General features: G+C 73.9%; 47 protein-coding genes, 4 tRNA genes and 1 riboswitch (1 of these 52 running past the window's edge). Of the genes, 24 read left to right on the top strand and 27 right to left on the bottom strand.

Going from position 1 to position 56,773, the window contains the following annotated elements:
* The 4 genes from ACFOWE_RS01145 to ACFOWE_RS01130 all read right to left on the bottom strand — a co-directional run.
* Positions 1 to 277, bottom strand: the beginning of a protein-coding gene (locus ACFOWE_RS01145) for a WS/DGAT/MGAT family O-acyltransferase (protein ID WP_377284839.1). 1,244 nt of this gene lie to the left of the window's left edge; 277 of the gene's 1,521 nt are visible here — the first part of the coding sequence; its start codon is at positions 275 to 277; its stop codon lies beyond the left edge, outside the window.
* 278 nt (positions 278 to 555) lie between these two features.
* A complete protein-coding gene (locus tag ACFOWE_RS01140; protein WP_377284838.1) occupies positions 556 to 1,662 on the bottom strand; it encodes a sulfite oxidase in 1,107 nt (368 codons plus the stop codon).
* 70 nt (positions 1,663 to 1,732) lie between these two features.
* Complete coding sequence (gene polX, locus ACFOWE_RS01135; RefSeq protein WP_377284837.1) at positions 1,733 to 3,421, bottom strand: DNA polymerase/3'-5' exonuclease PolX; 1,689 nt, start codon at positions 3,419 to 3,421, stop codon at positions 1,733 to 1,735.
* Between the two features lie 17 nt (positions 3,422 to 3,438).
* Positions 3,439 to 5,781: an MMPL family transporter gene (locus ACFOWE_RS01130; protein ID WP_377284836.1), complete on the bottom strand. Its 2,343-nt coding sequence runs from the start codon at positions 5,779 to 5,781 to the stop codon at positions 3,439 to 3,441.
* A gap of 208 nt (positions 5,782 to 5,989) precedes the next feature.
* Between ACFOWE_RS01130 and ACFOWE_RS01125 the strand changes: the two genes are divergently transcribed.
* On the top strand, positions 5,990 to 6,640 hold the full coding sequence (locus ACFOWE_RS01125; protein WP_377284835.1) for a hypothetical protein: 651 nt from the start codon (positions 5,990 to 5,992) through the stop codon (positions 6,638 to 6,640).
* Positions 6,641 to 6,665: 25 nt separating this feature from the next.
* Here the strand turns inward: ACFOWE_RS01125 and ACFOWE_RS01120 are convergent, their stop codons facing one another.
* Positions 6,666 to 7,781, bottom strand: a complete 1,116-nt coding sequence (locus tag ACFOWE_RS01120) for a class I SAM-dependent methyltransferase (RefSeq protein ID WP_377284834.1) — start codon at positions 7,779 to 7,781, stop codon at positions 6,666 to 6,668.
* A gap of 130 nt (positions 7,782 to 7,911) precedes the next feature.
* Between ACFOWE_RS01120 and ACFOWE_RS01115 the strand changes: the two genes are divergently transcribed.
* The gene (locus ACFOWE_RS01115; RefSeq protein WP_377284833.1) at positions 7,912 to 8,799 is read left to right on the top strand and encodes a DUF5995 family protein; all 888 of its coding nucleotides are present in this window, start codon (positions 7,912 to 7,914) and stop codon (positions 8,797 to 8,799) included.
* A gap of 311 nt (positions 8,800 to 9,110) precedes the next feature.
* The gene (locus ACFOWE_RS01110) at positions 9,111 to 9,581 is read left to right on the top strand and encodes a hypothetical protein (protein WP_377284832.1); all 471 of its coding nucleotides are present in this window, start codon (positions 9,111 to 9,113) and stop codon (positions 9,579 to 9,581) included.
* A 32-nt stretch (positions 9,582 to 9,613) separates the two neighbouring features.
* On the opposite strand, the gene ACFOWE_RS01105 is transcribed toward ACFOWE_RS01110, so the two are convergent.
* A complete protein-coding gene (locus ACFOWE_RS01105) occupies positions 9,614 to 10,588 on the bottom strand; it encodes an aldo/keto reductase (RefSeq protein WP_377284831.1) in 975 nt (324 codons plus the stop codon).
* A gap of 153 nt (positions 10,589 to 10,741) precedes the next feature.
* On the opposite strand from ACFOWE_RS01105, the gene ACFOWE_RS01100 reads away from it, so the two are divergent.
* On the top strand, positions 10,742 to 11,284 hold the full coding sequence (locus tag ACFOWE_RS01100) for a hypothetical protein (protein WP_377284830.1): 543 nt from the start codon (positions 10,742 to 10,744) through the stop codon (positions 11,282 to 11,284).
* A gap of 906 nt (positions 11,285 to 12,190) precedes the next feature.
* Here ACFOWE_RS01100 and ACFOWE_RS01095 read toward each other — a convergent pair.
* Complete coding sequence (locus ACFOWE_RS01095; RefSeq protein ID WP_377284829.1) at positions 12,191 to 13,618, bottom strand: carboxylesterase/lipase family protein; 1,428 nt, start codon at positions 13,616 to 13,618, stop codon at positions 12,191 to 12,193.
* Positions 13,619 to 14,204: 586 nt separating this feature from the next.
* Here ACFOWE_RS01095 and ACFOWE_RS01090 point away from each other — a divergent pair.
* A complete protein-coding gene (locus tag ACFOWE_RS01090) occupies positions 14,205 to 15,464 on the top strand; it encodes a pectate lyase (protein ID WP_377284828.1) in 1,260 nt (419 codons plus the stop codon).
* A gap of 510 nt (positions 15,465 to 15,974) precedes the next feature.
* Here the strand turns inward: ACFOWE_RS01090 and ACFOWE_RS01085 are convergent.
* Complete coding sequence (locus ACFOWE_RS01085) at positions 15,975 to 16,646, bottom strand: hypothetical protein (protein ID WP_377284827.1); 672 nt, start codon at positions 16,644 to 16,646, stop codon at positions 15,975 to 15,977.
* Between the two features lie 235 nt (positions 16,647 to 16,881).
* Here ACFOWE_RS01085 and ACFOWE_RS01080 point away from each other — a divergent pair, with 235 nt between their 5' ends.
* Both ACFOWE_RS01080 and ACFOWE_RS01075 read left to right on the top strand, forming a co-directional pair.
* Entirely contained in the window at positions 16,882 to 17,679 is a 798-nt protein-coding gene (locus ACFOWE_RS01080; RefSeq protein WP_377284826.1) for an alpha/beta fold hydrolase, read from the top strand.
* 20 nt (positions 17,680 to 17,699) lie between these two features.
* Positions 17,700 to 18,917 (top strand): PP2C family protein-serine/threonine phosphatase, encoded by a 1,218-nt coding sequence (locus ACFOWE_RS01075; RefSeq protein WP_377284825.1) that lies wholly within the window; start codon positions 17,700 to 17,702, stop codon positions 18,915 to 18,917.
* Between the two features lie 166 nt (positions 18,918 to 19,083).
* On the opposite strand, the gene ACFOWE_RS01070 is transcribed toward ACFOWE_RS01075, so the two are convergent.
* Positions 19,084 to 20,979: a S9 family peptidase gene (locus ACFOWE_RS01070; protein WP_377284824.1), complete on the bottom strand. Its 1,896-nt coding sequence runs from the start codon at positions 20,977 to 20,979 to the stop codon at positions 19,084 to 19,086.
* A 143-nt stretch (positions 20,980 to 21,122) separates the two neighbouring features.
* Between ACFOWE_RS01070 and ACFOWE_RS01065 the strand changes: the two genes are divergently transcribed.
* A complete protein-coding gene (locus ACFOWE_RS01065; protein ID WP_377284823.1) occupies positions 21,123 to 22,202 on the top strand; it encodes a class I SAM-dependent methyltransferase in 1,080 nt (359 codons plus the stop codon).
* Between the two features lie 113 nt (positions 22,203 to 22,315).
* On the opposite strand, the gene ACFOWE_RS01060 is transcribed toward ACFOWE_RS01065, so the two are convergent.
* The gene (locus ACFOWE_RS01060; RefSeq protein WP_377284822.1) at positions 22,316 to 22,969 is read right to left on the bottom strand and encodes a response regulator; all 654 of its coding nucleotides are present in this window, start codon (positions 22,967 to 22,969) and stop codon (positions 22,316 to 22,318) included.
* A complete protein-coding gene (locus ACFOWE_RS01055; RefSeq protein ID WP_377284821.1) occupies positions 22,966 to 24,153 on the bottom strand; it encodes a sensor histidine kinase in 1,188 nt (395 codons plus the stop codon). Before ACFOWE_RS01055 ends, ACFOWE_RS01060 begins: the two co-directional genes overlap by 4 nt.
* Positions 24,154 to 24,418: 265 nt before the next feature.
* Between ACFOWE_RS01055 and ACFOWE_RS01050 the strand changes: the two genes are divergently transcribed.
* Positions 24,419 to 25,588, top strand: a complete 1,170-nt coding sequence (locus ACFOWE_RS01050) for a serine hydrolase domain-containing protein (protein ID WP_377284820.1) — start codon at positions 24,419 to 24,421, stop codon at positions 25,586 to 25,588.
* Between the two features lie 120 nt (positions 25,589 to 25,708).
* Here the strand turns inward: ACFOWE_RS01050 and ACFOWE_RS01045 are convergent, their stop codons facing one another.
* Entirely contained in the window at positions 25,709 to 26,494 is a 786-nt protein-coding gene (locus ACFOWE_RS01045; RefSeq protein WP_377284819.1) for an SDR family NAD(P)-dependent oxidoreductase, read from the bottom strand.
* 31 nt (positions 26,495 to 26,525) lie between these two features.
* Here ACFOWE_RS01045 and ACFOWE_RS01040 point away from each other — a divergent pair, with 31 nt between their 5' ends.
* Positions 26,526 to 27,056 (top strand): carboxymuconolactone decarboxylase family protein, encoded by a 531-nt coding sequence (locus ACFOWE_RS01040; protein ID WP_377284818.1) that lies wholly within the window; start codon positions 26,526 to 26,528, stop codon positions 27,054 to 27,056.
* Positions 27,057 to 27,139: 83 nt separating this feature from the next.
* On the opposite strand, the gene ACFOWE_RS01035 is transcribed toward ACFOWE_RS01040, so the two are convergent.
* Positions 27,140 to 27,973: a helix-turn-helix transcriptional regulator gene (locus tag ACFOWE_RS01035; RefSeq protein WP_377284817.1), complete on the bottom strand. Its 834-nt coding sequence runs from the start codon at positions 27,971 to 27,973 to the stop codon at positions 27,140 to 27,142.
* A 114-nt stretch (positions 27,974 to 28,087) separates the two neighbouring features.
* Between ACFOWE_RS01035 and ACFOWE_RS01030 the strand changes: the two genes are divergently transcribed.
* From ACFOWE_RS01030 to ACFOWE_RS01020, 3 genes are all read left to right on the top strand, one after another.
* On the top strand, positions 28,088 to 28,792 hold the full coding sequence (locus ACFOWE_RS01030; protein ID WP_377284816.1) for an SDR family oxidoreductase: 705 nt from the start codon (positions 28,088 to 28,090) through the stop codon (positions 28,790 to 28,792).
* Between the two features lie 83 nt (positions 28,793 to 28,875).
* Positions 28,876 to 30,297: a glutamate--cysteine ligase gene (locus ACFOWE_RS01025; protein WP_377284815.1), complete on the top strand. Its 1,422-nt coding sequence runs from the start codon at positions 28,876 to 28,878 to the stop codon at positions 30,295 to 30,297.
* 127 nt (positions 30,298 to 30,424) lie between these two features.
* Entirely contained in the window at positions 30,425 to 31,504 is a 1,080-nt protein-coding gene (locus ACFOWE_RS01020; protein WP_377284814.1) for a hypothetical protein, read from the top strand.
* Positions 31,505 to 31,541: 37 nt separating this feature from the next.
* Here the strand turns inward: ACFOWE_RS01020 and pcp are convergent, their stop codons facing one another.
* Genes pcp through ACFOWE_RS01000 form a run of 4 tightly spaced genes read right to left on the bottom strand, consistent with a single transcriptional unit; the run spans position 31,542 to position 34,373 of the window.
* Positions 31,542 to 32,162, bottom strand: coding sequence for a pyroglutamyl-peptidase I (gene pcp / locus ACFOWE_RS01015; RefSeq protein WP_377284813.1), 621 nt, complete (start codon positions 32,160 to 32,162; stop codon positions 31,542 to 31,544).
* Positions 32,159 to 32,536, bottom strand: coding sequence for a thiol-disulfide oxidoreductase DCC family protein (locus ACFOWE_RS01010; RefSeq protein WP_377284812.1), 378 nt, complete (start codon positions 32,534 to 32,536; stop codon positions 32,159 to 32,161). Before ACFOWE_RS01010 ends, pcp begins: the two co-directional genes overlap by 4 nt.
* 9 nt (positions 32,537 to 32,545) lie before the next feature.
* Positions 32,546 to 33,433, bottom strand: coding sequence for a hypothetical protein (locus ACFOWE_RS01005; RefSeq protein ID WP_377284811.1), 888 nt, complete (start codon positions 33,431 to 33,433; stop codon positions 32,546 to 32,548).
* A gap of 58 nt (positions 33,434 to 33,491) precedes the next feature.
* Complete coding sequence (locus ACFOWE_RS01000; RefSeq protein ID WP_377284810.1) at positions 33,492 to 34,373, bottom strand: hypothetical protein; 882 nt, start codon at positions 34,371 to 34,373, stop codon at positions 33,492 to 33,494.
* A gap of 355 nt (positions 34,374 to 34,728) precedes the next feature.
* On the opposite strand from ACFOWE_RS01000, the gene mltG reads away from it, so the two are divergent.
* Both mltG and ACFOWE_RS00990 read left to right on the top strand, forming a co-directional pair.
* Positions 34,729 to 35,868: an endolytic transglycosylase MltG gene (gene mltG, locus ACFOWE_RS00995; protein ID WP_377284809.1), complete on the top strand. Its 1,140-nt coding sequence runs from the start codon at positions 34,729 to 34,731 to the stop codon at positions 35,866 to 35,868.
* 91 nt (positions 35,869 to 35,959) lie between these two features.
* Positions 35,960 to 36,580: a GNAT family N-acetyltransferase gene (locus ACFOWE_RS00990; protein WP_377284808.1), complete on the top strand. Its 621-nt coding sequence runs from the start codon at positions 35,960 to 35,962 to the stop codon at positions 36,578 to 36,580.
* A gap of 177 nt (positions 36,581 to 36,757) precedes the next feature.
* Here the strand turns inward: ACFOWE_RS00990 and ACFOWE_RS00985 are convergent.
* The 5 genes from ACFOWE_RS00985 to ACFOWE_RS00965 all read right to left on the bottom strand — a co-directional run bounded on the left by ACFOWE_RS00985 (position 36,758) and on the right by ACFOWE_RS00965 (position 39,499).
* A tRNA-Val gene (locus tag ACFOWE_RS00985) sits at positions 36,758 to 36,832 on the bottom strand.
* A 13-nt stretch (positions 36,833 to 36,845) separates the two neighbouring features.
* Positions 36,846 to 36,917 (bottom strand) — tRNA-Gly (locus ACFOWE_RS00980).
* Between the two features lie 77 nt (positions 36,918 to 36,994).
* Positions 36,995 to 37,065 (bottom strand) — tRNA-Cys (locus tag ACFOWE_RS00975).
* 24 nt (positions 37,066 to 37,089) lie between these two features.
* Positions 37,090 to 37,161, bottom strand: a tRNA-Gly gene (locus ACFOWE_RS00970).
* Positions 37,162 to 37,402: 241 nt separating this feature from the next.
* Positions 37,403 to 39,499, bottom strand: a complete 2,097-nt coding sequence (locus tag ACFOWE_RS00965) for an N-acetylmuramoyl-L-alanine amidase (RefSeq protein WP_377284807.1) — start codon at positions 39,497 to 39,499, stop codon at positions 37,403 to 37,405.
* A 151-nt stretch (positions 39,500 to 39,650) separates the two neighbouring features.
* Between ACFOWE_RS00965 and ACFOWE_RS00960 the strand changes: the two genes are divergently transcribed.
* The 6 genes from ACFOWE_RS00960 to ACFOWE_RS00935 all read left to right on the top strand — a co-directional run bounded on the left by ACFOWE_RS00960 (position 39,651) and on the right by ACFOWE_RS00935 (position 47,866).
* Positions 39,651 to 39,926, top strand: coding sequence for a hypothetical protein (locus ACFOWE_RS00960; RefSeq protein WP_377284806.1), 276 nt, complete (start codon positions 39,651 to 39,653; stop codon positions 39,924 to 39,926).
* A 46-nt stretch (positions 39,927 to 39,972) separates the two neighbouring features.
* Positions 39,973 to 41,793, top strand: a complete 1,821-nt coding sequence (gene glmS, locus ACFOWE_RS00955; protein ID WP_377284805.1) for a glutamine--fructose-6-phosphate transaminase (isomerizing) — start codon at positions 39,973 to 39,975, stop codon at positions 41,791 to 41,793.
* Between the two features lie 100 nt (positions 41,794 to 41,893).
* Positions 41,894 to 42,940 (top strand): Bug family tripartite tricarboxylate transporter substrate binding protein, encoded by a 1,047-nt coding sequence (locus ACFOWE_RS00950; protein ID WP_377284804.1) that lies wholly within the window; start codon positions 41,894 to 41,896, stop codon positions 42,938 to 42,940.
* Positions 42,941 to 42,944: 4 nt separating this feature from the next.
* A riboswitch (cobalamin riboswitch) is annotated at positions 42,945 to 43,146 on the top strand.
* A gap of 213 nt (positions 43,147 to 43,359) precedes the next feature.
* Positions 43,360 to 45,621, top strand: a complete 2,262-nt coding sequence (locus ACFOWE_RS00945) for a ribonucleoside-diphosphate reductase subunit alpha (RefSeq protein ID WP_377284803.1) — start codon at positions 43,360 to 43,362, stop codon at positions 45,619 to 45,621.
* 140 nt (positions 45,622 to 45,761) lie between these two features.
* On the top strand, positions 45,762 to 46,757 hold the full coding sequence (locus ACFOWE_RS00940) for a ribonucleotide-diphosphate reductase subunit beta (protein WP_377284802.1): 996 nt from the start codon (positions 45,762 to 45,764) through the stop codon (positions 46,755 to 46,757).
* A gap of 83 nt (positions 46,758 to 46,840) precedes the next feature.
* Positions 46,841 to 47,866 (top strand): mechanosensitive ion channel family protein, encoded by a 1,026-nt coding sequence (locus ACFOWE_RS00935; RefSeq protein ID WP_377284801.1) that lies wholly within the window; start codon positions 46,841 to 46,843, stop codon positions 47,864 to 47,866.
* Positions 47,867 to 47,926: 60 nt separating this feature from the next.
* On the opposite strand, the gene ACFOWE_RS00930 is transcribed toward ACFOWE_RS00935, so the two are convergent.
* On the bottom strand, positions 47,927 to 49,591 hold the full coding sequence (locus tag ACFOWE_RS00930) for a hypothetical protein (RefSeq protein WP_377284800.1): 1,665 nt from the start codon (positions 49,589 to 49,591) through the stop codon (positions 47,927 to 47,929).
* A gap of 74 nt (positions 49,592 to 49,665) precedes the next feature.
* Here ACFOWE_RS00930 and ACFOWE_RS00925 point away from each other — a divergent pair, with 74 nt between their 5' ends.
* Both ACFOWE_RS00925 and ACFOWE_RS00920 read left to right on the top strand, forming a co-directional pair.
* Positions 49,666 to 50,430, top strand: coding sequence for an enoyl-CoA hydratase/isomerase family protein (locus tag ACFOWE_RS00925; RefSeq protein WP_377284799.1), 765 nt, complete (start codon positions 49,666 to 49,668; stop codon positions 50,428 to 50,430).
* Positions 50,431 to 50,845: 415 nt separating this feature from the next.
* Complete coding sequence (locus tag ACFOWE_RS00920; protein WP_377284798.1) at positions 50,846 to 51,613, top strand: hypothetical protein; 768 nt, start codon at positions 50,846 to 50,848, stop codon at positions 51,611 to 51,613.
* 204 nt (positions 51,614 to 51,817) lie between these two features.
* On the opposite strand, the gene glgC is transcribed toward ACFOWE_RS00920, so the two are convergent.
* Positions 51,818 to 53,044, bottom strand: a complete 1,227-nt coding sequence (gene glgC / locus ACFOWE_RS00915) for a glucose-1-phosphate adenylyltransferase (RefSeq protein ID WP_377284797.1) — start codon at positions 53,042 to 53,044, stop codon at positions 51,818 to 51,820.
* 49 nt (positions 53,045 to 53,093) lie between these two features.
* Here glgC and glgA point away from each other — a divergent pair, with 49 nt between their 5' ends.
* Complete coding sequence (glgA, locus tag ACFOWE_RS00910) at positions 53,094 to 54,275, top strand: glycogen synthase (RefSeq protein ID WP_377284796.1); 1,182 nt, start codon at positions 53,094 to 53,096, stop codon at positions 54,273 to 54,275.
* Between the two features lie 141 nt (positions 54,276 to 54,416).
* Here the strand turns inward: glgA and ACFOWE_RS00905 are convergent, their stop codons facing one another.
* The 3 genes from ACFOWE_RS00905 to ACFOWE_RS00895 form a co-directional block, all read right to left on the bottom strand.
* A complete protein-coding gene (locus ACFOWE_RS00905; protein ID WP_377284795.1) occupies positions 54,417 to 54,884 on the bottom strand; it encodes an OsmC family protein in 468 nt (155 codons plus the stop codon).
* 196 nt (positions 54,885 to 55,080) lie between these two features.
* Complete coding sequence (locus tag ACFOWE_RS00900) at positions 55,081 to 55,827, bottom strand: sirohydrochlorin chelatase (RefSeq protein ID WP_377284794.1); 747 nt, start codon at positions 55,825 to 55,827, stop codon at positions 55,081 to 55,083.
* Between the two features lie 270 nt (positions 55,828 to 56,097).
* Positions 56,098 to 56,655 (bottom strand): GNAT family N-acetyltransferase, encoded by a 558-nt coding sequence (locus ACFOWE_RS00895; protein ID WP_377284793.1) that lies wholly within the window; start codon positions 56,653 to 56,655, stop codon positions 56,098 to 56,100.
* Positions 56,656 to 56,773: the final 118 nt, after the last annotated feature.

Genomic DNA, 56,773 nt, shown 5'->3' with positions numbered 1-56,773 from the left:
TCGGCAGGGTCGTCTCGTGCACGTGGCGGGCGACGTCGAAGGCGGGGTCCTCCGTCCAGTACGGGTGGTCCAGGCCGAAGGGCACGCTCACCAGGCGCAGCCTGAGCGCGGGCGCCAGGTGGATGCGCTCGCGCAGGAGGCCGATGAGGGACTCCCGGGTGATCCGGCCGTCGGGGGCGCCGGAGGGGTCCAGGACGGCGACGCCGGCCACGTGGACGGCGGTGGTGGCCGACTCGGCGTGCAGGAACTGCGCGTCGAGCGGGGTCAGCTGGCGCATCGTCTGAGCCTCTCGGCGGAAGGAATGGTCACGGCCGGGCGGAGCTGGATTTCGGACGGACGTTGCAACGGAATCCGCAACGGACTCTGCCATCATCACCCCGGTTCGTTTCGTCTGCGTTTCCGTGGAGCGACTGTAGGAGTCTTTCAGATGAAATCGGCAATCGCGAACGTCGATTTCGGTAACGTGTCGTGCCTGATCAGCGCATGCCATGGTCATGCGGGGGAGACGACCTCCGGACCCGTTGAGATTACCTTTCCGTGCGGCTGGCGGTGCCGCTAGACGTTTATGACCCTTACCGGATGGCGCACAACCGCATCAAAGAGATAGCCCAATTCGTTGTAAGGGCTTTCCAGTGGCTGGGTCGCGCCGGTCTCGTCGGCGGCCCGGGCGAGCAGGACCTGCGGGCCGGTCCCGCGGGGGCTCCAGGCGACGTGCCAGCGGGTCCAGGCGCCGGCGAGGTGCGGGCCGCCGTGCAGGCAGGCGGGGTGCCAGGTGGCGCCGGCGTCGGTGCTCACCTCGACCGAGGTGATCCGGCCCCGCCCCGACCAGGACCTGCCGTGCAGCACGTGGGTGCGCCCGGCGGCCAGCGGGGCCTCCCAGGGCAGCTCGAAGGCGCTCTTGATCCCCGTGACGGTCAGCGGGGGACCGCCCTGCGGCGGGTGCTGCCCGCCGTACATCCGGTAGAACTCCGTGGTCCACGGTGAGGAGAGCGGCTCGGCGGAGACCTCGATGTCGCCCACCCACTTGACCGAGGCCAGCCCGATCCACGACGGCACGACCAGCCGGACCGGGTGGCCGTGGTCGGGCGGGAGCGGCTCGCCGTTCATCTCGTAGGCCAGGATGACGTCGTCGAGCGCCTTGGCGACCGGGAGCGGGCGCCGCACCCGGCCGTGGTCGACCCCGTCGGCCACGTAGGCGGGGTCGAGGCCGCGCGGCATCACGTCGACGGCCTGAGGGGTGATCCCGGCCAGGTCCAGCACCGCGGCCAGCGGCACCCCGCGCCAGCGGGCCACCCCGGCGGCGCCGAGCCGCCACGGCGTGCCGGTCACCTCCTGGTGCTGCTGGTCGGTGAAGAACCGCCGGCCGTTGCCCGCGCACTCGATCAGCACGTCGCGGGTGACGGCGGGCAGCGCGAGCAGCTCCTCGTAGCCGAAGCTCCGCGGGTTGCGCAGCCCCGAGCCGTGCAGCTCCAGCCGCCAGGAGGCCGCGTCGACGATCGGGGTGCGGGTGTGGTTGCGCACGAAGAAGCGCTCGGCGGGCACGTGGTAGCCCGCGTCGCGCAGCGCCTCCCAGCGCGTCTCGGCGCAGGAGCCGTGCACCGCGAACAGCTCCGGCGGCAGAGGCTTGACGATGGCGGGCGCGTCCGGTCCCTCGTGCGGCATGGACCCCTCCTTATTACGACCATTCCCTACTGGGATAGTATGCAATTTGGCGGGGGAGGTCCACGGAACCTCAGCGGCCCAGGAATGCCAGGAGCCGCTCCAGCGGCCAGGCGTTGATCACATCCTCCGCGGTCAGCCACGCCCGCTGCGCGATCCCGACGCCGAACCGCTGGTTCCCCAGATGTGGCACCGCGTGCGCGTCGCTGTCGATGGAGAAGACCACTCCGTGGTGGCGGGCCAGCCGTACCAGGTGGTCGGGGAGGTCGGAGCGGTCCGGGAAGGAGTCGATCTCCATCGCCGTGCCGGTGCGGGCGGCGGCGCGGAAGACCGCGTCCCAGTCGGCGTCCACCGGCTCCCGCCTGCCGATCAGCCGGGTCGTGGGATGCCCGATGACGTGCACGTGAGGGTTCTCGCAGGCCGCGACGAACCGCCGCGTCATCTCCTCGCGGGACTGGGTGAAATGGGAGTGCACGCTCGCCACGCACACGTCGAAGCCCGCCAGGACCTCGGCCGGCCAGTCGACCGAGCCGTCCGGGCCGATGTTGAGCTCGGTGCCGTGCAGCAGCCGCATGTCCGGATATCTACCCTGCAGCTCCCGGATCCGCTCGCGCTGCTCCAGTGCCTTGTCCAGGGTCATCCGGTGCATCGCCAGGTCCGGGGCGTGGTCGGTGACCGCGTAGTAGGAGTGGCCGCGCGCGCGGGCGGCGGCGACCATCTCCTCCAGCGGGGCGATGCCGTCGGTCAGGTCGGTGTGGGTGTGCAGGTCGCCCTTCAGATCGTCCAGGGTGACCAGCTCCGGCAGCGCGCCCTCCAGCGCGGCCTGGATCTCCCCGCCGTCCTCGCGCAGCGTGGGCGGGACCCACTCCATGCCGAGCGCGCGGTAGACGTCCTCCTCCTCGGCCGCCGCGATCACCCTCTCGCCCTCGAAGAGGCCGTACTCGGAGAGCTTCCACCCCCGCTTCACCGCCATCTCGCGCAACCGCACGTTGTGCGGCTGCGAGCCCGTGAAGTAGAGCAGCCCCGCGCCCCACGACTCCGCCGGGATCAGCCGCAGGTCCACCTGCACGCCCTGGTGGGTGCGGACCGAGGTCTTCTTCTCGCCCGAGGCGATGACCTCCGCCACGTACGGCTGGGCCTTGAAGACGTCCATCAGCTCAGGCGGGGCCACCGCCAGCACGTCGACGTCGCCCGCGGTGTCCCGCATCCGGCGCACCGAACCGGCGTAGGCGATGCGCTCGGCCCCGCCCGCCAGCGAGGCGACGACCCGCTCGGCCAGGTCCGCCGCCACGCCCAGGTGCACCCGGACGCTGGTCCGCGCCAGCTGCTCGACGCCGCGCAGGAGGTTCTCCTCCGTCTTGGGGCCGAAGCCCTTCACCCCCTTGAGGCGTCCCGCCCGGATCGCCTCGGCCAGTGCCTCCGGCGAGTCGACGCCCAGCTCCTGATAGAGGAAGACCGCCTTCTTCGGCCCGAGCGAGGGCACCCGGGTCAGCCGCCGCACCCCCTCGGGAACCCTGGTCCGCAACTCGTCGAGCTGCCGGAAACCGCCCCGCTCGAGATACTCCTCGACCTTCTTGGCGATCGCCTCGCCCACCCCCGGCACGCTCCGCACGGCCACGGCCGCGATGTCCTCCGGGAATCCCGCGATCGCCTTGGCCGCCTTCTGGTAGCTGCGGACCCGGAACGCGTCGCCGCCCGTCATCGCGAACAGCTCGGCGTACTCCTCCAGGGCGGCGGCCACATCGTCATTCGCTCGTGCCATGCGCCCACCCTAGGAGATCACCCCGACGGTTTCCGGGCCCCCGGGACCGCGCCGGGCACGGCGGGCGGCGACGGCGGCCGCGGCGGGCCCGGCGCCGGGGACGGCAACGGGCCGGGTACGGCGGGCGGGGGCGACGGCGGCGCGGGTACGGCCGGCGCCGGGGACGACGACGGGCCGGGTACGGCCGGCGGCAGGAACCGCGCCAGCGGGGCGGGCAGCCACCAGTTGCCCCGCCCCAGCAGCCGCATCAGCGCCGGGACCATGACCAGGCGGACGAGCACGGCGTCGATGGTGATCGCCGCCGCGACGGCGAAACCGAGCTGCCGGATCTCCAGCCGGTGGGCGGTCGCCAGCCCGGCGAAGGTGACGACCATGACCGCGGCGGCCAGGGTGACGGTGCGGGCGCTGTGCCGCAGCCCCAGCGCGACCGCCTCGGTCTCGCCGGCGCCCGCGCGGCGGTACTCGGCGATGCGGCGCACCACGAACACCTCGTAGTCCATCGACAGGCCGAACACCAGCGTGAGCAGGGCCACCGGCAGCACCGCCGAGACCGTCCGGGACGGCCCGCCGAACACCCAGACCGTCAGCCCGAAGGCCGCCGCAACCGTCAGCAGGTTCAGCAGCACCGCCTTGACCGGGAGCAGCAGGCTGCGGAAGGCCGCCAGCAGGAACAGCAGCGAGCCGGACAGCACCAGCGCGGCCACGTGCCAGAGCCGGTCCGTGCTCGCCGCGCCCAGGTCGGCCATCATCGCGGCGGGCCCGCCGGCCAGCACCCGCTGCCCGGCGGGCAGCAGCTCCGGGGCCAGCTCCCGCGTGATGCGCTCGTTGAGCGCCGCCGCGCCCGCCCGGTCGGGGGCCTGGTCGCTCAGCACCATGACGACCGTCAGATCGCGGCCGTTGTCGACGGGCACGGTCAGCGACACCCGCGGGTCCTCGCGCAGCGCCTCCTCCAGCGCGGAGGTGTCCACGGGGAGGGCTCCCGGCGGGTGGGGGAGCAGCACCGCCGTCAGCCCGGCCACCCCGTCGGCCTCCATCCGCGCCAGGCCGCGGCCCGCGTCGGTGCCCGCGATGGACGTCCGGTCGACGTCCATGCCCAGCCGGACGCCCGGCAGCGGGGCGGCGGCCAGCAGCAGGAGCGCGGTCGCGCCGGCCAGGTACGGCCAGGGACGGCGCATCAGATGCCGCGCCCAGCGCGCCCACCCGTCCCCGCCGGCCCCGTCCTCCTGGTGCGCCTGGTGCGCCCGGCGCCAGGGCAGGGCGCCGAACCCCAGGAAGCGGTCGCACCCGGCCAGCAGGGCCGGCAGCAGCGTCAGCGCCGCGGCCGGCGCCACCACCGCCGCCACCACGGCGGGCCCGGCCAGCGACCGGACCGGCTCGACCCGTACGGCCAGCAGGGCGCACGCGGCCAGGCCGACCGCCACCGCGCACCAGCACACCGTCGTCCCCGCGGTGGAGGCGGCCGCGTCGGCCGCCGGGAACCGGCCGAGACCCCGCCCGCGCGCCTGCCGGTAGCGCGAGGTGACCAGCAGCGCGTAGTCCAGCCCCAGCCCCAGCGCGACGGAGCAGGCGACCGTCAGCATCAGCGTGTCCGGCCCGGATCCCGGACCGAACCCCGCCACGGCCAGCGCGCCGGCTGTGACCGCGACCGCGGCCCCGGCGACGGCCAGCGGGACCAGCGCCGCCCCCAGCGACCCGAGCCCCACCGTGAGCACCAGCAGGGCCAGCGGGGCGGCCATCGCCTCGGCGGCCCGCAGATCGGCCAGGTCCACGTCCTTCACCTCGGTGAACAGCGGCGTCATCCCGACCAGGGAGACGCCGACCGCGCCGCCGGAGGCCCGCTCCACGGCCTGGCGCAGGACGGCGCGCTGGTCCGCCAGGCGCCGCTGCCGGAGGGTCTCGTCCCCGGCCAGCCCGACCAGCGCGTACAGGTTGCGCGGATCCTGCCCGGCCACCAGCGGCAGGACCTGGACCGTGCCGACCCCCGGCCGCCCGGCCAGCGCCCGCAGCGCCGTACCGACCGCGCGCAGGTACGCCGGGTCGTCGGCCCGCAGGTCATCCGGGGTCGCGGAGGTGAACGCCGCGACCACCTGCTCCGTGCCCGTGCCGGGGAACCCCTGCTCCAGCAGCGCGGCGGCCCTGGCCGACGGGGAGCCCTCCACCTGAAGGGACGGGGTCTCCAGTGCCCGGACCATCCCCGGCAGCAGCGCGAGCGAGACCGCCACGGCCACCAGCCACACCCCGATCACCGGCCGGTGGTGCCGCGCCGCCCACGCCCCCACCCGTCCCGCGGGCCCGGCGGGCGGCTCCGGCGGACGGGACGGGGCGGACCCGGTGCCGAGGCGTTCGGCCGGCAGCGTCATCGATCGTCTCCAGCGTGGGGCCCCGGCCGTCCGGCCGGGAGCGCTGACAGGGAGCCGGTCCGCGCCGTTCCGCACGACGCCGTCCGGGCCGATCGGGAGACCCGGTATCCGGGGCGAACCCGCGGATCGCCTCCGGGGATCACCACCGCATGCTACAGATGGTCTCCATAAAACTACTGTGCGTCACCGAAATCGCCAGGGGGAACCCATGACCGTCCCATCCCGGACCGCCGGCCGCAGCCGTCCCGGCGGGCATCCCGGAGGAGCCCGCACCCCGCGCCCGCTGCTGCTCGGCCCGCTCGCCGCCCTCGCCGTCCTGCTCACCGCGGCGGTCCCCGCCGCCTCCGCGGCGGCCCGCACCGCCGCCCCGGCCTCGGCCGCACCGGCTCCGGCCGCCCCGGCCAAACTCGTCTGCAACGTGGCCACCGAGCCGGGACGGCCGGTCACCTTCACCCCGGCGATCGGCCTGCTGCCCGCGAACGTCACCGCCAAGGGCACGCTCCGGCTGAGCTCCTGCACCTCTCCCGACGGCTCCCACCCCCGCATCAGGAGCGGCCGCCTGGCCGTGCGGGGGACGGGGCAGGCCAGCTGCACCGGCGTCTCCGGCCTGCGCAGCCGGGCCGCCATCACCTGGTACGACACCCAGGGCCGCGCCGCGGGCACCTCCAGGATCCGCTCGGAGTCCCGCGAGCTGTCCGGGACCAACCCCGCCGACGCCCTGCTGGTCGGCAGGGTGTCCTCCGGCCCGCTGAAGGGACGCCGCGTCGAGGGCCGCGCCACCCCCACCACCAGCCTCACCTCCTGCACCGTCAGCGGGATCTCCGCCATCGAGGGCAGCGGCCGCCTGACCGTCTCCTGAGGCCCGCGCCCCGGCGGGCGGCCCCTCAGCGCCGCACCTGGTACACGTGGTTGACCGGGGTGGAGGCGACCAGGCGCACGTCGGAGAAGCCCGCCTCCTCCAGCACCCGGTGCAGCACCGGCTCGCCCGCCTGCGCGCCCAGCGCCTCGCCGCCCTGCGAGATGGCGTTGGGCACGCACAGGTAGGTCGAGGCCGCGTAGTACATGCGCCCTATCGGGTGGAAGTTGTCCTGGACCCGGTCCCCGGCGGCCGGCTCCACCAGCAACCAGGTCCCGCCCTCGCCCAGCGCTTCACGCACGCGCCGGGCCGCGCCCACCGGGTCGCCGTAGTCGTGCAGGGCGTCGAAGGTGCAGACCAGGTCGTAGCCGCCCGCCGGGATCTCGCTCGCCGCGCGGACCGTGAACCGCGCCCGTTCGGAGACGCCCGCCGCCTCGGCCGCCTCGCGCGCCCGCTCGATCGAGGCGTCGTGGTAGTCGAAGCCCTGGAACTCGGAGGCCGGGTAGGCCTGGGCCATCAGGATCGTGGTGACCCCGTACCCGCAGCCGACGTCGGCCACCCGGGCGCCACCGGTGAGCCGCTCGTGCACCCCGTCGAGGGCCGGGATCCACTCGCTCACCAGATGCGCGGCGTACCCGCTGCGGAAGAAGTCGGCGACCCCCGCCACGAGCTCCTCGTCCTGCTCGTGCCAGCCGATGCCCTCCCCGCTGCGCATGGCCGCCTCCAGCCGGTCGAGCCCGCTCAGCGCCCGCACGGTGAGGCGGAACATCGCCCCGAGGTTCAGCGGCCCCCGCGGGTTGAACGCCAGCGCGTGCTCCGGCGCCAGGCCGTACCGGTCGCCGTCCGGGTCGTAGGTGAGATAGCCGCCGGCGGCCTGGGCGCGGGCCCACTCCCGCACGTAGCGCTCGGCCGTGCCGGTCCGCCCGGCCAGCTCGGCGCTCGTCAGCGGACCGCGGGCCAGCGCCTCGTAGAGGCCGAGCTTCAGGCCCAGCACGATGAGGCCCGCCGAGGTCGTCGCCCCGGCGTCGGTGATCGCCCGCTGCAGCAGCCCGTCCAGCCGCCCGGAGTCGACGGTGAGGGAGGCGGGGTCCGGCCACGCGCCCTCCGCCCGCCGGTTCGCGGAGGTGGTGTCGATATGAGACATGATCGGGTCCTTTCCGGCCGACGGTCGTGGCGGAGGCATGCCCGTGACACGGGCCCACCACGGTTTTCTCCCCACGTGCGGCGCGTACTACGACGCGGGAGCGGGAACGTTCCAGGGAAAGGATTTCGATATGACCGTTTCGATCGAACTCGTCGGCGGCCTGGCGCCGGGCGACCCCGGCGAGGTCCTGACCGCCCTGCGCACGGTGTCGGACGCGCTGCGCGCCGAGGGCGACGCCCGGGCGATCTTCCCCGACGTCTACGCGGTGATCACCGAAGGGGTGGTCGACGGCATGGCCTCCGGTCTCTTCACGGAGCCGGAGTTCATCTCCCGGCTGGCCGGCCGCTTCGCCCGCCGCTACCTGGAGACGCTCTCCTGGTCGCTGTCCGGACTGCCGCAGGACTGCGCCGCCTGGTCCGCCGCCTACGGCCAGGTGGGCCGCTCCGGCGTGGCCGCCATCCAGCACGCGGGGCTCGGCATCAGCGCCCACGTCAACTTCGACCTCGCCCTCGGCACCGCCGAGGTCGTGGCGGAGCTCGCCCCCCGCCGCGACCCCGCGCTCCTGCGCACGCTCAAACGGGACTACGACGCGGTCAACCACGTCCTGAAGGACGCCGCGCCCCGGGTGATGAGCCTGCTCGCCGAGCGCTACGGCTGCCCGGTCGCCCCGGTGTTCACCGGCGTCACGGGCTGGCCGGCCCGCACGCAGGCGCTGGCGATGGTCCTCCAGTGGCGCGAACTGGTCTGGCGCAACACCCTGGACCTGCTGAACGCCCCGGACGCGGCCTCCCGGCAGGCCGTCGTCGACCGGCTGGAGCTCAACTCCCGGGTCGTGGCCCTGTTCATCACCGGGCCGCCCGTGGTGGCCCCCGCCGTGGACCTCGCCGTGGACCTCGCCGTGGACCTCACCGTGGGGCTCACCGTGGGCCTCACCCGCCGCCTGGCCCGCGTCCTCCCGCCCGTCCCGCCCGTCCCGGCCGCCCTGGCCCGCCGCGTCCTCCGCACCGTCGCCGCCTGAACCGCGCCGCACCGTCGCCGTCCGAACCGCGCCGCACCGTCGCCGTCCGAACCGCGCCGGCGGATCCCGGGCACCCGGCCGCCCCGGCTCCCGGCTACGCGGCCCGGCCACGGAGGACCCCGACGTCCGGCGCTGGATACGGCGGATCGACGCCGCCCGCAAGCAGAAGCCCGCCGGCCCCGGGCTCGGATCGGAGGCGGACGGCCGACGGGCTGCAGTGGAACCTCCATGTCCGCGGGCCGGAGGACAACGAATCCGGGGGAGCGGTCGACGCGGACGCCGACGGCGACCTCGCCTCCGACGACGACTCCGTGCGGGTCTGGGACCTGCGCACGGCACGCCTGCTGCGCGAGGCGCGCGCCGGCATCCTCCCCCCGCTCTCTGTGGCGATCACCGGGACGCTCGTCCTGGCCGCCGACCACCGGGACGTCGTCGCGTGGGACCTGGCCGGCGACGGGCCGGTGCTCGGTGTGGCGACCGCCCACGTCGGTGGGCGCCCGGTGGCGGTGACCTGCGGGCAGGACCGCACGCTGCGGACCTGGGACCTGCGCACCGGCGAGCAGACCGCGCCCCCGGCACTTCCGCTGGCCGGTCTCCGCGCTGGCCTGGCACCCCGGCGGACGGCTCGTCGCGGGCTTCTCCTGGGAGATCGCCGCCTTCGACGAGGTGCCGCCCGCCTGACGGGGGCAGGAGGAGCCCCGAGGGGCGCCGGGGTCTCCAGGGCCGGCGGCCGGAGGCTCCGGCGACCGGCCCGGCGACCGGCCCCGCGGCCGGGTCGGTGACCGGTCGCGGGCCGCGGGGTCGTGGGGGCCGGTCAGAGGGCGACGGGCCGAGGCCGGTACGGCTCGGCGAGGAAGGCGAGTTCCTTGTCCGTGAGGGCCAGGTCCACCGCGGCGACGGCGTCGTCGACGTGCCGGTCCTTGGTCGCGCCGACGATCGGGGCGGTCACCTGGGGCTGGTGGAGCAGCCAGGCCAGCCCCACCTGCGCCGCGGGCACCCCGCGCTCGGCGGCGACCTGGGCGACCCGCTCCAGGATCCGCCGGTCGTTCTCCTCGTCGGTGTAGAGGGCGTCGATGCGGGGGTCGCTCCCGGCACGGACGGTGCTCCCCCCGGAACCCGCGCGGGCGATCAGGCCGCGGGCCAGGGGGCTCCACGGGATGACGCCCACACCCTGGTCGGCGCAGAGCGGGAGCATCTCCCGCTCCTCCTCCCGGTAGAGGAGGTTGTAGTGCGGCTGCATCGAGACGAACTTCGTCCAGCCGTGGAGTCCGGCGGTGTGCTGGGCCTTGGCGAACTGCCAGGCGGCCATGCTGGAGGCGCCGAGGTAGCGGGCCTTGCCCGCCTGCACGACCTCGTGCAGGGCCTGCATGGTCTCCTCGATCGGGGTCTCGTCGTCCCAGCGGTGGATCTGGTACAGGTCCACGTGGTCGGTGCCCAGGCGGCGCAGGGAGGCGTCGATGGCGGCGTGGACGTGCTTGCGGGACAGGCCGCGGTCGTTGGGGCCCCCGCCCACGGGGAAGTAGACCTTGGTGGCCAGCACGTAGTCCTCGCGGCGCGGGAACAGCCGGGCCAGCAGCCGGCCGGTGACCTCCTCGCTGGCGCCCTGCGAGTAGACGTCGGCGGTGTCGAAGAACGTCACCCCGGCCTCGACGGCCCGGCGCACGATCGGCTCGGCGGCGCCCTCGTCCAGCACCCACTCGCCCCACCTGGCGGGGTCGCCGTAGCTCATCATGCCCAGGCACACCCGTGAGACCTTCAGGCCGGTCGTTCCCAGACGCACGTACTCCATCGCGAATCCTCCCGATCTTGGTGACCGTCCCAGCGTACGGCCGTCCCGTCACGCCGGTGCGGGTGACCTCCGGGGCTCCGCCGTGCCGGGCGCCCGGGCGGCGGAGCACACCGGGCCGGAAGGCCGGGGCGATCTCTGTGGTGGAATGTGCCGATGGACCGGGCGAGGCAGCTGCTGGGCGAGATGCTGATCGGCTGTTTCGTGATCGTCCTGCTCAGCGGCGGCTTCCTGGCGTTCTTCTACACGCCCAGCGGCGGGGTCGTGCCGTACACCGGCTCCTACGAGCCGCTGCGGGGCGTCCCGATGAGCGCCGCCTACCACTCGGTCCTGGACCTCGGTTTCGAGGTGCGCGGAGGGCTGTTCCTGCGGCGGCTGCACCACAGCGCATCGGTCCTGCTCGGTGTGGGGACCGCGGTGTGGGCGCTGCTCGGCCGGTTCCGGTACGCGTTCGCGGTGCTGGGGCTGATCGTGCTCGGCGGGCTCGCCGGCTACGGAGCCGTCGACGACCTGCTCTCCGGGACCGTCCTGGGCAGAGTGCCCATCCCCGTCTGGTACGGCCTGCATCTGCTGGCGGCCCTGGCCGTGGGCGCGGCACTGGTGATCTCCTCCCGGCGGGAGGCGGCCCGCAACCCCAGGACGCTCCCCTTCGTGGCGCTGAGCATCGGCCTCACCCTCCTGGTGGTCTTCGGGCTCTGACGCGTCCGGGGACCGTACGCGGCCCAACAGGCGGAAGTCCGCGGCGGAGGCCGGCTCCTCGGCACGGCTTCGTGGACCTGTACGGCGACGGCGTCGATGCCGCCGAGCCGCCGCCATCCGGGGCCGAGGTCCTCCAGCCCTCCGACCAGGCGGCCACCGGCCTCGAAGACGAGACCCTGCGGATCGGGGACCGCCAGCCGGGCGCCGTCGGGCAGGCCGTTCCGCTCTCCGTCGATCCGGAACGCCGCGCGCCGGTCCTCGAACAGGAACAGCATGACCCTCGTGCCCGTGGGAACGGCCCGGCGGAAATCCTCGAGGGACGTGCGGGGGGTCCCGTCGTGACGGACCCCTCCCTGATCCAGGTCGACGTACACGCGGCCGTCCAGGACGAGGCCGCCGTCCTTTATGGACTCCTCCACCTTCACGTGCATCACGACGCGCTTTTCGGGATACGGATCGTCCGCCGTGGCGTAGATGTCGCGTCTCTGGTCGAAACCCGCCACCGTGCCCACAGTGATCGCCGCTTGAGCGCGGGCTCTGACCAGTTCCTCGGGGGATCCTTTGAGGTCGACGTCTCCGTGCCCCGTCCGGAACACGGAGACGTCGACGGCGTCGGCCCCCAGGCCAGGATCGTCGGAGGTCTGCGCCGCCGCCGGTCCGCCGTCCCGGTGAGAGCCGGGGGCCGGCTCACCGCAGCCGGAGAGCACAAGGGCGGAGACGGCCAGGAACAGCGCGGTGCGCGGCCTCGACGGGCTCATGCGGCGACCCTCGGGGATTCGGTGGATCCGGTGGATGAGGTCCGTGCCGGCCGCTGCGGCCGGCATGGCGATCATGCCATCGGTGGAGTGACCGGCCGGTGTTCTCACGGGGTGATCTGCCGGGGGTGCCCCGGGAGGCTCCCGCCGGTCAGCGCGGTACCGCCCGCTCCCAGACGCGGCGGGACTCCTCCAGGGGATAGGGGGCGTCGGAGGGGACGGTGTCCCAGATCCGGGTCAGGCGGCGGGCGAGGTCGAAACGGGGCCAGCCCGGGTCGCCGGTGGCGGCGAAGGAGGCCCAGGCCGTGCGGATCCGCTCCGACAGGGCGGCGAAGTCCGGGTGCGGCGGAGAGCCCAGGAACCGGGCCGCGAACCGGCCGTCGCCGTTGCCGAAGGTGAAGGGCACGTCCACGCCGTGCCCGGCGCCGAGCACGGGTCCCCGCCAGGCGAAGTCGTACAGCCAGGTCCGGCCGCCCGCCGCCGCGTGCGCCTCGGCCGTCCAGGTGGCGGGCATCCGGACCAGGGCGTCCGACATCATCGCGGTGAACAGCTCGGTGTCGTCGGCGCCGGGGTGGGCGCCGCGGTAGGCGTCGGCCGCGCCGGCGCCGAGTCCCAGCGCCTCGGCCGCGACCTCCGGCGTGACGCCCGGGGGCGGGCCGCCGGGGGCGATCCCCCGGTACTCCTCGTGGGTGAACCCGCAGACCAGCTCCGTGTCCCGGCCCGCGCCCGCGCGGAGCGCCTCCCACGGCGGGCCGGTGACCAGCTCGCCGTCGACGACCGGGCCGAACGCGCCGTGGCCCGCCTCGGCCGCCGGCGTGTCCTGGACGGCGAGGATCGCCTCGGGCGGCAGGTTGGCGAACCCCTCCCAGGTGGCGGGCGCCCCGGTCGCGGCGGCGAGCCTCCCGGTGACCCGCGCCGCCTCCGCGGCGCTGAGGTACCCGGCCGGCACGCTCTGCGCGATCACCCGCCGGAACAGGCCGCGGGCGGCCGGCGCGGCCAGGAGCAGCACGGCCGAGGCCGCCCCCGCGGACTGGCCGAAGACGGTCACGTCGCCGGGGGCGCCGCCGAAGGCCGCGATCTCGTGCCGCACCCACTCCAGCGCCGCGAGCTGGTCGAGCAGGCCCCGGTTGTCCGGGACGCCGGGCAGATGGCCGAAGCCCTCGAAGCCCACCCGGTAGTCGGCGGTCACCACCACGACCCCCGAGCGGGCCAGCGCGGCGCCGTCGTACTGCGGCATCGCGGCCGAGCCCGCCTTCCACATGCCGCCGTGGATCCACACCATGACCGGCAGCCCCGCGGCGCCGGGGTCGGGGGTCCAGACGTTCAGCGTCAGGGGGCCCAGCCCGTCGCTCGCCCGCCAGACCGGCGGCACGCCCGGCGCGGGCGGCAACTGGGGCGGCGGCGTGCCGAACGCGACGGCGTCGCGCACCCCCTCCCAGGAGGGCGGCGGCGCGGGCGGCCGGAAGCGCAGCGCCCCCGCCGGGGCTGCGGCGAACGGAATGCCCTTGAAGGAGACGATGCCGTCCTGGACGAGTCCCCGGACCAGGCCTCGGCGGGTCTTCACCACAATGTCGATCATGCGCGGACGCTATCGGGCGGGACGGACGGGAGGCGTCCGCCGCGCGGCGGATCCCGGCAGCGCGGACCGGCGGATGCGGGACGGTCCGCTTCCAAGATCCTCCGGTGGCCGGGAATGAAACTTTCAGGGGGCGCCGAGGTTCGGGCGGGCTCCCGGAACACCTCTTGAGCTGGCCGGACGGCGATCCGGCGACCCGGGCGGCGCCTGGGATCCCTTTGGCGCACCGACCCCTTGTGGTTTACTGGCCTCGCTTTTGGAAAACGCTTTCCCGAAAGTTTCCGCGTACTCGTCGGTTCTCGCCGAGAGGGGCTCGCCTTGAGCGGAACGGCAAGGAGCAGGCCGGCGCCGGTCGCGGCGGCCGGGACGGGCCCGGTGCGCTCCGGCGATCCGGCACAGGCCCACGCAGGCCCCTGCCTCGCCGGCTCCGGATACGGGGCGGCCTCCATCCATCCCCTGCGTGTTCCCCGGACCCGTCCGTCGGCGCGGCGGAGGCCGTCGTCGCCGGGCGGGCGCCGGAGGAACCACCTCCTGACGCGCTTCGCCTGCGATCGAGCGTCACACCCCCTTCAACCGAATGGAGTTCACCGTGCGTAAAGACAGAAGGCTGGCGGTCGTGCTGACCGCCGCTCTCGTGACGGGCAGCGGGCTGGTGACCGTGCTCGCCACGGCCGCCTCGGCGGCCCCGTCCAGCGGTAACTACACGCTGGTCAACGCGGCCAGCGGCCTGTGCGCCTCCGTGCCCGGGCAGAGCACCGGCGACGGGGTGCAACTCGTGCAGTCCGCCTGCTCCGGCTCCGCCGGGCAGGTCTTCACGCTCACCTCCTCGGGGAGCGGCTACCAGATCAAGGCGGCGCACAGCGGCAAGTGCCTCGGCGTCCGCGGTGCCTCCACCAGCGCCGGCAAGCCGGTCCAGCAGGAGTCCTGCACCTCGGCGGCCTCGCAGACCTGGCAGCTGACCGCGTCCGGTTCCACCTACCGGGTGGTCAACGCCAACGGCGGCAAGTGCCTCAACGTCAAGGACAACTCCACCTCCTCCGGCGCCGTGCTCCAGCAGAACTCCTGCGACTCGGCGGCCACCAAGCAGTGGACACTGCGGCCGGCCTCCGGGGGCGGCACACCCGACCCCGACCCGGACCCCACGCCGACCGTGACGCCCACCAGCGGCGGCGGTGACGGCAGCGGCTCGTGGCCCTCGGCCACCGGCAGCGTGCACCAGACGGAGACCCGCGACGTGGGCTCGTTCTTCGACGGCGGCATGAAGCGCTACTACGGCATCGGCGACGGCGGCCAGAGCGAGAGCCAGGACCCGATGTTCGTCGTGGCCGACGGCGGCACGATCCAGAACGTCATCATCGACGCCCCGGCCGGTGACGGCATCCACTGCGAGGGGTCCTGCACCATCCGCAACGTCTGGTGGAACGACGTCGGCGAGGACGCCGCCACCTTCCGCGGCTCCAGCTCCTCGGCGACCTACCTGGTGGACGGCGGCGGCGCCAAGTCCGCCTCCGACAAGGTCTTCCAGCACAACGGCGCCGGCACGCTGACCATCCGCAACTTCCAGGTGCACAACGCCGGCAAGCTGTACCGGGCCTGCGGCAACTGCTCCACCTCCCACCAGCGCCACGTCGTGATGGACGGCGTCACCGCCCGCTCCACCAAGGTGCTGGCCGGGATCAACTCCAACTGGGGCGACACCGCGCGCTTCAGCCGGATCACCGTGTACGGCGACACCACCATCTGCGAGCGGTACAAGGGCGTGCCGAAGGGCAGCGAGCCCAGCAAGATTGGTGAGGGCCCCGACGGCACGCACTGCCGGTACTCCGAATCCGACATCACCCGCCGGTAGAGCCTCCGGGAACGGGTGGGCCGTCGTCCCCGCCGTCCTCCCCGTGCCGGGCGGGCCGCCGCCCGCCCGGCACGCCTGTCCGGCGCAGGGCCGGGTCCCGTACGGGACCCGGCCCGGTCCGTCTCCGGGTCCCTGATCACCGCGTCGGGGACCCGGTCCGTTCCCGGCGCGGCGCCCGGCGCGGCGTGCCGATCGCGTAAGGTGCCGATCATGACGGGCGCGGGTGATCCGTACGCGGTCCGGCGCGGTGGGCGGACGGTCTCACAGGAGGAGGTTGAGCAGGACCGTCAGCAGGATCGAGAGCAGGACCGAGATGATGATCATGGTTAGGCATCCCGCCCAGCCACCGGCGAACCTGACCTCTGTGTTTCCGATGCGCATACGGCCCCGCTACCCGCGGACGGCCGGGGAAACCGGAGGCCCGGCCGCCCCGCGCTCCGATCCGGAGGACCGGGCGGCGATGTCCCCGCCGGTGCCGCCCGGCCGGCGCCGGCCGGGCCAGGCGGCGGTTCAGTCCATGACCGACTCGCCACCGGGATAGGTGAAGGACGACCGCGGCGAGTAGAAGCCCCATACGATCTGCAGCGGATCTGCGGGCCGCAGCGCGTAGACGGGGTGGCCGGGCTCCAGGAACTCCAGCGACAGGACCTCGAACGGGTCGACCGGCTCCGCCACGAACGGGTAGACCCCGCTGATCCGCCGCCCGTCCACCTCCGTGATGTAGCGCAGCTGCCCGCGGCTGACCGCCGTGCCGGCCTCGCCGACCCGTGCGGTCGTCCGGATCACCGGCACGCCGTCGGCCTCGGTCGTCGCGACGAGCACGCCGTCCTCGACCTCGATCACGGTCCGGCCCTCGGTGGCGGGCACCCCCCGGGCCGCGGCGTACGCGCGCACCACCGCGCTGGAGTTGAAGTAGTGCGTCCACCAGCGGCCGGGGGTGACACCGTCGGGCGCGTAGGCGTCCTCCAGATCCGGTCCGATGTAGGTCAGTGAGTACGCGCCGAAGCCTGAGGTCTGCTCGGGCCGGTCGACGACGTACTGGTTCATGAAGACCTGCCGGTTGGCCAGCGGCTTCAGCCCGTCGGGTACCAGGGCCGCGACGGCGTCGGGGTCGGCCGGCAGCCAGCCGAAGTAGATCATTCTGCTGTTGACGACGAGCTGGGGAGGAACGAGATCGGCCATGGTGTCTCCCTGCCATCGGCGGTGGGTAACCGGAACGTACGCCGGGTCACCGACGAGGACAACGGGGTCCGCCGCGCGGTCCGGGCGCGCGGGCCGGCGTTCGGGCGCGTGGTCCGCCGGATGAGGGGCAGGGGGAGGGGGCCCGGTGGCGGGAGCCGTCCGGAGCTCTCCCGCCGCACGATAGGCTCCGAACGAAATTCAGTTTTGGTTTTCGCGGAAAAGGCGGTTTCTGGCAGTGGATGTTCTGGCCCGAAACAATGTGAATATCTCTGGCAATTTATCGGGAAAAACCATAATTTTTTCCCACGGTTTCGGGTGTGACCAGAACATGTGGCGGTTCGTCGTCCCCGCCTTCGCGGACGAGTACCGGATCGTGCTCTTCGACCACGTGGGGTACGGAGGCTCCGACCTGGCGAGCCACTCGCCCGAGCGTCACTCCTCCCTGGACGGCTACGCCCGCGACCTGCTGGAGATCTGCCGGGAGCTCGACATCGAGCAGGCCGTCTTCGTCGGCCACTCGGTCGCCGCGATGATCGGGATCCTCGCCGAGATCGAGGAGCCGGAGCGCTTCGAGCGGCTGGTGCTGGTGGGCCCGTCGCCCTGCTACATCGACGACGGCGACTACGTGGGCGGGTTCAGCCGGCAGGACGTCGAGGAACTGCTCGAGTCGCTGGAGAGCAACTACCTCGGCTGGTCCGGCGCGATGGCCCCGGCGATCATGGGGAATCCGGACCGCCCGGAGCTGGGCGAGGAGCTGACCAACAGCTTCTGCCGCACCGACCCGGCGATCGCCCGGCGGTTCGCGCGGGCGACCTTCCTGTCCGACAACCGGGGGGACCTGCCGCGGGTGCGGGCGCGCGCACTCGTCCTGCAGTGCTCCGAGGACGTGATCGCCCCCCGCCAGGTGGGGGAGTACGTCCACCGGATGATCCCGCGCAGCGAGCTGGTCCTCATGAAGGCGACGGGGCACTGCCCCAACCTGAGCGCCCCCGAGGAGACCGTGGACGCGATCCGCTCGTTCCTGCGGAGTTGAGAGGCGACGGGAGCTTCTCCGTGACCCAGCCGGACGAGACCACCAGCGGGGCGGGCGGCCCTCCGCCGGCCGGGTCCGTCGGGTCTCCGTCGACCGGGTCCGTCGAGGAGGACTTCGAGGACCTGTACGAGAACGCGCCGTTCGGCTACCTGTCCACGCTCATGGACGGGACGGTGGTCAGGGCCAACGCCACCTTCCTGTCCATGACCGGGTACACCCGGGCGGAACTGGTCGGCCGCACGCGCGTCCACTCCCTCCTGCCGGTGGGCGACCGCATCTTCTACGAGACGCACTTCGCGCCCCTGCTCGTGATGCAGGGCCGGGTCAGGGAGATCGCGGTCGAGCTGAAACGGGCCGACGGCACCCGGTTGCCGGTCCTGCTCAACGCCGTACTGAGGACACCCGAGGGGCGGCCCGCGGTCATCCGGCTCTCCGTCGTGTCGGCGACCGACCGCAGGCGGTACGAGCGCGAGCTGCTGCGCGAGCGGCAGCGGGCCGAGAGCTCGGAGGCCGAGGCCCGTCAGCTCGCCCACATTCTGCAGGCGAGCTTCGTGCCGTCGGCGCTGCCGGAGGTCCCCGGCCTGGACGTCGCGGGCGTGTACCGGCCCGCCGGCCACGGAGACGAGGTGGGCGGGGACTTCTACGACCTGTTCGAGACCGCGCACGGCTGGGGGCTCGCCCTCGGGGACGTGTGCGGCAAGGGAGCCCGGGCGGCGGTCGTCACCAGCCTGGCCCGCTACACGCTGCGGGCCGCGGGCATGCGGGAGACCCGGCCGGGACAGGTGCTGTCCACGCTCAACCAGGCGCTCCTGCGCGAGCGCACCGACCGCTTCCTCACCGCGGCCTACGCCCGGATCCGGCCCGCCGGGGCGGGACGGGCCCGCCTGAGCCTGGCCCTCGGCGGGCATCCGCCGCCTGTCCGGGTCCCGCGGGACGCCGGGATCGGGACGGTGGGCCGTACCGGAGACCTGCTGGGGATCTTCGACGACCCGCGGCTGCCCGAGACCGAGGTGGAGCTCTCCCCGGGGGACGCGCTGCTCTTCTACACCGACGGGATCACCGAGGGGCGGGTCGGCGACGAGCTGTTCGGCGAGGAACGGCTGGCGCGCTCGCTGGAGGCGGTCCGGGGCGCGGACGCGGCGGACATGGCCGCCCGGCTCGTGGAGGACGTGGTGTCCTTCCAGTCCGGGCTGCCGAGCGACGACATCGCCGTCCTCGTCCTGCGGCTCCCGCGCTGAGCCGGACCGGCCCCCGACCGGCCGGTCCGGGAGCGGCCGATCCGGCCGATCGGGCCGATCGGGCCGTACGGCTCGCGGAGCCCGCCTGGGAGCCGCGGAGGGCGCGGCGACCGCGGCGGGCGGAGAGCCCGGTGGCCGGGGACTGCCGGGCTCCCCGCCGGTCCCGCTACGCGGTCAGGTGGCGGGACCACCACTCCAGGACGGCCTCGAAGCGCTGCAGCCGGTGCCGGGGCCGGCCGCTCCGGCTCAGCTCGTGGCCCTCACCGGGGAAGAGCAGGAACTCCGCGGGCACGCCGTTCCGGCGCAGGGCGACGTACATCCGCTGGGCCTGCTCGACCGGGCAGCGCCAGTCCTCCTCCGAGTGCACCACGGCGAACGGCAGCGCGATCCGGTCGGCGTGGTGGAGCGGGCTCATCGCGCGCTGGGCCTCGGCGTCCGGGCCGCAGTAGGCCTCGGCGAAGTACCAGCCGATGTCGGAGGAGCCGGTGAAGGAGTCCCAGGCGTTGACCGCGCGCTCGCTCCAGGCCGCGCGGAAGCGCTGCCCGTGGTGGGCGGCCAGCCAGCTGGTCATGAACCCGCCGTAGGAGCCGCCCATCACGCCCACCCGGCCGGAGTCGCACTCCGGCAGGGCCAGCGCCGCGTCCAGCAGCGCCAGCACGTCGTCGGCGTCGACGGTGCCGAGCGCGCCGATCACGGAACGGCCGTGCGCCTGGCCGTACCCGGCCGAGCCCCGGGGGTTGGGCAGGACCACCGCGTACCCGGCGGCGGCGTAGACCTGGGTCTCGTCGAGGAAGCCCCAGCCGTGCTGGTGGAACGGTCCGCCGTGCACGTTCAGCAGGACCGGGTGCGGGCCCTCGCCCTCGGGCAGGGCGATCCAGCCGTGCACCGGGTAGCCGTCGGGGGCGACGGCGGTGATCTCCCGGAGCGGGCGGGCCTGCGGGAGCGGTCCGCAGAAGTCGGCGAGCGTCCGGTCGGGTTCGACGACCTGGCCGGGGTGCTCGGGGGTGGAGACCACCGCGACGGTGCGCCCGCCGAAGGCCGCGAAGGACTTGACCCATCCCCGCTCGCCCAGCACGACCGGGAGCTTGCCCAGCGGCGCGCCGTCGGAGTCGAGGGGCACCAGGCGCAGCTCGACCGCGCCGCGCACCCGGACCGCGACCAGGACGCCGCCCTCGGCGGCCAGCGGCGGCAGCGGCTCGCAGTCCACCGACTCCTCCTCGGTCAGCCGCGTTCCGGCGAGCGGCTCGCCGCCGAGCCGCAGGGACACGCGGTAGAGGCCGGTGTTGCGGGCCACCGCGTGGATCCCGGAGAACTCCGCGCCCAGGTAGACCACGTCGCCGCCGGGCAGCACGGCCGGGTGGCCCGCCGAGCCGGCGCTGCGCACCGCCAGGACCGGCTCCCCGCCGAGCGCGGGCACCGCGTACAGGTCGGTGTGCAGGCTCTCGGGGTCCAGATCGCGGGGGGCCGAGACCAGCAGATGGTCCTCGTCGTACCAGCAGGGGTCCTCGACGTCGTAGCGGCCGTCGGTCAGCGCCACCGGCTGCGGGATGTCCGCCAGCGCGTTGACCACGTACAGGACCGGCCGGCGGTCCTGGGTGAAGCCGATGCCGTCGCGGCGGTAGCGGAAGCCGGTGATGCGGCGCGGCGCCTCGGCCGCCGCTCCCACGCCCTCCTCGGTGCCGTAGCGGCCGGGTTCGGGGACGCGGGCGGTGAACGCGATCCGCCGCGAGTCGGGCGCCCAGACCGGGGCGCCGGCCCCGAGCGGCAGGTCGGTGATCGGGCGGGGCTCGCCCCCGCCGGTGGGCATCACGTGCAGCTGCGGGCTGCCCCCCGCGGTGGCCCGCAGGAAGGCCACCCAGGCGCCGTCGGGGGAGATGCGGGGGGCGGTGTCGAGGTCGCCGTGGGTGAAGGGGACGGGCGGACCCTGCGGCGGGATCCGCCACAGGCTCCCCCGGTAGGCGTCGGCCTCCAGGTCGGGATGGGCGACGTCGACCAGGAGAAGATCGTCGTGGAGGGTCACGCTGCCGGGAGCGTGCAGCAGGGCGAGGTCTTCTGGGCGCATGGCCTGGGACGTTATCACCCGATGAAGAACGCTATACCGGCTTCCGGGTCTGTCCCGATCACGCGTCGGGTACCGCTTCAGCGATCGATGAAACCGTGATGTGTTGGGACGGAACGCCGGTGAACGGACACGCTGTCAACGCTGTGAAAAGGGTGCTCTACCGGGCCGTGTACGGCTCGCGCTACGACCGCGTGCCCTGGGGGCAGCGGCTCTACGTCCGCCCCGGCGAGAGGCACGTGCGCCAGGCGCAGTGGCGGCTGCGGCTGCGCCGGGCGCCGGTGATGACGCTGGCGGACTACCGCGAGCGCACGAAGCTCGGCGAACTGGAGGAGTTCGTCACCTGCCACCTGTGCGGTGACAGCCGCCAGCAGCCGCTGTTCACCCCGACCGGCCCCAAGGGCAGGTGGAGCTACCAGGTGGTGCGCTGCCCCTCGTGCGGCTTCCTCTACCGCAACCCCAACATCCGGCCCGAGCGCCTGGGCGACCTGTACGCCAACAACTACAGCGCCTTCCTGACCGGGAAGTACGCCGCGGACCGGCAGCGCCGCTACCGGCTGACCATGGACGCCTTCCACCCGGTCTTCGCCGACGGCGCCGGCCGGCGGCTGCTGGACTTCGGCTGCGGGGCCGGGCTCTTCCTGGAGCTCGCCGAACAGCGCGGGTTCGACGCGGTCGGGGTCGACCTGTCACCGGACTCGGTGGCCGAGGCGAACCGGCGGCTCACCCGGGCGCGGGCCTACCACGGTACCCCGGAGGACGTGCCGGAGATCGCGGTGGGCGGCTTCGACGTGATCACCCTCTGGTCGGTCCTGGCCCACCTGCCCAGGCCGCTGGACGACTTCCGGTGCTTCCGCAGCCTGCTCGCCCCGGGCGGGGTGCTGATGATCCTCACCGTCAACGCCGCCTCGCTGCAGCTGAAGGCCTTCGGCGCCGGGTGGAACGGGTTCACCAAGAACCACCTGATGTTCTACTCGGCCGAGACGATGCCGGTGCTGCTGCGCCGTACCGGGTTCGCCGGGGTGGCCTTCGCGCCCTTCTACGGCGACACCGTCGAGGCGGGCACCACCAAGCTCGCCGAGCCGCTGCGGCGCAGGCTCCGCCGTGCGGTCGAGGCCTCCGACGGCGGCAACATGCTGCGCGCGCTGGCCTTCGCCGACGAGGAGGCGGTCGACCGGTGGGGCGGCGGCCTGAAGGTCCGCCGCCTGCCCAAGCACGAGGGCTGACGACCGGGCCGGGCACGCGGGCCGGCGGCTACCGGCGCGGATCCGCGGGCTCGCGCGACCGGGGGCCGGGGCCGGGGCGCCCACCGGTCCCCGTGGGCCCGCGGGGGCCGGGCTCAGCGGCCGGTGAGCCCGGCGTCGTGGGCGACGAGGGCGGCCTGGGTGCGGTTGGCGCAGCCGAGCTTGGTTAGGACCCGGGAGACGTATCCCTTGACCGTGGTCTCCTCCAGGTACAGCCGGCCCGCGATCTCGGCGTTGGACAGGCCCTCGCCCAGGCCGGCCAGCACGTCGCGCTCCCGGCCCGTGAGTCCCGCGACGGCCCGGCGGGCCCGCTCGCGCGCGCCGCCGTCGCCGTGGGCGAACTCGGCGATCAGCCGCCGGGTCACCGACGGGGCCAGCATGGCGTTGCCCGCGGCCACCACCCGGACCACGGTGATGATGTCCTCCGGCGGGGTGTCCTTGAGCAGGAAGCCCACGGCGCCCGCGCGCAGCGCCCGGTACACGTACTCGTCCAGGTCGAAGGTGGTCAGCATGACGACCTTCGGCGGGTCGGGCAGCCGGGACAGCCGCTCGGCCGCGACCAGCCCGTCCGCGACGGGCATGCGCACGTCGAGCAGGACGACGTCCGGCCGGTGGGTCACCGCCCGCTCCACCGCCTCGGCGCCGTCGTAGGCCTCGGCCACCACCTCGATGTCCCCGGCGGTGGCGAGCAGGGCGCGCAGATGGGCGCAGACCATGCGCTCGTCGTCGACGAGCAGGACGCGGATCACGGGGCGCCCCCGTGCACGGGCAGTTCCGCGCGGACCTCGTAGCCGCCGGACGGGACGGGCGCGGCCCGCAGGGTCCCGCCGACGAGCGCGACCCGCTCGCGCAGTCCGAGCAGTCCGGCCCCGCCGCCGGGCAGGGGGTCGTGCCGGGCGGCGGCCGGGGCCGGGCCGTTGGCGACGCGCAGGCGGATCCGCTCGGGGCCGGTGGCCACCTCCACGGCGACCGGGGCGCCGGGGGCGTGCTTGCGCGCGTTCGTCAGCGCCTCCTGCACGATCCGGTAGGCGGTCCTGCCGACCGGCGGCGGCGTCTCCACCGGCTCGCCCGTCTCCACGAGGTCCACCTCGACCCCGGCCGAGCGGTTCTCCTCCACCAGGGTACGCAGGTCGGGCAGGGCCGGGGGCGGGGCCAGCGGCACCCGCTCCAGCACGTCCCCCGAGCGCAGCACCCCGACCACGGCCCGCAGCTCGTCCAGGGCCTGCGAGCCGGTCTGCCGGATCTGCTCCGCGGTCGACGCGACCTCCTCCGGCGGGACGCGCTCCGCCTGCGCGCGCAGCCGCAGCGTCCCCGCCTGGAGCACCATGAGGCTGACCCGGTGCGTCACCACGTCGTGCATCTCGCGTGCCAGCCGGGCACGCTCCTCGGTGCGCGCCCGCTCCACCCGCGTGTCGCCCTCCCTCGCGGCGAGGTCGCGGCGGGCGCGGACGTACAGGCCGAGCAGGAGCGGGGCCGCCACCATCGAGCCCGCCGCGGCCAGGTGCTGGAGCGGGGAGCCGTCCTGGTCGGAGCCGGTCGCGGTCCATCCGGAGGCCGGCTCGGGCGGCGCCGTGACCCACGACGGGTCCGACCGCGTGGCGACCCATCCGGCGGCCAGCACGGTGAGGGCGGCGATCCCCCACAGCAGGCGCGGGTCGCGGACGCGGGAGGCCAGGGCGTACACGGCGAACGGCAGCGCCAGCGGCACGCCGCCGGCCAGGCACGCGGCGGCGATGCCCAGCGTCACCGACGCGGGGCGGCTCCGGCGCAGGATCAGCGCCGCGCCGCAGGCCACCTCCACGGCGGTGTGCGGCACCAGGCCGTAGCCGCCCATGTCATCGGCGGTCGTCCAGCTCCCGGCGGCTCCGGCCGCCGCCACGCCCAGCGCCAGCGCCGCGTCGGCGAGCAGGGGCCGCCATCGGGTCTCATGCACGCGCCATACCGTATCGGGACATATCGCCCTTGATCGCCGTCGCGTGCCGAATACCGACCTCCGCCGGGTGGAGATCCTCCTTTCGTAGGTACCGGCCGCTCTCCGGCGGTGCCACAGGCAGGGGGCGGGGTCGGTCCCTTCCGCGCTTCTGCGGGCCGTACCGGCCGGTGGAGGCTTGTCCGGCGCGCCGCGCTCCACCCCGGACCGGCGCGCCGACGAGATCCCCGCGGGCCGGCCGCGGCCCGCCCCACCGAGAGGAACCCCCATGACGACCACGCGATCCCGCCGCCTGCGCGCCGCCGCCGTCCTGGCCGCGCTGACCGTCTCCGCCGTCCCGGCGTGGGAGGCGGTCGCCGCCGCGGACGCCGGCGGCACGGGCGCCCCGGCCGGCCGCGGGACCCTGAAGGCCACCCTGGACGAGATCGTTAAGGAGGGGGCGGTCGGCGCCCAGGCCGAGATCCGCGACGAGCGCGGCCGCTGGACCGGCCGGAGCGGCACGGCCAGGCTCGGCAGCGGGCGCCCCGTGCCCGCCCAGGGGCGGTTCCGGGTCGGCAGCACCATGAAGTCCTTCACCGCCACGGTGGTCCTGCAGCTGGCCGGCGAGGGGAAGGTCTCCCTGGACGACACGGTCGGGCACTGGCTCCCCGGCCTGGTCCCCGGCGGGTCGGGCATCACCGTCCGGCAGCTGCTCAACCACACCAGCGGCCTGTTCGACTACCTGCAGAGCAAGGGCATGCCGCGGTCCGGTGAGGACATCCGGCGCGACGGGTTCCGCACCTACACCTCCGAGGAGCTGGTCCGGATCGGGGTGAAGAACCCGCCCTACTTCAAGCCCGGAGCGAGCTGGATGTACTCCAACACCAACTACGCCCTCCTCGGCATGATCATCGAGAAGGCCACCGGGAACACCTACCGCGAGGAGATCGCCCGGCGCATCATCAAGCCCCTGGGGCTGCGCGACACGTTCCTGCCCGGCGCCTCCGTCAAGATCCCCGGGCCGCACGCCCGGGGCTACTTCCCGCGCACCGTCGAGCCGGTCGGCGAGCTGATCGACGTGACCGAGTTCAACCCGTCCTTCGCCGGCGCGGCGGGCGAGATGATCTCCACCACCGGTGACGTCGACCGGTTCTTCGCCGCGCTGCTCGGCGGGAAGCTGCTCGCGCCCGAGCAGCTCGAGGAGATGACCACCGTCGTGGACATCTCCGAGCAGACCGGCGTGCCCGGCCTCGGGTACGGCCTCGGGCTGGAGAAGGTCAGGCTCTCCTGCGGCGTCACGAGCTGGGGCCACGGCGGGAGCACCCCCGGCTACGCCACCTACGTCGGGAACACGCGCGACGCCCGCCGCCGGGCCGTGGTCTACGCCACCGGCCTGACGAGCGAGAAGAGCGACGCGGCGGCGAAGGAAGTGGTCGACCGGGCGCTGTGCGGCGCCTGAGGCCCGGTGGGGTGCGCAGGACGTGCTCCCGGCCGCACGCCTGCGGCCACCACCGCGGTCACACCGCGCTGAACGGCCGGCCACCCGCCGTCCGCGTCCTCGGCCTCACGGGCAGAACGCCTAGCGGAGGGTGAGGCCGCCGTCGACCGCGAGGACCTGGCCGGTGACGTAGCCCGCGTCCGCGGAGAGCAGGAAGGTCACGACCTTGGCGACCTCCTGCGCGGTGCCCTGCCGGCCCAGCGGGATCGGCGTGCGGCCCCGGCTCCGGCGGAGCCGGCCCGCCTCCCGGCCGAGCGGCGTGTCGATCAGGCCGGGCGCGACCAGGTTGGCCCGGACGCCCCGGCCCGCGCCCTCCAGGGCGACGTGCCTGGCCAGGCCGGCCAGCCCGGCCTTGGAGGCGTCGTAGGCGGGGACCATGCTGCCGGGGCGCAGCCCCGCCACCGAGCCGATGAACACGATCGAGGAGCCGGGGCCGAGCAGCGGCAGCGCGCCCCTGCAGACCAGGAAGTGGCCGCGGAGGTTGACCGAGAACACCCGGTCCCAGTCGGCGGCGGACGTCCCGGCCAGGGCCGTCCCGGCGCCGATCCCGGCGTTGAGCACGATACCGTCCACCGGGCCGTCCACCGGGCCGCCGAGCGCGGCCGCGCGCCCGGCCAGCGCCTCGCAGGCGTCGGCGTCGGCCAGGTCCACCGCGAGCACGCCGGCCCGCCCGCCCTCGCCGGCGATCAGCGCGGCGGTCTCGGACGCGGCCGCCTCGTCCACGTCGGCGCAGATCACCGTGGCGCCCTCCCGGGCGGCGTCGAGCGCGATGGCCCGCCCGTTGCCGGCGGGCGGGTCCGGGTCGGAGGAGGGACGGGTGCCGGCGCCCACCACGAGCACACGCCTGCCGACCAAGCGACCGTTCACACCGGCGATCGTAACCGGTACAGTCGGATCGGTGAATCCTCGAGTCGAGCCGCTGCCCCGGCAGGAGTGGGACGCGTTCCTCACCCGGGTGGCCGAGGGCACCGGCCCCTACAACGTGTTCACCACGCTCGCCCGCCACCCGGACCTGTTCAGGGGGTGGATCGCCTTCGGCGGGGCGCTGCTGCGCGGCCTGCTCCCCGACCGGGACCGGGAACTGGCGATCCTGCGCACCGCCCACCACCGGGCCAGCGCCTACGAGTGGGCCCAGCACGTACGCCTGGCCCGCCGGGCGGGGCTGACGGACGCGGAGATCGAGGCGGTCCGGAGCGGCGGGCACGAGTGGGCGGACGCCGACCGGCTCGTCCTGGACGTCGCCGACGAGCTGTGCGCCCGCGGCGATCTCACGGACCGGACGTGGCAGGCCGTGTGCGAGCGCTACGACGAGCCCCGGCGGATCGAACTCGTCATGCTCGTGGCCCACTACGGCATGCTCGCCGTCGTGCTGAACACGCTCCGCGTGCCGCTGGAGGACCCGCCGCCCGCCGACGGCCGCCTCCGGTGACCCGCCTCGCCCATGGTCCGGGAGCAGGGGTGGGCGGAGCGGAACCACCGGGCGGTGCGCCACACCTCGGCGGATCGCGGGCGTCAGGCGTCCTGGAGCCGGAGCGTCCGCAGCGTCCGCAGGGCGTCGCGGGCGGGGGAGGCGGCATCCGTCGTGTAGAGCACCACCCGCTGGTCGCGGTCGGGCACGTGCAGCGACTGGCAGGAGACCTCGATCACGCCGATCAGCGGGTGGCTCATCCGCTTGCGCTGGTTGCGCTGGACCTCCACGTCGTGCGTCTGCCAGAACGCCGCGAACTGCGGGCTGAGGGCCAGCATCTCCGCGACCAGCCGGCCGATCGAGGGGTCGTCGGGGTAGCGCGCGGCCGCGACGCGCAGGTCGGCGACCGCGGCGCGGGCGAAACCGCCCTGCTCCTCCTCGCAGAGACCGGAGCGCAGGTCCGGGGAGGCGAAGACCCGGCGCACCACGTTGAGCTCCTCCGGATCCGCGCGGTCCAGGTCGCCCATGAGCACGCCCGCCAGCGGGTTCCACGCGAGGATGTCGTACTTGGCGTCGACCACGTAGGCGGGCACGTCCTCCAGGGAGGCCAGGAGGTTCAGCACCCCCTGCGGCACGTCCCGCGAGGGCCTGCCGCCGGGCGCCGGGGCCTCCCCGGCCAGGTGGAACAGGTGGGCACGCTCGTCGGCGGTCAGCATCAGCGCCCGGGCCAGCGCGCCGAGCACCTGGCGGGACGGGCGCGGCCCCCGGGCCTGCTCCAGGCGGATGTAGTAGTCGACGGACATGCCCGCCAGCTGGGCCACCTCCTGGCGGCGCAGCCCCGGGGTGCGCCTGCGCCCGCCGCCGGGCAGCCCCGCCTCCCGGGGCGTCAGCCGGGCGCGGCGGTTGCGCAGGAATTCGGCGAGTCCACTGCGGTTCACGCCCTCCATCATGGCCGGACGCCGCAACCCCCGGTTGGCCCGAGAGTGGTACCGCCGGTCCCAGCCTTCCGGGGTCTCTCCCGCCGCCGGCCGGGCCGGGCGAAGGTGAGGGACATGATCGCTCTCATCACGGGTGCCACCAAGGGCATCGGACACCAGATCGCCAGACTGCTCGCCGAGCGGGACGTGACCGTCCTGGCGGCCGGCCGGGACGCCGACCGCGGGCAGCGGGCCGCCGACGGGATCGGCGCCCGGTTCGTCCAGCTCGATGTCACCTCCGCCGAATCCGTCGCCTCCGCCGCCAAGTGGATCGAGGCGGAGTACGGCAGGCTCGACATCCTCGTCAACAACGCCGGGATCCTCGTCCCCCAGGAGGACCCGGCCCCGAGCGCCACCCCGGTGGACGTGTTGCGCGCCACCTACGAGACCAACGTCTTCGGCGTGGTCGCCGTCACCAACGCCGTGCTCCCGCTGCTGCGCCGCGCGCCCGCCGCGCGGATCGTGAACCTGTCCAGCGGCCTGGCCTCCCTGACCCAGGCGTGCGACCCGGAGGATCCGTCCTGGGAGCACAACTACCTGGCCTACAACTCCTCCAAGTCGGCGCTCAACATGGTCACCGTCGCCTACGCCAAGGAACTGGCCGGCACCCCGATCAAGGTCAACGCGGCCGACCCGGGCCACTGCGCGACGGACATGAACGGCCACAGCGGTCCCCGCACCCCCGAGCAGGGCGCGGCCGTCGCCGTACGGCTGGCGCTTCTGGACGCCGACGGCCCCACCGGTTCCTACCGGAACGAGGACGGTGTCGTGCCATGGTGATCTACCTCACCGGCGGATTAGAGGGCGGCGGACAGGACAGAGAGGAGTGGCGGCGCAAATCGACTGAGTGATCGGACGGTGCGATGGGGCAGCAACTCGACAAGGACCGGTTCTCGGAGGCGGAGTTCGCGCGCTTCGGGGAGCGGCTGGCCGAGCAGTTGGCGGAGCTCCGCCGGCTGCTGGCCCGGCCGGGGTTCGGGACGGGGCCCGCGACCATCGGGGCCGAACTGGAACTGTTCCTGATCACACCTGAGGGCCGGCCGCTCCCGTGCAACCACGAGGTGCGCGACACCGCCGGGGACGACCGGCTCACCCTGGAGCTCGGCCGGTTCAACCTGGAGGTCAACCTGACCCCGCTCCCGCTGGCGGGCAGGCCCTTCGCGGCGATGGAGCAGGAGCTGAACGAGACGATCGGCGTGGTGGACACCGCGGCGGCCAAGCACGGCGGGCAGGCGGTGGCGATCGGCATCCTGCCCACCCTGCACGAGTTCGACTTCACCCGCGCGGCGATGAGCGACGAGAGCCGCTACCGGGCGATGAGCCGCGGCATGCGGCGGCTGCGGACCGAGCCGTTCCGGGTCCGCATCCACGGGGTGGAGCAGCTGGAGCTGGAGGTCGAGGGCGTGATCCTGGAGAGCGCCAACACCTCCTGGCAGGTGCACCTGCGCACCCCTCCGGCCGACTTCGCCCGCGTCTACAACGCCGCCCAGCTGGCCATGGGGCCGGTCCTGGCGGTCAGCGGCAACTCCCCGGGCTTCCTGGGCCGCAGGCTCTGGGAGGAGACCCGGATCGCGCTGTTCGAGGAGGCCGCCGACGACCGCGACCTGGAGCGGCTCGGCCGCCGCGACCGCAGGGTGGCCTTCGGCTCCGGCTGGGTGAAGAGCGCCGAGGAGCTGTTCGAGGCGTGCGTGCGCGACTACGAGCCCCTGCTGCCGATGACCTCCCGCGGCGAGGAGGAGCAGGACGCGCCCGCCCTGGCCGAGCTCCGCCTCCACCAGGGCACGGTCTGGCAGTGGAACCGGCCGGTCTACGACCCGGCGGGCGGCGGCCACCTGCGGGTGGAGATGCGCGCCCTGCCCGCCGGGCCGACCCCGGCCGACATGGTGGCCAACGCCGCCTTCCTGCTCGGCCTCACCGCGGAGCTGGCCGTCGAGCCGGTCGAGGAGTTCGCCTTCTCCTCCGCCTACCGCAACTTCTACCGGGCGGCGATCGACGGCCTGGACGCATCCATGGCCTGGCCCGGCCGGCCGGGGGAGACCCCGGCGGCGCGGCTCGCCCTGGACCTGCTCCCGGTCGCCGCGGCGGGGCTCGACCGGGTGGGCGTGGAGCCCGGTGAGATCGAGCGGACGCTGGACGTCATCCGGGAGCGCGTCACGCGGCGCCGTACCGGGTCGGTCTGGCAGCGCCAGGCGCTGGAGGCCGCGGGCGGGGACCGGGCCCGGATGGTCACCCGCTACCGGGAGCTGGCGCTGACCGGCATGCCCGTGCACACCTGGCCCGTCTGACCCGGACCGGCCCGCACCCGGCCCGCCCGGCGGTCCGGCCCCGGATGATCGTCGAAGGAGCCGGCCCGGAATACTCATGAATTCCATACCTTGATCCGCCAGACTTGGGCGGGACGGGAGGAATCTCATGAGCGCGATGACGTCCGTGCCGGCGGGGCCGTTCGAGCTGAGACGGGACGACGACCGCTTCACCGAGGGGGTCCGGGCGCTGGAGCGGGAGCTGAAGCGGGTGCCGCTGGAGACCGTGCTGGCCCGCGCCAACCGGGCCGCCACCCGCAGGGGCCCCACCGGGAGCGGGGCGTTCGGCTCGATGAGGCCCCGCCCGGTGGACTGGTACTGCTTCGACGCCGCCGACAACGCCGTCACCTACTGGTACCCGCAGGGGCTGACCTGCTCCTCCGACGCGGGCGCGGCCGGGAACGTGTTCGTGGTCAGCTGGTACTACCGGCCCGAGGACGGGGAGCGGGGCGTGCGCCTGACCTTCCTGAACGCGGCGGCCCTGCGCTACCGGCACGTCCTGCTCGTGGAGGCCCGCGCGGACGGCGACATCGCCCCGATCGACATCCACGCCGGCGGCATCGCCTGGTACGGCGACCTGATCTACGTCGCCGACACCACCCGGGGCTTCCGGGTCTTCGACCTGAGGCAGATCTTCGAGGTGGACGGCGAGGAGGAGGGGGTCATCGGCCGGCGCGAGGGGGTCTACCACGCCTTCGGCTACCGCTACGTGATGCCGCAGACCGGGTCGTGGACCACGACCGCCAGGGGAGCCCGCTTCTCCTTCGCCGCCGTCGACCGCACCGCCTCGCCGGACCTGCTGATCTCCGGCGAGTACGTCGAGGAGCCCGGCGGGACCGGCCGGGTGGCCCGCTGGCCGCTGAACTCCGACGGCACGCTGAGGTCCGGCGCCGACGGCGTCGCCGCCGCGCTCGACGCCTACGCGCTGCCCGGCCCCAGGATCCAGGGCGCCCTGTCCCACTCCGGCACCTGGTACCTCAGCCAGGGCGCCGGGTCGGCGCGGAACGGCACGCTGATCGTGGCCGAGGGGCCCGAGGACGCCAAGGACGCCAAGGACGCCGAGGGCAGGGTGACGCGCCGGCCGTACCCGGTGGGGCCGGAGGACCTCACCTGCGTCCGGAGCCGCGGGCAGGTGTGGAGCGTGAGCGAGTTCGCGGGCCGCCGCGTCGTCTACGGCGTGCCGCTGTAGTCCCCGGCCGGCCGGCATCGGCTCGCGAATCACCCGCTCAGTGCAGCGATCCCCCCGCCAGGCGCAGGTCGTCCTGGACCAGGACGGCGGCCGTCACGATCGCGGTCAGCGCCTCGGCGACCAGCGGGGTCGGCATCGACGGGCCGCCGTGGTCGAGGACCTGCCCGGGGGCGAACGGCACGTGCACGAAACCGCCGCGGACCTTCGGGAAGTCGGTGGCGATCAGGTGCATGAGGCCGTAGAAGACGTGGTTGCAGACGAACGTGCCCGCGCTGTGCGAGACGCTCGCCGGGACCCCCGCCTTCCGGGCCGCCGCCACGCAGGCCTTCACCGGCAGCGTGGCGAAGTAGGCGGCCGGGCCGCCGGGCACCACCGGCTGGTCCACCGGCTGGTTGCCCGCGTTGTCGGGGATGCGGGCGTCGTCGAGGTTGAGCGCGACCCGCTCGACGGTGACGTCGGCCCGCCCGCCCGCCTGCCCGACGCAGACGACCACCTCGGGCTCGTGCTCCAGCATCGCGGCGCGCAGCCGCTCCAGGGACTCGCCGAACACGCACGGCAGCAGTACGGCGTGCACGCCCGCCACCTGCCGGACCGCCTCCCAGGACGGGTTGACGGTGGCGCCGTCGAAGGGCTCGAAGCCCGCCAGCAGGGCCCTCATCGCCGGGCCGCCGGCAGTGAGCAGGCGGGGGTGCCGCCGGGGAGGCGGTGCCGGTTGGCGGCGACCAGCCGGTAGAGGCCGTGCGCCGCCCAGCGCAGCGGCGGCGTCCGGAGCGCGTGCCCCAGCACGCTCCACGGCCCTCCGGCGGCCACCAGCAGCCGGGCGGCGGCCTGGGCCCCGCCGTACACCCGGCCGTGCTCGACCCAGAGCACCTCGCGGTCCGCCCGCTCGGGCGTGGTGCCGAGAGCGGGCAGGTCGGCCCGCTGCCAGGGGGTCACGTGGGCCCGGACGCCGATCCGCCGCTCGGCGAAGCGCACGCTCGCCGCACAGAACCCGCAGTCGCCGTCATAGATCAGCACTGGTCGGTTTGTCATAGACAAACCCTACTTATCACCTTCCGGTGGAGGTCCGTCCAGGTAGCGGAACGCCTCGTGCGCCGAGCGGATGCTGGCCCGCAGCGCCTGCTCCAGCTGCCCGGCGTCCCGCGCCAGGTGGTCGATCTCCGGTACGGCGAACGCGTCGGCGCCGGTCTCGGCCAGCAGCTCCTCGTATCTGGGCAGCCGGGAGCGGAGCAGTTCGATCCGCTGGTGGGCCAGGAAGGCCCGCTCGGCCTCGGCGACGTGGGCGGCGTAGCGCTCCAGGGCCTCGACCCGGGCGACGACGGCGGCCTCGCTGGCGGCCAGCGCCCGCTCCAGCGGCTCCATCGCGGCGGCGACCTCCGGGGCGCCGTCGCCGGCCAGGTCGCGGTGCTCGCCGCGCAGGGCCGAGAGCTTGGCCAGCAGCCGGGCGATCTCCCACTCCTGGGCCGGGAGCATCAGCGAGTTGCGCGCGTCGTCGAGCATCCCGGCCGCGTTGACCTGCGACCGGAGCACGTGGTCGACGGCCCGGCGGGTGCGCTCGCGCAGCTCCTCGGCGGGGGCGTCGAAGTCCTCCGGGAGCAGGTAGCGACCCTCGTACCAGCGGGCGTTGCGGTGGACGTCCTGCTCGGTGCTCTCGGTCTCCAGCGGATCCCGGGTGACGACGTGGCCGATGAAGACCACGAAGAGCAGCAGCGCGGTGATGAACACGCTGATGTGCATGCCGCCGGCGAGGAAGACGGAGCTCGCCAGGACGATGGCCGCGACCGCCCCGCCGATCTGCGGCAGGCGGGACGGGGCCACCTCCGGCTCGGGGGTCCAGCCGGCGCGGATGCGGGACAGCAGGGACACGTTCCTGCGGAACAGCTCGGCGATCTCCGCAGGCACCTCGGGATCGACCGCCACATACTGCACCGGCTCGTTCTCCCCTTCCCCCGGGTCGGACCGTGGTCAAGAAATCTTATATTTTCGACTATCCATCGAGATAGCGGAACGCCTCATGCGCCGAGCGGATGCTGTCCTCCAGCGCCTGCCGGAGCCGGTCGGCGTCCTGGGCCAGGCGCCCGATCTCCGGGGCCATGAACCTCCCCGCGCCCGTCTCCGCGACGAGCTGCTCGTACTCCGGCAGATGGGCGCGGAGCGCCTCGATCTGGTGCTGGGAGAGCAGCGCCTGCTCGGCCTCGGCGACGTGGGCGGCGTAGCGCTCCAGGGCCTCGACCCGGGCGACGACGGCGGCCTCGCTGGCGGCCAGCGCCCGCTCCAGCGGCTCCATCGCGGTGGCCACCTGCGGGGTCCGCGCGCCGCGGGCCAGATCGCGGTGCCTGGCGCGCAGGGCCGAGAGCTTGGCCAGCAGCCGGGCGATCTCCCACTCCTCGGCGGGGAGCATCACGGAGTTGCGCACGCCGTCCAGCAGGCCCAGGGCGTTCACCCGGGAGCGCAGGACCCGGTCGATCGCCTGCTGGGCCCGGCCGAGCAGGTGCCGGGAGGGCGGGTCGAGGTCCTCCAGGACCAGGAACCGGCCCTGCCACTGCCGGGCGTGGCGGTACAGCACGCGCTCCAGGGAGTCGGCGGGGGCGGGTTTCCTGGCGGCGTACAGGACGGCGATGACGAGCAGCTCGATCGCGACCAGGGCGAGCAGGGGCGCCGCCCCGGCGCCCGCGGCGAGGAAGGTCACCCCGGCCATCACCACGGTCAGCGCGAAGACGCCCAGGACCGGGCCCGGCACCCGGGCGCCGTCGCGGGCCTCGGGATTCCAGCCGCGCCGGATGCGGGACAGCAGCGGCCCGTTCCGGCGCATGAGGTTGGCGACCTCCGCTGGCACCTCCGGATCGACCACCACACGCAGCACGGGCACGCCCCCTTCGCCGAACCGAACTCCCGCCCGCCTGATTTCAGACCAGACGTGCTTCCATGGTGCATCGTGGTGAGCGGTGCGGTGGCCCGCGAGCCGGAGATCTCCGGCCGGGAGCCGCCCGGCCGCCCCGGGTGACCGTCTCATATGCGCAATCACGCAATTCCCTGACAAATAGAGTGAGCCCGTGAGATACCGGAAAGAGTCCAGCGAACATCTCGGGATGTACTGATGCTCATCGGAACACTCATCGTCCCTCGCGGCGCCGTGCGGATCCGCACCCGGAGCCGGGCCCGTCCCGGCGGGACCGGGCCTGCGTGCCGGGGGAGCGGCACCCGGATGATCGGCCGCAGCGGCCATGAGTGACCTCGACCTCGTCCTCGGCGCCGACGAGGACGCGCGCGCCCGCGGCCGGTCGCGCGGCAGGAGCCGGCGGCGGCGCCGCAGGCGCGGCCGCGGCCGGTTCCTCGCCCCGCTCCTGGCCCTCGTCGTGCTCGCCGGAGTCCTCGGCGGCGGCGGCTACTACGGCTACCTGTGGTTGTCGGACGTGATGGTGCCCGACGACTTCACCGGGCAGGGCACCGGAGAGGTGACGGTCCGGATCGAGGAGGGCCAGAGCGCCACCGACGTCGCCCGGGTCCTCGAGGAGCAGGGCGTCGTCGCCAGCGCCCGGGCCTTCACCAACGCGATCGACGCCGCGGGCAAGAGCGGCGCGCTCCAGCCCGGCCGCTACACCCTGCGCGAGCGCATGTCCGCGCAGGCCGCCGTCGCGCTGCTGACGGACCCGGACAACCGGCACCGGGGGACGGTGCTCGTCAAGGAGGGCTGGCGGCTCTCCCAGATCATCGACGCGCTGGCCGAGGCGACCGGGAAACCGGAGGCGGAGTTCGAGGCGGCGGCCCGGGACGCCGAGGCGCTGGAGCTGCCCGCGGCGGCCAGGGGCCGGCTGGAGGGCTACGCCTTCCCCGCGACCTACGAGTTCACCCCGGACATGACGGCCGCCGACATCCTCGCGGCCATGGTCGACCGCTACCGCCGGGCGGCGGAGGAGACCTCGCTGGAGGCGGAGGCCGAGCGGCTGGGCCGTACCCCGCACGAGATCATGACGATCGCCAGCATCGTCCAGGCCGAGGCGGGACGGCCCCAGGACATGCCGAAGATGGCCAGGGTGATCTACAACCGGCTCGCCCTCAAGCCCCCGATGAAACTCCAGATGGACAGCACCGTCTTCTACGGGCTGAACGCCTACGGCATCGCGGCCACCGACAAGCAGACGGAGAGCAGGTCGAAGTACAACACCTACCGGTACGGCGGGCTCCCGCCCGGCCCGATCGGCAACCCCGGCCAGGCGGCGATCGAGGCGGCCCTCCACCCGGCCGAGGGCCGGTGGCTCTGGTTCGTGACGACGGACCCGGCCAGGCGGATCACCGAGTTCACCGACAAGGAGTCGGAGTTCTGGCGGCTGCGGACCAAGTTCAACAAGAGGAACGGAGGCTGATCCGGCCGGGGCCCTGGGACCGGATCCCGCAGGGGGCGTGCGGCCCGGCGCCCGGTGGAGTCCGGGCGGCGTCCGGTGCGAGGATCGCCGTATGGACGACTCCTCGCGGACCGGGCCGCTCGTGGCCGAGCCGATCGTGACGGACCGGCTCCGGCTCGAACCGCTCGCCGTCGGGCACGCCGAGGAGATGGCCGCGGCGCTGGCCGATCCCGCGCTGCACGCCTTCACCGGCGGCTCGCCCGCCACCGCCGCGCAGTTGCGCGACCGCTACGCCCGCATGGTCGCCGGGCCGCCGCCCGGCAGCGCCGAGACCTGGCTCAACTGGGTGATCCGCCTGACGGCCGGCGCGGGCGGTCCGGACGACGCGACCGGCGGTGGTACGGCCGGCCCTCTGGACGGCCCTCTGGTCGGACCACGGGTCGGTCCCCTGGTCGGGCATGTCCAGGCCACCCTCACCCCGGGCGAGGCCTTTCTCGCCTGGGTGGTCGGCACCCCCTGGCAGGGCAGGAAGGTGGCCGTCGAGGCCGCCCGCGCGATGACCGGCTGGCTGGCCGGGCGGGGCGTGACCGCGCTGGCGGCCGCGATCCATCCGCGGCACGCCGCCTCCATCGGGGTCGCCCGGCGCCTCGGCCTGGTCCCGACCGCCGAGCGGGCGGACGGCGAGGTGGTCTGGCGCTCGGCGCCGCAGTGGTCGCCCCGGACGCGGGGGTGAGACGCGGGACGGAGCGGTCTCCGGCCGCCCCGGACGCGGAGGCGGGCGGTCACCGGGGCCGGTCCGGCGTCCGCGATCACGGCGCGTCCCGCCGCCCCATGGGTCTCGCGCCCCGCCGGTGACCCGCGGGGGAGAACAGAAGATCCCCCGAGCCGTCCGGCTCGGGGGATCTTCGGATGGTGGACGATACAGGGATTGAACCTGTGACCTCTTCCGTGTCAGGGAAGCGCTCTCCCGCTGAGCTAATCGTCCTCGGTGAATCTAGAGCGGAAGACGGGATTCGAACCCGCGACCCTCACCTTGGCAAGGTGATGCTCTACCCCTGAGCCACTTCCGCGTGCCCGCTGCGGGTCTCCCCTCGGCGGTGTCTGCAACACTTTACCGGATCCCGGAGGCTCCGATGTCCGTGCGGTGAGGTGGAGACGGGATTTGAACCCGTGTACACGGCTTTGCAGGCCGTTGCCTCGCCTCTCGGCCACTCCACCAGTCGGATCCCGGAGGATCCGCAGAGCGGAAGACGGGATTCGAACCCGCGACCCTCACCTTGGCAAGGTGATGCTCTACCCCTGAGCCACTTCCGCGTGTTTCCCGGCCGTTTCGTCCGGGTGCACGGGAAGACTCTAGCGCGTTCTGGGAGTGCGTGCGTCCAACCGGGCGCTTGCCGGAGCGTCAGGTTCGTGTGACGCACCTCACATCCCTCCCCGTGGTCATCCGGACCCGCCGCGGACCGGTCCCGCGCCCGGCGCGGGACGGGGGTCCGGTTCCGGGCCTCGGCTACGGCCCTCGGCTACGGCCCTCAGCTGCGAGCCTCAGCTGAGGAGCTCAGTCCCGGAGCCGGACGACGTCCTCGGCACGGACGAACATGATCCGGTGCCCGAACTGGATCTGGTGGTAGCGCCGGGCGCCGCGGACGACCAGGTGCCGGGACGGGTCGAAGGTCACGGCCCGCAGGTGGGAGCCCCGGACGGTCAGGCCGAGGCTGTAGCGCTGGCCGGCCGGGAGCCGGTACTGCAGCGCGACCGGCTTGTCGGCCTTGATCCCCGGGGGGTAGGCCGCGGCCTCGGGGTAGGGGCGGCCGTACAGCTTCACCGAGCTCAGGCCGGGCCGGGGCGTCACCAGGGGACCGCGGGCCGGCACCGAGGTGCGGGCTCCCTCCGGGTCGTGGAACCAGGCCTTCTGCCCCAGGTACCAGATCGCCGTCCAGTCGCCCCGGCGCCCGGCCAGGGCGTAGCGCTGGCCGGTCGAGGCGCGGGCGGCGTGGTCGTAGACGCTCTGGCTGGAGCCGCCCGACGGGTGCTTGCCGACGTCCTCGACCAGCGGGGCGTCGTGTGCGGGGGCGGCGCGCAGCCAGACCGAGGAGGCGCCCCAGTCGGGGCAGGCCCCCTGCCCGTCCTCCCGGCCGCCTTCCTGTCCGCCGGGGCAGCCGGTGAAGCGCGGGCGGTGGGTGGCGGGGTCCGGCAGGATCGTCACCGAGCGCGCGGCCGGACCGGCGGACAGGGGCGAGAAGGCGTCCGGGGCGGGGCCCCGCGGCGGGCCCAGCGGGCTGCCGAGCAGCTCGAAGTAGTGCTCCCAGTCCCAGAAGGGGCCCGGGTCCTCGTGCATGCCGGACACGGTCCGCGGGGTGGCGCCGGGCACGTTGTCGTGGCCGAGGATGTGCGCCCGGTCCAGCGGCACGCCGTACCGGTGGGCGAGGTGGCGGACCAGCCGGGCGGAGGCGCGGTACATCGCCTCGGTGTACCAGGTGCCGCCGGAGGCCAGGTAGCCCTCGTGCTCCAGGCCGATGGAGCGGGAGTTGACGTACCAGTTCCCGGCGTGCCAGCCGACGTCCTGGCCGCGCAGGTGCTGGGCGACGTGGCCGTCGGCCGACCGGAGCGTGAAGTGCCAGCTCAGGTAGGACGGGTTGCGCACCATCCGGGTCATGCTCTCGTAGGAGGCCTCCCCGTCGTGGACGACGATGTAGTCGATCTCCCTGCGCCCGTCGTAGCGGTCGTGGTTGCCGTGGCGGCCCTTGCCGAGCTTGCGGTAGGGGGCGGGGAGCCACTCGCAGGAGAGCTCCGCCGGGCAGTCGGGGCCGGGGGCGGTGGCGCGGAGCGCGAGGCGCCGGGGCGGGCGGACCGGAGTGACCGGGTCCGTCGGCGGGCGCAGGACCACCCGCTCGCCGTCGTCGGTCACCCGGGCGGCCCCCGTGCGGATCGTCGCGTACACCTCGTCGGCGAAGACCTCCGCCGCCCGGGTGTCCGTGCCCGGGTAGCGGGCCACCGCGCCGTACCAGTGGGCGGGGCCCGCGCCGGTCCGCCCGCCGCTCTCGCGCTGGAGGGCGGCCAGGAGCGCGGCGCCGCCCATGATGTTGGCGGCCGGGTCGGTGCGGAGCCGGCCGGGGGAGATGCCGGTCAGGCGGGCCGCCCGGTGCAGGGTGTCCCGGGGCGGGGACTGCGGGGATCGCCGGGACTGCGGGGACTGCGAGGACTGCGGGGGCGCGGCGGCGCGGGGGTCCGCCACCCGGAGCGGCCGCGTCTCGTCGCCCCGGCCGTCCCGCCCGGCCCCGTGGTGGGCCCGGTGGTGGGCCCCGTCGTGGGCCCGGTCGTGTGCGCCGCGCCGTCCCCGCGCCGGGGCCGCCGTCGCGTCGACCAGGTGCATGGGTCCGTAGCCGCCCGAGACGCTCGGCCTGCCGCCGTTGGCGTCCCAGCGGGACTGCAGGTAGGAGACGGCGAGCAGGACGCCCTCCGGCACGCCGTACGTGCGGGCGGCCCGGGCGAAGGCGGCCTGCCTGCCCTCCGGCGGGGCCTCGCGGGAGGCGTGCGCGGCGCGTGACTGCGCGCCCGCCCGCTGGGCAGTGCCCGCCCAGGCGGCGGGAACCACCGCGGCGAGGGCGGTGACGACGGTGAGGGCGGCGGAGACGGCGGTGTACGGCAGGCGCATGGTGGTTCCTCCCGCCGGGACCACTACCCAGAGCTACAACAAACTACCGAGTGTGATAAGCGTGGATCTTCGATGAAGAGAGAGCGATTTCTGCCCGAAATCGGGCAGGAAAGTTGGCGTGCACGGCCTCTCCTGCTTATCGTCCTGCTCTGTGTCGACGACCTGGCATCCGCACGAGGAACTGATCACCCATCTGGTCCGGACGAGCGCCCTCGGCCCGGGAGAGGCGGCGCGGGTGGTGGCGGACGTGCTGGCGTACTTCTCGGAGAGCACCGAGGAGTACGTCCGGCGGCGGCATGCCGAGCTCAAGGCGAAGGGGCTGGTCAACGACCAGATCTTCCCGAGGATCGCCGCCGAGCTGGCGGGCCGCCGGGTCGCGGCGCCCGAGCTCTCCCTCCGCCAGCTCCGGCGGATCGTTTACGGGTGAAACCGTATAAAAAGGTATAAACCACTCAGTCGAAAGGGCGATCACCGTGTGTGGAATCGTGGCCTACGTGGGGCCGAAGGATGCGGCGCCGATCCTGCTGGAGGGCCTGCAGCGGCTGGAGTACCGGGGCTATGACTCCGCCGGCGTGGTGGTGGCCAACAAGGGCCTGAAGATGCGCAAGGTCAAGGGCCGGGTGGCGGACCTGGCCGCGGCCGTGCCGGCGCGCTTCAAGGGCGCCACGGGCATCGGCCACACCCGCTGGGCGACGCACGGCGTGCCCAGCGACGTCAACGCCCACCCGCACCTGTCGAACGACGAGCGCGTCGCCGTCGTGCACAACGGCATCATCGAGAACGCCGACGAGCTCCGGGCCAAGCTCGAGGCCGACGGCGCGACCTTCCTGTCCGAGACCGACACCGAGGTGCTGGCACACCTGATCTCCCGGACCGTCAAGGAGACCGACTCCCTTCAGGAGGCCGTCCGCCTCGCCCTCAAGCGGGTCGTCGGCACCTACGGCATCGCGGTGATCGACTCCGAGCGTCCCGGAGAGGTGGTCGTGGCCCGCAACGGCAGCCCGATCGTCCTGGGCATCGGCGAGAAGGAGATGTTCGCCGCCTCCGACGTGGCCGCTCTGGTCCGCTACACCCGCCAGGTGGTGCACCTGGAGGACGGTGAGCTCGCGGTGCTGCGCGCCGACGGGTTCAACACCTTCGCCAGCGACGCGCGGGAGACCGCCAAGGAGCCGCTGACCGTCGACTGGGAGACCGCGCACTACGACACCGGCGGCTACGAGCACTACCTGCTCAAGGAGATCTCCGAGCAGCCCGACACCGTCGCCCGCACGCTCCGCGGCCGCCTCGACGACCGCTTCCACGTCGCCCACCTGGGCGGTCTCAACATGGACGCGAGGGAGACCCGCTCCTTCCGGCGCGTGAAGATCATCGGTTGCGGTTCGGCCTACTACTCCGGTCAGATCGGCGCGCAGCTCATCGAGGAGCTGGCCCGCATCCCGGCCGACGCCGAGCCGGCCAGCGAGTTCCGCTACCGGAACCCGGTCGTGGAGCCCGACACCCTGTACGTGGCGATCAGTCAGTCGGGGGAGACCTACGACACCCTGGCGGCCGTCCAGGAGCTCAAGCGCAAGGGCGGCCGGGTCCTCGGCATCGTCAACACCGTCGGCAGCGCCATCGCCCGCGAGTGCGACGGCGGCGTCTATCTGCACGCCGGGCCCGAGGTCTCGGTCGCCAGCACCAAGGCGTTCACCTCGACGGCCGTGGCCTTCGCGCTGCTCGCCCTCCACCTGGGCCGGGTGCGCGACCTCTCACCGGCCGACGGCCGCCGCGTCTGCGAGGGCCTGCGCAGGCTGCCCGGGCAGATCAAGGAGATCCTCGCGCTGGAGCCCCAGATCAAGGAGCTCGCCTACAAGTACGCCGAGTCGCAGAGCATCATGTTCGTCGGCCGGGTCCGGGGCTACCCGGTGGCGCGCGAGGGGGCGCAGAAGCTCAAGGAGATCTCCTACGTGCACGCCGAGGCCTACCCGGCCAGCGAGCTCAAGCACGGGCCGCTGGCGCTGATCGGCCCGGAGATGCCGACGGTGGCGATCGTCCCCGACGACGAACTGCTGGACAAGAACCTCACCACGCTGGGCGAGATCCGCGCGCGCGGCGGGCGGGTGCTCATGGTCGGCCACCGTGTCGCCGACTCCAAGCTGGCCGACGACTGCCTGGTCGTGCCCAGGAACGAGGTCGAGCTGGACCCGATCCTGCTGGGCATCCCGCTCCAGATCTTCGCCTACCACGCCGCGGTCGCCCTGGGCCGGGACGTCGACAAGCCCCGTAACCTCGCCAAGAGCGTCACGGTGGAGTGATCCAGGCAAAAGGAACACATCCAGACAAGTCCCGACCGGTGGCGGAAAGTGATGGTGCTGTAACCTAGGGTGTCAAGGGCACCCTGGGGAAGGGGCACCTATGCACCGTAGACGGTTTTTCCGGCTCACCGCGGGGCTCGCGGTCGCCGCGGCGGGGTACGGCGCGGCGGGATGCGGCCCGGCGGGCGGCGGAGGGCCGGTCGCCGGGAGGCTCTCCATCATCGCGCCCGCGGCGCACGGGCAGGACGCCGACCTGGTCGCCCGGGCACTGGCCGAGACGGTGACCGGCGACGGGCTGGCCCTGACCGCCGAGGTGGGCAACCATCCGGGCGGCGCCGGGGCCGCCGCCCTCGCCGCCCTCGCCGCGGCCGGCGGTCCGGGCCTGCCGTTCGCCCGGGGCGGCGGCCTGCTGGTCGCAGGGATGCCGCTGGTCGCCGGAGCGGAGATCTCCGGCGCGGTCGACCTGGCCGGGGCCACGACCCCGCTCGCCCGCCTGGTCGGCGAGCGGGCGGTGCTGGCCGTCTCCGCCGGCTCGCGGCTGCGCTCCTTCGAGGACCTCGCCGGCGGGCTCCGGCGCGACCCGGCCGCGCTGGCGGTCGGCGGCCGGGCCCTGGGAAGCCCGGAGCACATCCTGTACGGAATGATCGGCAAGTGCCTCGGCGTGGACGCCCGGCTGCTCGACTACGCCGCCTACGCCACCACCGCCCAGTCCGTCGAAGCCCTCCACGCCGGGCGGGTGGCCGCCGTCCTGGGGCCGGTGCGCTCCCTGGCCGGCGAGATCGCCGCCGGGCGGCTCCGGCCGCTGGCGGTCTCCGCCCGTGAGCGGATCGACGGGATCGAGGCTCCGGCGCTCATGGAGCTCGACGTCCGACTGGAGTACAGCGACTGGCGCGGGGTGCTGGGCGGGGCGAAGATGGGCGCCGGGGACCGCGAGTCCGCCGTGGCGCTCTGCGACCGGATCGACGCCTCCCCGCGCTGGCGGGAGCTGTGCGCGGCGCACGGCTGGGAGCGTCTCTACCTGAGCGGGGACGACTTCCGCCACTGGCTGTCCACCGAGACCGAACGCACCCGGGGGGTGCTCTACGAACTCGGACTGCTGCGCCCCTCCGACACAAATTGTAGGGCCGGTTGCGTGATCCGCCCCTAGATGTAGGATCCTCCTCGTTGCTGGTTCGCCCCGTCGCGGGGCGAGGCAAGAGGGAACCCGGTGCGATTCCGGGACTGCCCCGCAGCGGTGAACGGGAACGACCGCCGTCAGTCGAGCACTGGGGAGACCTGGGAAGCGACGGCCAGTAGGAGAACGCGAACGCGACGCCCGTGAGTCCGAAGACCTGCCGGTGACGCGTGGCAGGGGAGCCGGGTCCGGCTCCCGCGGGAGGCCCGGAGCGGCCCCGCGGGAGCGCGGTGGCCGCGGCCGTCCCGCCACGGAGACAGTCCAGGGCCTCGAGGGAGGGCCCGCGGACGAGGCGGACCCGCATGCCCGAATCCGGCCACGGATCCGCCCTCCGACGCGTGCCGTCCCGCGAGAGCCGTACCCACGGGGAACGCAGCAGGCGAGGGATGCACGTGACACAGACCATGGACGGCACCGTGACCGGGGCGGCGGACGGCGCCACCGCCGCCGGCGGCGGCGCGGAGGCCCGGCGGCTGGCCATCGAGGAGGCCGCCGCCCGGGTGATCTCCGACCCGGAGAACTCCCGGATCGCCGCGGCCCTGCTGGACGGGCTGATCGCCGAGGAGGCCGCCGGGCACGGCGTGCGGACCTTCTCCGAGTCCGTCGCCGCGACCCACGCGGCCGGGCTGGTCGCCGACCGGCTGGCGGAGTTCGTCGCCGCCCACGCCGCGGAGCTGGACGCGCTGGTCCGCGAGGAGACCCGTTTCGAGTACTTCGGGCTGCGCACGGTCTACGACCGCTACCTGCTGCGCCACCCCGAGACCCGCAAGGTCCTCGAGCGCCCCCAGCACTTCTTCCTCCGGGTGGCCTGCGGCCTGTCCGAGACGGTCGCCGAGGCCGCCGAGCTGTACGGGCTCATGACGAGCCTGTCCTACCTGCCCAGCTCGCCCACCCTGTTCAACTCCGGCGCCCGCCGCCCGCAGCTGTCGTCCTGCTTCCTGCTCGACTCGCCCCGCGACGAGCTGGAGGCGATCTACGAGCGCTACGGGCAGGTGGCGCGCCTGTCGAAGTACGCCGGGGGCATCGGCGTCTCCTGGAGCCGGGTCCGCTCCCGGGGCTCGCTGATCCGCGGCACCAACGGCCACTCCAACGGGATCGTGCCGTGGCTGCGCACCCTCGACGCCAGCGTCGCCGCGGTCAACCAGGGCGGCCGGCGCAAGGGCGCGGCCTGCGTCTACCTGGAGACCTGGCACGCCGACATCGAGGAGTTCCTGGAGCTGCGCGACAACACCGGCGAGGAGGCCCGGCGCACCCACAACCTCAACCTGGCCAACTGGGTCCCCGACGAGTTCATGCGCCGGGTCGAGGCCGACGCCGACTGGTCGCTGTTCGACCCCAAGGACGTCCCGCACCTGGTCGACCTGTACGGAGAGGCGTTCGACGCCGCCTACCGGGCCGCCGAGGCCGCCGGGCAGGCCGTGCGGAGCATCCCCGCCCGCACCCTCTACGGCCGGATGATGCGCACCCTGGCCCAGACCGGCAACGGCTGGATGACCTTCAAGGACGCGGCCAACCGGACCTCCAACCAGACCGCGCTGCCCGGCAACGTCATCCACCTGTCCAACCTCTGCACCGAGATCCTCGAGGTCACCAGCGACGCCGAGACCGCCGTCTGCAACCTCGGCTCGGTCAACCTGGCCGCCCACCTGACCGGCGGCGGGGCCGGGGACGGGGCCGGCGGCGGCCTCGACTGGGCCCGGCTGCGCCGTACCGTGCGCACCGCCGTGCGCTTCCTGGACCGCACCATCGACCTGGGCTTCTACCCCACCCCGGAGGCCGAGGCCGCCAACCGGCGGTGGCGGCCGATCGGGCTGGGCGTGATGGGCCTGGCCGACGTGTTCTTCGCACTGCGCCTGCCGTTCGACTCGCGCGAGGCGCTGGAGCTGTCCACCCGGATCGCCGAGGAGATCGCGCTGGCCGCCTACGCCACCTCCGCGGACCTGGCCGCCGAGCGGGGCCGCCACCCCTCCTACGGCGCGACCCGCGCCGCGGCGGGCGTGCTCCACCCCGACCACTACGCGGGCAGCCACGGGGCGGGCCGCTCCGCGGAGTGGGCCGCGCTCCGGGAGCGGATCGCCGGGACCGGCCTGCGCAACTCGCTGCTGATCGCCATCGCGCCGACCGCCACCATCGCCTCCATCGCCGGCTGCTACGAGTGCGTCGAGCCGCAGGTGTCCAACGTCTTCAAGCGCGAGACCCTGTCGGGGGAGTTCCTCCAGGTCAACCGGTATCTCGTCCGCGACCTGGAGGAGCGCGGCCTGTGGACGGAGGAGGTCCGGGACGCGATCAAGCGGGCCGACGGCTCGGTCCAGGACATCCCGGGGATCCCCGGCGACCTCAAGGTCCTCTACCGGACCGCCTGGGAACTGCCGCAGAAGGCGCTGATCGACCTGGCCGCCGCGCGCACGCCGTACGTCGACCAGTCGCAGTCGCTGAACCTCTTCATGGCCACCCCGACCATCGGCAAGCTCTCCTCGATGTACGCCTACGCCTGGAAGTCGGGGCTGAAGACCACCTACTACCTGCGCTCGCGCCCCGCGACGCGGATCGCCCAGACCACGGTGGCCGCGCAGGCGGCGCCCGCGGCCGCTCCCGACGCGGACGCCGTCGCCTGCTCCCTGGAGAACCCCGAGGTCTGCGAGGCCTGCCAGTAGCGCCCGCCGCGGCCGCCCCCACGCTCCCGGCGGCCGCCCCCCCCGGCCGGCGCCCTCCGCCGCCGGCCGCGACACGACCTCTGACACCCCGCGACGGCCTCCCGCGGCCCGCGGACGAACCGATACGGAGACATCCCAGCATGCTGCTCGACCCCGGCATGGACCTGACCCTGCGGCCGATGCGCTACCCCGACTTCTACGAGCGCTACCGGGCCGCCATCCGCAACACCTGGACGGTGGAGGAGGTGGACCTCCACTCCGACCTCGCCGACCTGGCGAAGATGACGCCCCAGGAGCGGCACCTGATCAACCGGCTGGTGGCGTTCTTCGCCACCGGCGACTCGATCGTGGCCAACAACCTGGTCCTCAACCTCTACCAGCACGTCAACGCCCCCGAGGCGCGGCTCTACCTCAGCCGCCAGCTGTTCGAGGAGGCCGTGCACGTGCAGTTCTACCTGACGCTGCTCGACACCTACCTGCCCGACCACGACGAGCGGGTCAGGGCCTTCGCCGCGGTCGAGCACATCCCCTCGATCCGGGACAAGGCCGAGTTCTGCTTCCGCTGGATCGACTCGCTCGGCGACCTGAAGCGGCTGGAGACCCGCGAGGATCGCCGGGCCTTCCTGCTCAACCTCATCTGCTTCGCCGCGTGCATCGAGGGCCTGTTCTTCTACGGCGCCTTCGCCTACGTCTACTGGTTCCGCTCGCGCGGCCTGCTGGGCGGCCTGGCCACCGGGACGAACTGGGTCTTCCGCGACGAGTCCATGCACATGGAGTTCGCCTTCAGCGTGGTGGACACCGTGCGGGCCGAGGAGCCCGACCTGTTCGACGACGAGCTCGGCGCGCGGGTCACCCGGATGATGGAGGAGGCGGTCGCGGCCGAGCTGGCCTTCGCCGCCGACCTGTGCGGCGACGGCCTGCCCGGCATGGGCGTGGAGGCGATGCGGCGGTACCTGGAGTACGTGGCCGACCGGCGGCTGGCCCGGCTCGGCCTGCCGGCCAGGTACGGCACGGCCAACCCGTTCGCCTTCATGGAGCTGCAGGACGTGCAGGAGCTGGCGAACTTCTTCGAGCGCCGGGTATCTGCGTATCAGGTGGCAGTTGAGGGGAATGTCACATTCGATGAGGAGTTCTGATTACAGGTAAACCCCAAGGGGAAGCCTCCCGTCGGTAATCATCGGTAAAAACCGATGAGGACTGATGAGGGGGGAATCCGCCTGTGTCCGACTGGATCGTCCTGTTGGGCTCCGTGCTGGCCGCCGTCGCGGCCGTGGAGGTGGTGAGGCGGGTGCTGCGCTCACGGCTGATCGGAGAGAAATGGGTCCTCGCCGGTCCGCTGATGAGGCGCTGCACCTGGCCGGCCTTCGCCACGGCCGCCGTCGTGGCGGCCTACACGGTCTACGAGCCGGGCATGGCCGACGGCGAGGCCAACCAGAACATCCAGCGGCTCCTCAGCCTGGCCATGATCGGCTCGGTCACCTGGCTGGTCATCCAGGGCGCCTACGCGGTGACCGACGTCGTCCTGGACCGGCTGCTCCGGATCGAGGGCGAGCGCAACATGCGGGCCCGCCGCGTCCGCACCCAGATCGCGCTCGTCCGCCGGGTCGCCTCGGCGGTGGTCATCGTGGTCGCGCTGGGCGCGATGCTCTTCACCTTCCCCCAGGTGCGCGCGCTGGGGGCCGGACTGCTCGCCTCCGCCGGAATCGCCGGCGTGGTCGCGGGCATCGCCGCCCAGTCCACCCTCGGCAACATGCTCGCCGGGCTCCAGCTCGCCTTCAGCGACGCGCTCCGCCTGGACGACGTGGTCGTGGTGGAGAACGAGTGGGGGCGGATCGAGGAGCTGACCCTCACCTACGTGGTCGTGCGGCTGTGGGACGAGCGGCGGCTGGTCCTGCCCGTCTCCTACTTCACCGGCAACCCGTTCGAGAACTGGACCCGGCACGGCAGCCGGGTGGTGGGCCACGTGATGTTCCGGGTCGACTGGTCCGTCCCGGTGGAGGAGCTGCGCGCCGAGCTCTACCACGCGCTGCGCGAGCACCCGCTCTGGGACCAGAAGGACTGGACGCTCCAGGTCACCGACATCCTGCCCAACGGCCTGGTGGAGCTGCGCGCGCTGATGAGCGCCGCCGACTCCGCCAGCGCCTGGGACCTCAAGTGCGACATGCGCGAGCACATGCTCAAGTTCGTCCGGGAGAAGTACCCCGAGGCGCTGCCCCGCTTCCGGGTGGAGACGCGGGCGCCCTGACCTCTCCGGCGACCCCTCCGGCGGCCCCGGGGCGTCCGGCCGCTCCGGGACCGCCGGAGATCAGGCGGTGGCCGAGGGCCGGAGCACCCGGGCGGCACCGGCGATCAGAGCCGTGGCCAGGACCCAGCCGGAGGCGACCAGAGTCCAGGCCAGCCACCGCGTCCAGCCGGCCGGGTCCCAGGCCCCGCGCTGCTCGAAGACGCTCACCGGCACCAGCAGGTCCAGGGTGTAGACGAAGGCGTTGAAGGTCCGCACGTGGTCCGGGTCGATCTTCACCGGCGGCACCGCGGAGAAGACCGCCGTGCCCGCCGCCAGCAGCACCGCGGCCCAGAGCCCCGCCAGCCAGGGGCGGTAGCCGTACCCGACCGCGACGTCGAGCAACCGGCCCCAGAACCGGCCGGTGGACCTCAGCGTGCCGCGGTGCTCGCGCTGCTTGGCCAGCAGCACCCGGCGGGCGTCCGGCTCGTGGCCGATCCGCCGGTACCAGGCGGCCAGCTGCTCGTACGGCTGCGGCCGGTAGCCGTCCGGGTCCCGGCATACCCACGCCAGCCGCTCGGCCACGGTCCACGGCCCGCGCAGCGCCTCGTAGGCCAGGCCGTTCAGCTGGACCCGGTCCGGGTAGGACGCGAGCCGGTCCAGCAGCACGCCGATCCGCGAGTAACCGAGGTTGACCGCCCCCTCGACCTCCGCCGGCTTGAGGATCAGCTCGTCCACCTGCATGTGGCTCAGGTGCAGGGACCGGCCGGGCGCCTTCAGCACCGCCCGGTCGAACGAGAGCACGCCGCCGATCCGCGCCCCGCGCAGCCGCACGGTGCCCTCGGCGGTGAACCCGGCGCTGAACTCGGCCGCCGCGGCCTCCATGAAGTCGGCGTAGACGGCGTAGGCGACGGGCGGCCCGCCGCTCGCGAGATCGTCGGCCGGCGGCCCGTCCGGCCCGTCCGGCGCGGTCCCGCCTTCCGCCGCTCCGGCCGCGGCGGGCGCGGTGGCGCTGATCGACGCCTCCTGCAGGTACAGGCCGCCGTGGAACTTCGCGCCCACCAGGCGGAGCCCGCCGGTGGTGCGCAGGCCCCGCAGGAACGCGCCGCCGTCCACGACCGCCCCGCCCGCCCAGATCGCCCACCGGCGGCCGTCGTCCAGCCCGCGCTCGCGCCGCTCGGCCTCGCTGTACGGCTTCCTGACGTCCTCCATGGCCGCCCTGCGGGCGGCGCCCTCCTCGCCGGGAGGGTCCACCCGGGCGTGGGCGAGCCGGAGCTGGCCGGTGACGTGGGCGTTGTCGATCCGCAGGCCGCGCAGGGAGGAGCCGTCGAACTCCAGCAGCCCGTCGACGGAGCAGCGGGCCGCCCGGACCCGGCCCAGCACGCAGCCGCGGAAGCGCAGCCCCTGGGTCTTGGCGTCACCGAGGTCGACGGTCCCGGCCAGATGGCAGTTGAGCAGGTGGAGCTTGCTCCCCACGACGGCGTCCGACAGGTCCAGGTCGCCGGTGATCCGCGCCCCGGCCAGCCGGAGGCCGGGGGTCGTGCCCGGCGCGGCCTCCCGGGCGCCGAGCAGGAGCGCCGCGACCACCTCCGCCCGGACCGTCCGCTCCGGTCCCCACCCCGCCCCGTTCGCGGGGTCGTCGGCCTCGGGGTCGCCGGAGCGCAGGTCCACCCAGGCGCCTGTCGGGTAGGCGTCCCAGAGTCTCCGCTCGGCCGGGCTCAACCGCCGGAACGGCCGTGTCAGGCGCATTCGGGACCTTTCCGGGGAACCGGGGGCAGAGGGCTGTTCCATGATCGAACGACGGTAGCGGGAGAATCCATCCCGTGCACATACCTGATGGATTCCGGCTCTCCGTCCACGACCGCGCCGAGCACGTCGCCACGCTGCTCATCGACCGGCCGGCCAAGCGCAACGCGCTGAGCGCGGACATGTGGCGGTCGCTGCCCGGGATCCTCGAGCCGCTGGCCGCCGATCCGCAGGTGCGGGTGCTCGTGCTCGCCGGAGCGGGCGGAACCTTCTGCTCCGGCGCCGACATCTCCGAGGTCGCCGGGCTGTCCGAGGGGGACGACGCCACCGGCCTGACCGTCGCCGCCGAGCGGGCGCTGGCCCGGTTCCCCAAGCCGGTGATCGCGATGGTGGAGGGTTTCTGCGTGGGCGGCGGCTGCCAGCTCGCCCTCGCCTGCGACCTGCGCCTGGCCGCCGCCGGCGCCCGCTTCGGCGTCACCCCGGCCAAGCTCGGCATCGTCTACCCGCTCTCCTCCACCCGGCGCCTGGTCGAGCACGTCGGCCCGTCGGCGGCCAAGCTCCTGCTCTACTCGGCCGACCTGATCGACGCCGGGCACGCCCTGCGCATCGGCCTGGTCGACGAGCTGCTGCCCGCCGAGGAGCTCGCGGAGCGGGTGTACGGCCTGGCGCGCACCATGGCCGGGCGCTCCCAGCTCACCCTGGCGGCCAGCAAGGAGATCGTGGAGGGGCGGGCCGGGGACGACCGCTTCCGCGAGTGGCAGAAGGCCTCCCGAGACGAGCTGGCCGAGGGCGTCGCCGCCTTCCTGGAGCGGCGCCCGCCCCGCTTCACCTGGGGCCGCTGACCACCCGGCCGCCGCCCGGCCCGCCCGGAGCCGGAAGAAGCGGACGGCCGGGCGCGGGGGCGAAGGCCGGAGGAGGGCAGCCGGGTGAGGGAGGAGAACGGCCGGGGCCGGCGAAGGGGCGGAGGCCGGGCGAGGGGCATCGCCACGCGCCCCGCTCCGGCGGGGCGCCTCTGTCGCCGGTCAGGATATTTCAGGACGTGTGATCGAGGGACGTGTAACTCGTCACCCTCCCGGTGAGGGTTTCCTCCGGCGCGGGCGGATGATTACCCATCCATTCTCTGAATCTGAGGTTTTTCAGTTTTCCCATTTTCCGGGAAACGGCTCCGGAGATCTCCAGAATTGCTTCCCGCGAGGCATTCCCCCGCCTCGCCGGCGGGCCTCGGCTACGCTGCGAACCACGTCCGGAGGAAAATCCGTGGACACGGTGCCCACCCCCACGCTCGAGGAGCGGGTCGACCACTTGGAGCGCGAGATCATGGAGCTCGGCATGCGATGCAGGCAGCGGTCGCTGGACCACAGCTACCAGGCGGTGGATCCGGCCTACCGGCTGATCGAGGAGATGAACCGCCGGCTCGTCGCGGTCGAGGAGACGGCCACGGAGACGAAGCGGGACGTCGTGCTCCTGGTGGAGCGGACGACGTCGTTCGGTGAGCGCATGGAGTCGGTCGACGGGCGGATGACGTCGTTCGGTGAGCGGCTGACGTCGGTCGATGAGCGCATGGAGGAGCTGTCCGAGCTCAACCGCCGCCTCTGCGACCGGATGGACAAGGCCGACGCGAGGTTCGGCAGGCTGGAGGGGCGGCTCGACTGCCTCGAGAACGGGGCGGAACGGCTGGAGAAGCGGGTCGGCGAGGTGTCCATGCGGGTCACCGAGCTGGACAACCGGCTCACCGGCCGGGTGGACCAGCTCACCGGCCGGGTGGACCAGCTGGCTCTGCGGGTCTACGAGCTCGACGGCCGGGTCACCGAGATGGACGAGCGCCTCACCGGCCGGATCGACGACCTCAGCGTCCAGGTCGGTGATCTGAACGCGCGGGTCGGTGATCTGAACGCGCGGGTCGGTGATCTGAGCACGCGGGTCGACGATCTGAGCACGCGGGTCGACGCGCTGGCCAAGTCCAACGCGGCCATGTTCCAGGCCATCCTGGAGCGGCTGCCCGGCCCGGCGTCCGCCGGAGCCTAGCCGTCCCGCCTCCGGGCGTCCGCCGGAGCCTAGCCGTCCCGCCTCCGGGCGTCCGCCGCCGGCCGTACCTCCAGGCGGCCGGCGGCGCGGACCCGGAGGCCGGGGCGAAGGCGGGACCGGGCCCCCACGGACGCGGGCGCGGTGGCCCGCCCGGGACCGGCCCCGGGCGGGGGTGGACGGCCGTACCGTCCGCCCGCGGAGGGCTCACCGGTCGACGATCTCGTTCTTGCCGATGACCACGATGCCGCCGCGGGTCACCGCGAAGCGGGAGCGGTCGTGCTCCAGGTCGAAGCCGATCCGGGCGCCGTCCGGGATGACCACGTTCTTGTCGATGATCGCCTTGCGCACGATCGCGCCGCGCCCGACCTTCACGTTGCCCATCAGCACGGAGTCCTCCACCACGGAGTGGGAGTGCAGCACCACGCCGGGGGAGAGGATGGAGCGCTCGGCGAGACCGCCGGAGACGATCACTCCGGGAGAGACGAGCGAGTCGACGGCCCGGCCGATCCGGTCGCCCGCGTTGTGCACGAACTTGGCCGGCGGGAGCGGGTCGTGGCCGGTGTAGATCGGCCAGCGGTCGTTGTAGAGGTTGAAGACCGGGTGCGCGGAGATGAGGTCCATGTGCGCCTCGTAGTAGGCGTCCAGGGTCCCCACGTCGCGCCAGTAGCCGCGGTCGCGCTCGGTGGAGCCGGGCACGACGTTGTCGGCGAAGTCGTAGACCTCGGCGCTGCCGCTCTTGACCATCATCGGGATGATGTTCCCGCCCAGGTCGTGCTTGCTGGTGGGGTCGAGCGCGTCCTCCCGGAGCGCGTCGATCATCGCCTGGGTGCGGAAGACGTAGTTGCCCATGGAGGCGTAGATCTGGTCGGGCGCGTCCGGCAGGCCCACGGCGTCCTTGGGCTTCTCCCGGAAGGCCGTGATCCGCCGCCCCGCGGGGTCGGTCTCGATCACTCCGAACTGGTCGGCCAGCGAGAGCGGCTGCCGGATCGCCGCGACGGTCACGTCGGCTCCGGAGTCGACGTGCTGCTCCATCATCTGCCGGGGGTCCATCCGGTAGATGTGGTCGGCGCCGAACACGATGACGTGCTCGGGCATCTCGTCGTAGATCAGGTTGAGGTTCTGGAACAGCGCGTCGGCCGACCCGGAGAACCAGTGGGGCCCGAGCCGCTGCTGCGCGGGCACCGGCGTGACGTAGTTGCCCAGCATCGCCGACAGGCGCCAGGTGCGCGAGATGTGCCGGTCGAGGCTGTGGTTCTTGTACTGCGTCAGCACCACGATCTTCAGGTAGTGCCCGTTGGCGAGGTTCGACAGCACGAAGTCGATCAGCCGGTAGATCCCCCCGAACGGCACCGCGGGTTTCGCCCGGTCCGCCGTCAACGGCATGAGCCTCTTGCCTTCACCGCCGGCGAGCACGATCGCGAGGACTCTCATAGAGATGACCTTAACCCCGACAACAGGGACCAAACACTAGGGTGGGAGCATGCGCGTCGATCTTTTGAGCCGTGAGTACCCGCCGGACGTCTACGGCGGCGCGGGAGTCCACGTCGAGTACCTCGCCAGGGAGCTGAGGCGGCTCGCCGACGCCCGTGTCCACTGCTTCGGGGCGCCGCGTTCCGAGCCCGGCGTCGCGGCCTACCGGGTGCCGGAGGGGCTGGGCGCGGCCAACGCCGCGCTGCAGGTGCTCGGCGTCGACCTGGAGATGGCCGCCGGGTGCGAGGGCGCCGACGTCGTGCACAGCCACACCTGGTACGCGAACTTCGCCGGTCACGTGGCCAAGATGCTGTACGGCGTGCCGCACGTGGCGACCACGCACAGCCTGGAGCCGCTCCGGCCGTGGAAGGCCGAGCAGCTCGGCGGCGGGTACACGCTCTCGTCGTGGGCGGAGCGGACCGCGCTGGCGGGCGCCGACGCCATCGTCGCGGTCTCGGAGGGCATGCGCCGGGACGTGCTCGCCTGCTACCCGGAGATCGACCCCGAGCGGGTATCGGTGATCCACAACGGGATCGACACCGGGGAGTACGCCCCGGATCCCGGCACCGACGTGCTGAAGAAGCACGGCATCGACGCCGGCCGGCCGTACGCGGTGTTCGTCGGCCGGATCACCCGGCAGAAGGGGCTGGTGCACCTCCTGCACGCGGCCCGGGACCTCGACCCCGGCGCCCAGCTGGTGCTCTGCGCGGGCGCGCCCGACACGCCGGAGATCGCCGCGGAGGTGGCCGGGCTCGTCCGGGAGCTGGAGCGGGAGCGGGCGGGCGTCGTGTGGATCTCGGAGATGCTCCCGCGTCCCGAGGTGATCCAGATCCTCACCCACGCCGCCGTGTTCGTCTGCCCCTCGGTCTACGAGCCGATGGGGATCGTGAACCTCGAGGCCATGGCCTGCGAGACCGCCGTGGTCGCCACGGCCACCGGCGGCATCCCCGAGGTGGTGGCCGACGGGGAGACCGGCCTGCTGGTCCCGATCGCGTCCGGCGCCGCGGACGGCACGCCGGACGATCCGGCCGTCTTCGCCGCCGACCTCGCCGAGCGGGTCAACCGGCTGCTGGCCGACCCGGCGCTCGCCGCGGAGCTGGGCCGGGCGGGTCGGGTCCGGGCCGTGGAGCATTTCTCCTGGGCCCGGATCGCCGAGCGGACGATGGAGCTCTACCGGTCGGTCACCCGGTGACGGAGCGCGGGACCACGCCGCGGGGGCGGCCCGTCCCGTGCTCCCGCCGCACAGCCCCCGGCCCCCGGTGCGGGCCGCGCCGGGGGCCGGACCGCTCCCGGGCGGAGGTCCCCGGCGCCGGCCTGCGGCGAACCGCGCCCTTCAGGACCTGATCACGGGCTCGGGGACGACGGGGAAGTTCACCGAGCGGGCGATGAAGCAGTAGGCGTGGACCTCGTGGTGGAGGCGCTCCGCCTCGGCCGCCATCTCCGGCGAGGCCACGGTCACCGTCGGGCGGAGCACGACCCGGCTGAACCGGCCGGCCCCGCCCGGCTCCTCGGCCATCGTGCCCTCGGGCTCGTCCACGTAGTCCGTCACCACGACGCCGGCCGTGGAGCACAGGTGCAGGTACCAGAGCATGTGGCACTGGGAGAGCGAGGCGACGAGCAGTTCCTCGGGGTTCCACCGCGCCGGGTCCCCCCGGAAGGCGGGGTCGGACGAGCCGGCCAGCGGCGCCTTGCCCGGTGCGGTGACCTCGTGCTCGCGGCCGTAGGCCCGGTAGCCCGCCGTGCCCTCGCCGCGGTTCCCGGTCCAGGTGACGGTGAGCCGATAGCGGTGTTCGCGTGTCATACGTGAATCATGGCGGAGGCCGGGGCGCGCGGGCGTCTCGGCCCGGTGCGCGTCCCGCTCCGCGGGGCGGGGCGGCCCGCGTCCCGCCCCGCGGCGGGGTGCGGGCCACGCTCCGGGCGCCCCCGGCCCCGCGATGAACCCCGGCGCGGCCCCGCCGTGCCCCGCTATGGGGCCGCCGGGTTCGGTGATCCGAGGGCTACGCCTCGGCGAGCACGCTGCCGTAGGCGCGGGCCGTCAGCTCGGCGATGAGGCCGTGCGAGCCCAGGAGGCCGGCGGGCTCGGCGCCGACGTCCGCGGCGACCGCGCCCACCAGCCCGGGGTCGGCCTCGGGGCCGATCAGGCAGGGGGACAGGGCGATGCGCCGGGCGCCGATCCCGCGCAGCCGCTCGGCGGCGTCGGCGACGGCGGGCGCGCCGTCCAGGGAGGCGACCAGGACCGGGAGCGTCAGTCGCGAGGCCAGCAGCACGGCTGTCGGCTGCGCCTCCACGGCGGCCCTGTCCCCGCCGACCGTGGCGAGGATGACCGCGTCGACCGGGCTGGAGACGTTGAGCAGCCGCACGCGGTCCGGCCGGGCCAGGTCCTTCTCCGACAGGCGGATGTGCAGGGCCTCGGCGAGCAGGGGGTGCGGCCCGAGCGACTCGGTGACCGTCACGGTCGCCCCGCTCGCCGCGACCGCCTCGGCGATCATCCGGTCGGCGACGGGGTGCGGGCCGGTCAGGAGAGGCACCACGATGGCGGCCGTGCCGTCCTCGGGACGGGAGCGGGCGGAGGCCTCCAGCTCGGAGGTCAGCTCCTTGCCGTCCTCGCCGAGACCGGCCAGGCGGACCTCGATCTGCGGGTTGTCCACCCGCACCATGGCCGCGAGCTCGGCGGCGACGCCCGACGCGTCGCCGGGCACGGCCAGCACGAGCGCGGGCGCCTCGGGCGGGAGCTGGGAAGGCACGGGCTTACGGTGCCGGCCGGAGGGCCGGGTGGCGCGCCCGCGCACGGGGAGGCTGGAACTCTCACTCACACGCGCGAACTCTAGGGCCATTTCGGTCGCTTCGTTGCCGGAAAACGGCAGCGATTCTGTCACAACCTACGGGAACGCGGGTGAAGGGTGCCTCCCGGGCGTACGCGGGACGGTCCTGGGCCGTGCTCGGGACGGCCCCGGGTGCCCTCGAGGAGATCCGCACGGTGCCCCGCCGGGGCGGACGCCGCGTCCCGGCGGGGGTCAGAGGCCGCGGTGCCCCTCCCACTCGTCCTCCAGGGCCGAGTGCACGACGGAGTCGCGCCAGGCGCCGCGGGCCCGCACGTGGTGCCGGATCCTGCCCTCCTCGACCATCCCGGCGACCAGCATGGCGAGCTGGGCGGCGGTGTTGGCGGGGGAGCGGGCGCCCCAGATGCGGTGCAGGCGCAGGTGCTTGAAGCCGAAGGTGAGCAGGAGCCGGACCAGGTCGGTGCCGATCCCCCTGCCCCAGTGGTCGGGGCGGAGCCCGAGACCGATCTCCGCGCTGTGCGGGTGGTCGGCCTCGATGTGCAGCCGGGCGACGCCGATCACCGATCCGCTGTCCTGCTCGGTCACCGCCAGCAGGTAGAGCCTCCGGGGTTCCTTTTCGGCCGCCTCGATCGCCTCCGTGACGAGCTGCTCGACCTCCGCCCGGGTGCGGGGGTCGAACGGCAGGTGCTCTGTGGCGGCCGGGTCGCCGTACACGGCGTGCAGCGCGTCGACGTCGGCGAGCGTCACTTCCCTCAGTCCGAGTCCCTTGCCGGAGATCTCAACAGGGCGCATGCGCTGACGCTAACGCCTCAGGAGTCCCGCGGCTAGGCGTCATTCCGGTTGATCTCATTTCTGGATTTCGGCACTTTGTCAGCGGGTGTCCCGGCGGCCGCGGAGCGGCGTCCTGGAG

Origin of the sequence: Planomonospora corallina, assembly GCF_042650625.1 — a bacterium.
GTDB lineage: Bacteria > Actinomycetota > Actinomycetes > Streptosporangiales > Streptosporangiaceae > Planomonospora_B > Planomonospora_B corallina.
The sequence above is the reverse complement of the archived record's forward strand: the minus strand, read 5'-3'. Positions and strand labels throughout refer to the sequence as shown.

Excerpts from the sequence above, each read along its gene's own strand:
- ACFOWE_RS00940 (WP_377284802.1), top strand. The coding sequence starts at position 45,762 with ATGCTGCTCGACCCCGGCATGGACCTGACCCTGCGGCCGATGCGCTAC.
- ACFOWE_RS01115 (WP_377284833.1), top strand. The coding sequence starts at position 7,912 with ATGACCGTTTCGATCGAACTCGTCGGCGGCCTGGCGCCGGGCGACCCC.
- ACFOWE_RS00930 (WP_377284800.1), bottom strand. The coding sequence starts at position 49,591 with ATGCGCCTGACACGGCCGTTCCGGCGGTTGAGCCCGGCCGAGCGGAGA.
- polX (WP_377284837.1), bottom strand. The coding sequence starts at position 3,421 with ATGGCACGAGCGAATGACGATGTGGCCGCCGCCCTGGAGGAGTACGCC.
- ACFOWE_RS01105 (WP_377284831.1), bottom strand. The coding sequence starts at position 10,588 with ATGGAGTACGTGCGTCTGGGAACGACCGGCCTGAAGGTCTCACGGGTG.
- ACFOWE_RS01030 (WP_377284816.1), top strand. The coding sequence starts at position 28,088 with ATGATCGCTCTCATCACGGGTGCCACCAAGGGCATCGGACACCAGATC.
- glgA (WP_377284796.1), top strand. The coding sequence starts at position 53,094 with ATGCGCGTCGATCTTTTGAGCCGTGAGTACCCGCCGGACGTCTACGGC.
- mltG (WP_377284809.1), top strand. The coding sequence starts at position 34,729 with ATGAGTGACCTCGACCTCGTCCTCGGCGCCGACGAGGACGCGCGCGCC.
- ACFOWE_RS01125 (WP_377284835.1), top strand. The coding sequence starts at position 5,990 with ATGACCGTCCCATCCCGGACCGCCGGCCGCAGCCGTCCCGGCGGGCAT.
- ACFOWE_RS01050 (WP_377284820.1), top strand. The coding sequence starts at position 24,419 with ATGACGACCACGCGATCCCGCCGCCTGCGCGCCGCCGCCGTCCTGGCC.
- ACFOWE_RS00990 (WP_377284808.1), top strand. The coding sequence starts at position 35,960 with ATGGACGACTCCTCGCGGACCGGGCCGCTCGTGGCCGAGCCGATCGTG.
- ACFOWE_RS01085 (WP_377284827.1), bottom strand. The coding sequence starts at position 16,646 with ATGGCCGATCTCGTTCCTCCCCAGCTCGTCGTCAACAGCAGAATGATC.
- ACFOWE_RS01010 (WP_377284812.1), bottom strand. The coding sequence starts at position 32,536 with ATGACAAACCGACCAGTGCTGATCTATGACGGCGACTGCGGGTTCTGT.
- ACFOWE_RS01120 (WP_377284834.1), bottom strand. The coding sequence starts at position 7,781 with ATGTCTCATATCGACACCACCTCCGCGAACCGGCGGGCGGAGGGCGCG.
- ACFOWE_RS01140 (WP_377284838.1), bottom strand. The coding sequence starts at position 1,662 with ATGCCGCACGAGGGACCGGACGCGCCCGCCATCGTCAAGCCTCTGCCG.
- ACFOWE_RS01130 (WP_377284836.1), bottom strand. The coding sequence starts at position 5,781 with ATGACGCTGCCGGCCGAACGCCTCGGCACCGGGTCCGCCCCGTCCCGT.
- ACFOWE_RS00895 (WP_377284793.1), bottom strand. The coding sequence starts at position 56,655 with ATGCGCCCTGTTGAGATCTCCGGCAAGGGACTCGGACTGAGGGAAGTG.
- ACFOWE_RS01095 (WP_377284829.1), bottom strand. The coding sequence starts at position 13,618 with ATGATCGACATTGTGGTGAAGACCCGCCGAGGCCTGGTCCGGGGACTC.
- ACFOWE_RS00965 (WP_377284807.1), bottom strand. The coding sequence starts at position 39,499 with ATGCGCCTGCCGTACACCGCCGTCTCCGCCGCCCTCACCGTCGTCACC.
- pcp (WP_377284813.1), bottom strand. The coding sequence starts at position 32,162 with ATGAGGGCCCTGCTGGCGGGCTTCGAGCCCTTCGACGGCGCCACCGTC.
- ACFOWE_RS01025 (WP_377284815.1), top strand. The coding sequence starts at position 28,876 with ATGGGGCAGCAACTCGACAAGGACCGGTTCTCGGAGGCGGAGTTCGCG.
- ACFOWE_RS01020 (WP_377284814.1), top strand. The coding sequence starts at position 30,425 with ATGAGCGCGATGACGTCCGTGCCGGCGGGGCCGTTCGAGCTGAGACGG.
- ACFOWE_RS00905 (WP_377284795.1), bottom strand. The coding sequence starts at position 54,884 with ATGACACGCGAACACCGCTATCGGCTCACCGTCACCTGGACCGGGAAC.
- ACFOWE_RS00950 (WP_377284804.1), top strand. The coding sequence starts at position 41,894 with ATGCACCGTAGACGGTTTTTCCGGCTCACCGCGGGGCTCGCGGTCGCC.
- ACFOWE_RS01070 (WP_377284824.1), bottom strand. The coding sequence starts at position 20,979 with ATGCGCCCAGAAGACCTCGCCCTGCTGCACGCTCCCGGCAGCGTGACC.
- glgC (WP_377284797.1), bottom strand. The coding sequence starts at position 53,044 with ATGAGAGTCCTCGCGATCGTGCTCGCCGGCGGTGAAGGCAAGAGGCTC.
- ACFOWE_RS01100 (WP_377284830.1), top strand. The coding sequence starts at position 10,742 with ATGGACCGGGCGAGGCAGCTGCTGGGCGAGATGCTGATCGGCTGTTTC.